This window comes from Bacillus sp. JFL15, assembly GCF_001184225.1.
Classification (GTDB): domain Bacteria; phylum Bacillota; class Bacilli; order Bacillales; family Bacillaceae; genus Bacillus; species Bacillus siamensis.
Window position 1 is genome coordinate 1 of sequence record NZ_KQ236689.1, and the last position, 57,671, is coordinate 57,671.

The 57,671-nt window shown below is 48.2% G+C and carries 30 protein-coding genes (1 of these 30 running past the window's edge); 8 read left to right on the top strand and 22 right to left on the bottom strand.

The genetic code is table 11. From position 1 onward, the window contains the following. From AD710_RS00005 to fabD, 9 genes are all read right to left on the bottom strand, one after another. A partial coding sequence (locus AD710_RS00005; RefSeq protein ID WP_049626967.1) for an SDR family NAD(P)-dependent oxidoreductase occupies positions 1–8,368 on the bottom strand: 8,368 nt, incomplete at its 3' end. A 51-nt stretch (positions 8,369–8,419) separates the two neighbouring features. Next, a complete protein-coding gene (locus tag AD710_RS00010; RefSeq protein WP_049626968.1) occupies positions 8,420–14,146 on the bottom strand; it encodes a type I polyketide synthase in 5,727 nt (1,908 codons plus the stop codon). Positions 14,147–14,185: 39 nt separating this feature from the next. Continuing rightward, complete coding sequence (locus AD710_RS00015) at positions 14,186–20,482, bottom strand: type I polyketide synthase (RefSeq protein ID WP_049626969.1); 6,297 nt, start codon at positions 20,480–20,482, stop codon at positions 14,186–14,188. Between the two features lie 18 nt (positions 20,483–20,500). Next, positions 20,501–33,100: a type I polyketide synthase gene (locus tag AD710_RS00020; RefSeq protein ID WP_049626970.1), complete on the bottom strand. Its 12,600-nt coding sequence runs from the start codon at positions 33,098–33,100 to the stop codon at positions 20,501–20,503. Positions 33,101–33,139: 39 nt separating this feature from the next. Next, entirely contained in the window at positions 33,140–33,877 is a 738-nt protein-coding gene (locus tag AD710_RS00025; protein WP_049626971.1) for an SDR family oxidoreductase, read from the bottom strand. A gap of 14 nt (positions 33,878–33,891) precedes the next feature. After that, complete coding sequence (locus AD710_RS00030; RefSeq protein WP_049626972.1) at positions 33,892–35,256, bottom strand: long-chain fatty acid--CoA ligase; 1,365 nt, start codon at positions 35,254–35,256, stop codon at positions 33,892–33,894. Beyond that, a complete protein-coding gene (locus AD710_RS00035) occupies positions 35,253–35,525 on the bottom strand; it encodes an acyl carrier protein (protein WP_003153264.1) in 273 nt (90 codons plus the stop codon). Before AD710_RS00035 ends, AD710_RS00030 begins: the two co-directional genes overlap by 4 nt. A 24-nt stretch (positions 35,526–35,549) precedes the next feature. Then, the gene (locus AD710_RS00040; RefSeq protein ID WP_049626973.1) at positions 35,550–36,530 is read right to left on the bottom strand and encodes an LnmK family bifunctional acyltransferase/decarboxylase; all 981 of its coding nucleotides are present in this window, start codon (positions 36,528–36,530) and stop codon (positions 35,550–35,552) included. Between the two features lie 39 nt (positions 36,531–36,569). Continuing rightward, positions 36,570–38,828, bottom strand: coding sequence for an ACP S-malonyltransferase (fabD, locus tag AD710_RS00045; RefSeq protein ID WP_049626974.1), 2,259 nt, complete (start codon positions 38,826–38,828; stop codon positions 36,570–36,572). 710 nt (positions 38,829–39,538) lie between these two features. Here fabD and loaP point away from each other — a divergent pair. From loaP to AD710_RS00060, 3 genes are all read left to right on the top strand, one after another. Further along, complete coding sequence (gene loaP / locus AD710_RS00050) at positions 39,539–40,069, top strand: antiterminator LoaP (protein WP_003153257.1); 531 nt, start codon at positions 39,539–39,541, stop codon at positions 40,067–40,069. 364 nt (positions 40,070–40,433) lie between these two features. Continuing rightward, entirely contained in the window at positions 40,434–41,450 is a 1,017-nt protein-coding gene (gene namA, locus AD710_RS00055; protein ID WP_049626975.1) for an NADPH dehydrogenase NamA, read from the top strand. A gap of 114 nt (positions 41,451–41,564) precedes the next feature. Beyond that, positions 41,565–42,341 carry an alpha/beta fold hydrolase gene (locus tag AD710_RS00060; RefSeq protein WP_016939204.1) on the top strand — a complete coding sequence of 259 codons (777 nt, stop codon included), beginning with the start codon at positions 41,565–41,567 and terminating at the stop codon, positions 42,339–42,341. 45 nt (positions 42,342–42,386) lie between these two features. Here AD710_RS00060 and rpmG read toward each other — a convergent pair whose 3' ends face one another. Beyond that, complete coding sequence (gene rpmG, locus AD710_RS18785) at positions 42,387–42,536, bottom strand: 50S ribosomal protein L33 (protein ID WP_003153246.1); 150 nt, start codon at positions 42,534–42,536, stop codon at positions 42,387–42,389. A gap of 78 nt (positions 42,537–42,614) precedes the next feature. After that, a complete protein-coding gene (gene rnz, locus AD710_RS00065) occupies positions 42,615–43,541 on the bottom strand; it encodes a ribonuclease Z (RefSeq protein WP_049626976.1) in 927 nt (308 codons plus the stop codon). Between the two features lie 208 nt (positions 43,542–43,749). Here rnz and zwf point away from each other — a divergent pair, with 208 nt between their 5' ends. Then, positions 43,750–45,219 (top strand): glucose-6-phosphate dehydrogenase, encoded by a 1,470-nt coding sequence (zwf, locus tag AD710_RS00070; protein WP_049626977.1) that lies wholly within the window; start codon positions 43,750–43,752, stop codon positions 45,217–45,219. 90 nt (positions 45,220–45,309) lie between these two features. On the opposite strand, the gene gndA is transcribed toward zwf, so the two are convergent. Then, on the bottom strand, positions 45,310–46,719 hold the full coding sequence (gene gndA, locus AD710_RS00075) for an NADP-dependent phosphogluconate dehydrogenase (protein WP_007408395.1): 1,410 nt from the start codon (positions 46,717–46,719) through the stop codon (positions 45,310–45,312). Between the two features lie 108 nt (positions 46,720–46,827). Continuing rightward, entirely contained in the window at positions 46,828–48,072 is a 1,245-nt protein-coding gene (locus AD710_RS00080; protein WP_049626978.1) for a DNA polymerase IV, read from the bottom strand. Between the two features lie 75 nt (positions 48,073–48,147). Between AD710_RS00080 and AD710_RS00085 the strand changes: the two genes are divergently transcribed. Together AD710_RS00085 and AD710_RS00090 are read left to right on the top strand one after the other, a co-directional pair. Continuing rightward, entirely contained in the window at positions 48,148–48,429 is a 282-nt protein-coding gene (locus tag AD710_RS00085) for a hypothetical protein (RefSeq protein WP_049626979.1), read from the top strand. A gap of 32 nt (positions 48,430–48,461) precedes the next feature. Further along, positions 48,462–49,298: a membrane protein insertase YidC gene (locus tag AD710_RS00090; RefSeq protein WP_049626980.1), complete on the top strand. Its 837-nt coding sequence runs from the start codon at positions 48,462–48,464 to the stop codon at positions 49,296–49,298. An 84-nt stretch (positions 49,299–49,382) separates the two neighbouring features. Here the strand turns inward: AD710_RS00090 and AD710_RS00095 are convergent, their stop codons facing one another. The 3 genes from AD710_RS00095 to mce are packed head-to-tail and all read right to left on the bottom strand — an operon-like array spanning position 49,383 to position 52,452. Continuing rightward, positions 49,383–50,498: a M20/M25/M40 family metallo-hydrolase gene (locus AD710_RS00095; protein ID WP_045927160.1), complete on the bottom strand. Its 1,116-nt coding sequence runs from the start codon at positions 50,496–50,498 to the stop codon at positions 49,383–49,385. Between the two features lie 15 nt (positions 50,499–50,513). Next, positions 50,514–52,031 carry an acyl-CoA carboxylase subunit beta gene (locus tag AD710_RS00100; protein WP_156187182.1) on the bottom strand — a complete coding sequence of 506 codons (1,518 nt, stop codon included), beginning with the start codon at positions 52,029–52,031 and terminating at the stop codon, positions 50,514–50,516. Then, positions 52,024–52,452 carry a methylmalonyl-CoA epimerase gene (mce, locus tag AD710_RS00105; protein ID WP_049626982.1) on the bottom strand — a complete coding sequence of 143 codons (429 nt, stop codon included), beginning with the start codon at positions 52,450–52,452 and terminating at the stop codon, positions 52,024–52,026. The genes AD710_RS00100 and mce overlap by 8 nt, the downstream gene beginning before the upstream one ends. A 93-nt stretch (positions 52,453–52,545) precedes the next feature. Between mce and prli42 the strand changes: the two genes are divergently transcribed. Continuing rightward, a complete protein-coding gene (prli42, locus tag AD710_RS19440) occupies positions 52,546–52,641 on the top strand; it encodes a stressosome-associated protein Prli42 (RefSeq protein ID WP_016939040.1) in 96 nt (31 codons plus the stop codon). Positions 52,642–52,654: 13 nt separating this feature from the next. Here the strand turns inward: prli42 and AD710_RS00110 are convergent, their stop codons facing one another. The 6 genes from AD710_RS00110 to brxB form a co-directional block, all read right to left on the bottom strand. Next, positions 52,655–53,185 (bottom strand): L,D-transpeptidase, encoded by a 531-nt coding sequence (locus AD710_RS00110; protein WP_049626983.1) that lies wholly within the window; start codon positions 53,183–53,185, stop codon positions 52,655–52,657. A gap of 58 nt (positions 53,186–53,243) precedes the next feature. After that, positions 53,244–54,197 (bottom strand): aromatic acid exporter family protein, encoded by a 954-nt coding sequence (locus AD710_RS00115; RefSeq protein WP_016939038.1) that lies wholly within the window; start codon positions 54,195–54,197, stop codon positions 53,244–53,246. Positions 54,198–54,272: 75 nt separating this feature from the next. Next, on the bottom strand, positions 54,273–54,995 hold the full coding sequence (locus tag AD710_RS00120; RefSeq protein ID WP_016939037.1) for an arginine ABC transporter ATP-binding protein ArtM: 723 nt from the start codon (positions 54,993–54,995) through the stop codon (positions 54,273–54,275). Beyond that, positions 54,988–55,647: an arginine ABC transporter permease ArtQ gene (locus AD710_RS00125; RefSeq protein ID WP_016939036.1), complete on the bottom strand. Its 660-nt coding sequence runs from the start codon at positions 55,645–55,647 to the stop codon at positions 54,988–54,990. Before AD710_RS00125 ends, AD710_RS00120 begins: the two co-directional genes overlap by 8 nt. Before the next feature lie 61 nt (positions 55,648–55,708). Next, positions 55,709–56,476, bottom strand: a complete 768-nt coding sequence (locus AD710_RS00130; RefSeq protein WP_049626984.1) for an arginine ABC transporter substrate-binding protein ArtP — start codon at positions 56,474–56,476, stop codon at positions 55,709–55,711. A gap of 245 nt (positions 56,477–56,721) precedes the next feature. Next, the gene (gene brxB / locus AD710_RS00135) at positions 56,722–57,159 is read right to left on the bottom strand and encodes a bacilliredoxin BrxB (RefSeq protein ID WP_003153223.1); all 438 of its coding nucleotides are present in this window, start codon (positions 57,157–57,159) and stop codon (positions 56,722–56,724) included. A gap of 179 nt (positions 57,160–57,338) precedes the next feature. Between brxB and AD710_RS00140 the strand changes: the two genes are divergently transcribed. Then, positions 57,339–57,671 carry the 5' portion of a YegS/Rv2252/BmrU family lipid kinase gene (locus tag AD710_RS00140; protein ID WP_049626985.1) on the top strand. The gene runs 564 nt beyond the window's last position, so the window shows 333 of its 897 coding nt (coding positions 1–333); the start codon lies at positions 57,339–57,341; its stop codon lies beyond the right edge, outside the window.

Genomic DNA, 57,671 nt, shown 5'->3' on the forward strand with positions numbered 1-57,671 from the left:
CGATGTCTCCGTTTTCTTCCGGCTGAAGCTTTACATGAAGCGTCACTCCTTCAGAAAGCGCCGTCACCGGACGGAGCCAAACAATCTGTTTGAGCCGGACACCCGCTTTCCCGTCCGGCAAGTCTTCAGCGGCAAGCGTAACGGCGGCCCGGGCCATTTCTAAAGCAGCCGCGCCCGGAAGCACCGGTTTTCCATTGACGATATGATCGGCAAAAAACGGTTCACGCCCTGAAAAAACAGAAGTAAAGCGCTGGGCGGTAAAGGTCGATGTATTTGCGTGGAGCAGCGGGTGAAGCTTTTCACGTTCAGCTGAGTTCCGGCTTTCAAGCTCTCTCTGAAGACAATCGGACGCCCAATACGTCTGCCTGGCAAACGGGTAGCCCGGCAGATTGCCGATTCGCGGCAAAGGTCCGCCATAAAGCAAGTCCCCTTCGATTTCATAACCTTGACAATAAAAATCTGCCAGCACGCATAACAGCTCCTGATATTTTCTATGGTCAGAATATGAGGCGCTGCACTTGCCGAGCACTTCTATTATGTGCTCCTGAATATGCTGACGGCCTGCAAAGTGCTGCGGTACTTTTCCCGAAAACGCATAAGGGTGATGTTCATTAAGCTTTGCCTGCTTCCATACATACACTGCGTCATCAGCATCTTGAACCACGATGGCGGCGCGATGGTTAAAGTGATGCCGTCCTTTTAGCAACGTATAGCTGAGCTGGGCTAGATCATTTTCTTTCAGTCCGCCATTTTCCGCCCAAGTGATCATATCTTCGATTTTTTCCTGAAGGGCATCCTTTGTTTTTGCAGACAAAGTCAGTAAATATGCAGGGGCATCCCGATGAGGTGAAACGCTGCGCTTATAGCTTTCCATAACGACATGGGCGTTTGTTCCGCTCATCCCGAATGCGCTGACTGCCCCCATTCGGTTTTTATCCGGCAGAGAAGGCCACGGTTTACCCGTTTTATTCACATAAAAAGGACTCTTCTCCCAGTTGATATAGCGGTTTTCCCCGCTGCAATGCAGACTGGCGGGAATCATTTCACGGGAGAACGCCTGTAAAAGACTGATCAAACTGACAATGCCTGACGCGGCAAACGTGTGGCCGATATTGGTTTTAATTGATGTGAGCGCGCAAAATGCTTCTTTGTTTGTATAGGCAGAAAATGCGTCATAAAGCGCGTTAATTTCCACCGGATCACCGAGTTTTGTCCCTGTGCCGTGTGTGACGATATATTCGATATCTTCAGGGTTGATACGGTCCCGGTCATAAACGGAAGTAAGCAGCCGGGTCTGCGCGACGCCGCTCGGAGCGGTAATTCCGTTTGTTTTCCCGTCATAATTGATGCCGCTCGCCCGAATCACCCCGTAAATCGGATCACCATCCGCTTCAGCCTCTCTCAGCGGCTTAAGAACAACCGCCGCGGCCGCTTCCCCCGGAACCATGCCGTCAGCCCTTTTATCAAACGCGAAGCATTTCCCGTTTTCCGACAGCATTCCGGCTTTATCTATCGTTTCAAAAAAGTCCGGGGTATTCATGATATTCACCCCGGCCGCAACAGCTGTTGTGCACTCTTTATTCTGCAGGCTTAATACCGCCTGATGGACAGAAACGAGCCCCGAAGAACATGCAGTATTGATCGCCATCACAGGACCTGACAAATTCAAGTGATAAGCCAGCCGCGCCGCCAAAATACCGTTATGATGAGACGTGACATTGCCTTTGTCCCGTGTTAACAGGTGATAATCTCCTTCTTCCGCCCCCACAAACATACCGATCGTCTGCCGCCTGATGTGACTGGCGCCGTAGCCGGCGTCCTCAAGGGCCCTCCACGCTTCCTGAAGAAGCAGCCGCTGTTTCGGATCCATCGTTTCAGCTTCCCTCGGCGATATTTCAAAAAATAAAGGGTCGAATTCGTCCGCCCCCGGTACAGCGCCGAGTTTCCATTTTGAACTTGTGAAGCCTTTTTTTGCGACCGGTGCGACAACGTCCTTTTCCTGAAACAGAATGTCCCACAGCTCGTCCGCCGTGCGTGCCTGAGGAAATCGGCCGCTCATGCCGATAATGGCAATGGAATCAGCTGCCTGACTGCCCTCGGTTCCGGCGTTCAGCTTATTTCTTCCCCTCTGCTTCTTCCGCTTTTCCGTTCCTGCCTTTTCAAAGACAGATTGATCTGTGGATTCAGGTTTCTTTTCTTCATAGACATGCTCCATGACGGACTTGTGTTCCGTCAGAAAATAGCGGACGACCTTCTCCAGTGTGGAATGTCCGAAAAACAGGGCTGGTGTCACTTCAATTCCGTAATGAGCGGACAAAGAAGAGGCGAATTCCGCCAAACTGATAGAATCAAAGCCGAAATCAGCCAGATTGTCAGCGTCCGTCAGTCTGTTCTTGTCTATTTTCAAAAGCCCCGCCGCCAGTTCCTTCACATCCCAGCTTACGCATTCTTCCAGTGTAAAGCCTTTCATTTCACTCCGCCTTCCTGAAAACGGGACGTTCCTGTGTACAGAACCCGAAATCGGCCGTTCGCCTTGATCTATCTGCAGGAAGCGTTTGGCCCTCGACGGAAAGCCGGCCAGGACGAGATACTGGCTGGACGGCTGGACTAACAATGTTTCAAAGGCTTCGAGTCCTTCCTCTGTGTATAAATAACGCTGTCCGCTTGATTTTAAATACATATCGGTGCTTTCCGCCGTGCCGACATGCATCCCCCCTTCTTTCCAAAGCGGCCAATTGATGGCAAGTGACTTGCCGCTTCTGAGTCCGAGGCTCACAAGTTTATCCCGATGACGGACAAAAGCCATTTGGAAGCGGTTCCCCATTGCGTAGTCACAAGAACCGAAGTCTCCTAAAATCGCTGAAGAAGAAGAGAAACAACAGAAGAAGTCAAGCGGCTCCCGTGACAGAACCATATCTAACACCGCGGTGCCGTCCGCTTTTGGCGCTAAGACTTGCTGAAAGGTTTGCAGATCTTTCTCCAGAATGCTTTCAGTGCCTTGAAGACCTGCAGCGTGAATGACACCGTGAATCGGCCCGCATCCTTTTTCTTTCGCTTCTTGCAAACCTTTCTCCATCTGAGCCTGATCTGCGGCATCCGCCTGCACGTAAAACACCTTGGCGCCTGATTCTTCCAATCTCTTGATCTTGTTCATCACCGGGCCGCCTGCCGCTGATCTCCCCGTCAAAATGAGCGTAACCGGTCCTTTTTCAGCAAAATATCCGGCGAATAACAAGCCTAATCCCCCGCATCCGCCGGTAATCAAGTACGTTTTTCCGCTTTTTATCACACGCTGCTCAACAGGGGCAATATCCGTCTGCTTCATTTCCATGACGTGACGGATTTCCCCGCTGTACATGACACTGCGGAATGACTCGCTGTGAAGCTCTTCACATACGTTATGGATCAGCTTTTCAAACGGTCCTTTTTGTCCAAAATAAACCGCGGCCGTATCCGTCTCCGGCAGAATCAGTTTCAGCGACCGTTCCAGCCCGATCCATGACTCGGCGTAACTGATATCGGTATCGGTCCCGCACTGAGCGGAAAGAAGGATTCGCCTCGGTTTAGAACGCAAAGAAGCAGCTGCGCGGATCACATGATAGAGAATGGAATAGTCTTTCACGGCCTTTTCATCTTCAAGCGGCCATCCATATAAAACAGCATCCGCTTTGCCACAAGCCGTTTCAATATGCCGAAACGTTTCTTGATATGCTTGTCCGTCAGTGATTTTAATTTGATAATGCGTGTTTGAAAGCTTTTGAGTTTCCTCACCCTGTGAAATAAAAAACACGCCGGTTCCCGGATAAAGAGATTGTAAAGACCGATAAGCATGCTTTCTGGCAGCTTCTCCCGTAAGAAAACAGATGACCGTTTTCAGCTCTTCATGAATGGATTTCCCCAAAGGCTGCTGAGTCCACATTTCTTCAAATATCATCATCTCGGATTGTTCCTCTTGCCCGTGATCCTGCTGAGACGGCTGTCTCATTCTCACCCCTTTGATTTCTGCGCAGATAATGCCGGTTTCATCACAAAATTGAATGTCACAGCCGGTTTGATTCTTTTTATTAATATACATCCACATGCCCGATGAACACGGACGCATGACGCGCAGTTCTTCAACTGCTTCAGGCACGATATGGACTGACGGCTCCGTTTTTGCCAGGACATGAAAAGCTGCGTCCAAAAATTCCGGCGGTATATGATATCCCGGATTACGGCCGCCGCTTTCATCTATAAGAGCAAGCTTCGCCCAAACCGCATTTTCTCCCGCATAAAGCTTTTCAACGGTGCGGAACTCCTTACTGATGGTTACACCTGATGTGCCTGGTGTTTCATAATCGAATAACAGCGGGCGGCAGTCTTTTTGTAAGGAGACAATATCAAGCACGCGGGATGGCTGTCTGTTCCCTTGTCCGACGATTCCATAATGATGCAGCTTCTCTACGTCACTGTATATTTCATAATGGATGCCTTCCTCGTCTTCAGACAGAAGGGAGAGATTGACGCCCGCACCGTGATGTCCGCCGGTTATCGGGTCAGTCCATGCCGCCGTTCGGATCCATATCTCTTTTTCTTCAGAGCTGTCTGCCGCATGATGATAAGCCGCTAGCGCCATTTCTAGATAAACGGCAGCCGACAGAACCCGCTCCCCTCTCACATCCTGGAAAACGTGTTCCCGGCCTGTAAAAGATGTATGATAGCTTTGCTCCGCCAAGGTTGACGTATTTTCATGCAGGAAAGGATGCACATATTCAGTTGTTCCGGTTTTTGGTTCTTCCCGCTTCATCCAGTAGCTTTCTTTTGCAAATGGATAAGACGGCAGACTGATACGATGCGGCAGCGCGCCTTTATATAAAGATGCCCAATCAACGGGCGCCCCGTGAACCCAGACACTCAAAAGACTGTCAAATTGACGTTTTTCCGCCCAATCACTGACTGTGCCTTCCGTCTCTGTGACAGAACTATCACTCCGGCCTGTAAACACCCCGCTTACGGAACCAGCATTATTCAGAAAAGCCGTCAGCTTCTGTTCCAATTCAGAAACAGAGTCCGCTGTCATCGCCAGCCGTTCTTCCATCGGGACTCTGCCGACTTGAAGGGTAAATGCCGCGTCAAGCAGATTTGCATCTGTAATTGTTCCGTTTCCGGCGGCATCCGACAGCAACAGAGCCCGCTCGCGCAAGCGGTCTTTATCTTTTGCCGATAAAACAAAAAGCGCCGGACGGCCGGAGTCTGCCGAAGTTATTTCGGCCGGTTCATACTCTTCTATCAGCAGGTGGGCATTCGCTCCGCCCGCTCCGAAAGAAGATGTACCCGCGATTCTCGGATATTCCCGTGTTACTCCTTCAGATTCTATGACCGGCCGTCTCCATTCCGCCGTTTCCTGCTGCACGATAAAAGGAGAAGTTTCAAAATCAATTTCCGGGTTCAGCTGCTTTGAGTGCAGCGACGGCACCAGATATCCGTGTTTCATCTGAAGAAGAATTTTAGTGACCGCAGCAATGCCCGCCGCACTTTCCAGATGTCCGATATTGGATTTAACAGAACCGATGGAACAAAATTGAGCTGCATCCGTATAGCGGCGGAAAGCCTTGGTTAACCCTGCGATTTCAATCGGATCTCCCAAGGAAGTGCCGGTGCCGTGGGCTTCCAGATAGCTGATTGCTCTCGGGTCAATCCCTGCCCGCTCCATCGCGTCTGCGATCACTTCCCCTTGTGCATTCGGATTCGGAACGGTGAACCCGTTCGTTTTGCCGCCGGCGTTCAGAGCGCTTCCTTTAATGACACCGTATATATGATCATGATCTGCAACAGCCTTATTCAACGGCTTTAACACGATACAGCCGACGCCCTCTCCGTCAACAAACCCGTCAGCCTTATCACCGAACGCTTTGCACGCGTTTGACGGTGACAGCATTCTCATAGAAGAAAGCCCGATATAATGAACCGGATCTGTAATCAGATTTACACCGCCAGCAATCGCGCATTCAGATGCACCTGTTCTGATGCTTTCTGCGGCGAGATGAATGGCGGTTAAGGATGAGGAGCATGCGGTATCGACCGCGATGCTCGGACCGTGAAAATCAAACACATAGGATACGCGGTTCGGGATAAAGTGGTAGTGGGCCCCTGTCGGATAGTTGCCGTTCATGACACCCGCAAAGACGCCAACCTTTTTACCGGCGCATAGTGAATCAGGGGTATATCCGGCATCCTCAAGGGCCGCATAAGCGGTTTCCAGAAACAGTCTCTCCTGCGGATCCATGCGCTCCGCTTCTTTCGGGGAGATTTTAAAAAACAGCGGGTCAAATTTATCAATATCTGTTAAAAAGCCGCCCCACTTTGTATACATCCGGCCTTCCTTCCCTTTTGTCTCATCATAGTAGTCCCTCCAATCCCAGCGGTCTTTCGGAATTTCGGTGATTCCGTGTTCACCGGTCTTTAACCGTTCCCAGAACTCATTAACATTTTCAGCTCCGGGATACCTCCCGGCAAGACCGACAATTGCCACTTCAAGGTGTTTTGACGGCGGTTCGGAAGCGGGCGGCGCTTTTTCAGAAAAAGATGCCGCTTGGCGCTTCGTCAATCCGGCGCTTTTTTTGCGGCTTTGCTTTTTCTGTAAAGTGTGCGGCGTCTTTTCAGCTTCTTTATTTGTCTTGAAAATCCCAGCCATATCTTCCTGTCTTGAGCTGACGAGATATTCCGCTAATCCGCCGATTGTCGGATACTCGAAGAACAATGTGCTGCTGATATCAGGGACGTCTTCCCGCACGCGGTTGGTCAGCTGTACGATTAAGATGGAATCGATTCCGTATTCTTCAAGGGGCGTATGGGCTTGAACGTCCTCAATCGGCATCTTTAAGATGGCGCTGACGATCTGTTTCAGGTACTCTGTGCTTTTTTCAAGCAAAGAGCCGGATGATACCGCTTCAGTATGACGGACTTCTTCAGAAAATTGCGCATGCAGTTCGCGCTCCTTCGTTTCAGTCAAGTATGCGGCAAGCTCTTCTATCGTCCGGTATTCAAAAAACAGCGTGCTGCTGATATCAGGGACGAGATCCCGCAGCTCATTCGTCAGCTGAACGATCAGAATAGAGTCAATGCCGTATTCATCCAGAGGAGCCAGCGGATTTATCTCTTTTGCCGGCATTTTTAATACTTTTGCCGCAGCCCTTATCAGAAAAGCAGCTGTCTTTTCCGCAAGCCCCTCTCCCGCTTGTTTGATGGGGAGCTGACGATCAGAGGATGTTTGCGGTACGTTTGATTGGCGCTTTTGCGCGGTGTAAGCTTCCCTGCTCTGCCTGATGACTCCGTTGCTTTTCGCCGTGATAATCTGCTGGGTGTGCAGACGTTCGTTTTCAGCCGGAAATTGAATGGAATGAAAGCCTTCAGCCATTAAAACGGATTTCCATGTTTCCGGATAAAGACCGGGGCACCCCGGAATCCGCAGCGCCTCGTCTTCGTACAGCCACCAGCCCTCTAATAAGCCGAATGTAACATGTGTAAACGGCGTATGCCCGCCCAGTTCATTAACGAGCAGCAAACCGTCCTTTTTCAATACGGCTTTTGCCGTCCGTAAGGTTTTCCGGATATTTTTGGTGGCATGCAGCACGTTTGCGGCAATAGCGATATCGCAGGTTCTCAGATGTAATCCCTGGCCCGCCGCAGGCTTCTCCACATTAAACAGCTGATACGTCAAATACGGATTGTCCGCGCCGTATTCCTTTTCGGCATGCATTAAAAAAGCTTTTGACAAGTCGGTATAACAGTATTCCTGAATATGGTTTTGATAGGGGCGGAGCTTTTTAAACAGTGTGCTGCTCGTTCCGCCGGTGCCCGCTCCGATCTCCAGCAGACGGATGTTTGCATCAGGATTGTTTTTAATTACATTTTCCACATACATACACGCTTCATTTGCCAGCACATCGTTGTAATAATCAGCGAGAATGTTATGCTTATAGATTCCTTCAACAAGCTCCATTGAAGAATCGGGAAACATCACGTCAGTGGCTTTTATTTTGCCTGTTAAAATGTCAGGCAAAGCTTGAATGACGGTATCCGCCAGCAGAGCCTGCGCTTTCATATCCGGATCTTTCAGCCATTCGTTTTTCTTCTTATGCCACTCTTCCCAAACCGCGGCCGTTTCACCGCTTTTAAGATCGCTGTCTAAAAGACGGATGCTTTCTTCCAGCCAGCGCTCATATAAAGGCAGACAGGAAGCCGCCGGCGCTTCGCCGGTCAGACCCATTGAACGCAGCGTCACCCGCAACACTTGCAGCAAAAGCCGATTCAATTCTTTCATTTGATTGCTTATTTCTGTTCTTAAGGATAACTGTGTACGGTCTTTTTGTTTGTCTCCCTTACCCAAAACCTTATCCTCCTAAGAAAATTAAATTTGCTCCGTCATTTTGACAGGCAATCAGATAGTCACAAATTCATGAGGGTTCATTCCCTCGATCGGAATCGGCTTGGTCAGCTTCATCAGCCCCATACGGGAGATCGGCTGCGTCAGCAAAGTTTCCAGCGCCTGCATCCCTTCCGCCCGGCTGATCAGCCCGAGACCGATTTGGCTCAGTCTGTCAAACTCTTCAGAAATGTGATTGTCAGCCCGCTCCCAATAACCCCAGTTCATCACTTTGACCCGGCATGACAGCCGTCCGGAAAGCTCATGGGCAAATGCGTCTTTAAATGCACACCCCGCCGCATAATGACTTTGATTCGGATTCTTAATATATGAAATAACCGAAGAGAAAAAGAGAATAAAGTCCAAAGACTCTTTCGCAAATACTTCGGCAATGTTGACGGAAATATCCACTTTCGCCTTAAGGCCGGCGTGAAACTGTGATTCCTCCATATCTTTTACGCTTTCATTCGCAAATACCATCGCTGAATGAACGACGCCGCTGACGGTGCCGTATGTGTTTTTAATCTGTTCATAGGCGCGCTGAAGCGATGGAAGATCAGAAGCATCTGCGGCTATATATTCGGGAGCCGGGCCTGATGGCCGGTACCGGTCTATTTTTTGGCGTATCCGGCTGTCCAGCGTCCGCCTCCCGATCCAGACGACTCGGGCTTTATACGTCGTCACCATATAATCTGTCCAAACCTCGCCGACGCCTCCCGCACCGCCGATGATGACATATACGCCTCCATACCGGTAAGGAACACTTTCAGACGGCTCGCTTTGGACCGGAAGCAATTGAGGCCGGTACCATTCATGATGTCTGTGCACCCATGCTTTACCCGTACGGTCGCGGGGCAGGCTGAATATGTCTTCTGCGGGGAAATCCCCCCCGTCTTCAAGATCGACCAGACGGATGTGCCAGCTCGGATGTTCTTTAGCGAGAGACCCGACAAAACCGTGCACACTGGAATGAGCGGGACGCGCCTCATCATATTGGGTGATGGGCTGTGCTTGGTGCGTAATCACCGTCATCCCGAGCTGCTCTTTTCCATACCCGAGGCCGATAAGAGCTTTGGCCGCTCTGAAAATTTGCAGCACCCCGCTTTTTTGATCATGGATGTAAGAATCAGCCGGCTGAGGGGCAAACCAGATCATATGCTGAATCTCACCGAGACGGCGGAGCCGATCAGATATCGCTTCAACGGAAGCACTTTGGCTGCTGTCAAATCGCACAGCTTTAGGAAACAATCGTAAAACCGCGTCGGCCTGCCCGTCTGTACCGCCTATAATGACAGCATTTGCTTCAGAAATGAGGAAGCCGGTTTGGTTGTCTATCGGTTCCGCGTCCCATACCTGCATCAGTTTGACGGCTCCGGTAAGATTACCCGGCAGATCGTATTGCTTATTATCGGTTACGGGCGGCGCACTTTCGGCCATTCGGGCAGAAAATCCTTTTATCCTTACACACACATTGCCGCGTTCATCACATATATCAATGTCCATTCTTCGCACAGCCGGTGTTTCATGCGTCACAAACACGGCCGCCCACATGTTTGGATTGCACGGATGAAAAACGGTCAGTTCATGCAATTCAAAAGGCATTAACGGCTGCTCCGGATAACCCACTTGATCTTCATTCATAACGCCGATGGCCGCCTGAAAAGCGGAATCAATCAGACTAGGATGGAGCACAAACTGTTCGGCCTCATCAGAAACGGAAGCAGGGAGCACCAATTTAGCCAAGGCTTCTTTTTCCCCGCAATAAATGTGATCAATTCCTTGATGTGAAGGTCCGTATACAATTTCCGCCTTTGCAAACGCCGCATAACAGTCTTCTTTTGACAGCACTTTTTTGCGGCATTGCGCTTTCAGCTGTTCAATATGCAAGACCGGCGCCTCAGAAAGCGGCTCAATCACAGCACTGCCTTCACAATAAATGTCTGAATCGTTTTCATGGCTGTACACCCGAAATGAAATATTGCCGTTATCCTCCAAGGAAAGCCCTGTCGTTATTCGCAGCGGCTCTTTTTTATGAACGGCCTGGCGTATCCAGCTGATATACCGCAGCGAAATGCCGGTTTTAGCCGTGTATTCAGCGGCTAACGGCGCGGCAGCCAGTTCAGCCGCGGCTCTCGCCATTTCAAGGTAAACCGCCCCGGGGAGAACACGCTTGTTTCGGACGATATGATCGGCTAAGAAGAATTCATCTCCGTTCAGTACCGTGCTGAATTTTTGTTCTAACAAATCTGATGTATTGCGGTGAAGCAGCGGGTGAAGCCTGCTTTCTGTATTTACGGAAGTAAGGGGATGATCGGGCTCCGGTATCCAATATTGTTCCTTTGCAAACGGATACGTCGGCAGACTTATCCTGCGCGGTTTCTCCTCCTGATACAGCCGCGTCCAGTCTATCTCAAATCCTTTTGACCACAACTCCGCAAGTTTTTTGTAAGTGCCGCTGTCCATCCATTTTCCGATCAGCTCCTCCGTATCCTGCTCATCATTCAGGAAACCCCTGATTTCCGTTCCGCTATCAGACCGCCCTTGAAAGCAGCCGTCAATCTGCCGTTTTCGTTCTGTAAATTCAGTTAATTTCCTGATCAGGTCCGCTTGATCGTTCACTAAAAAAACAAGCCGTTCTTCCATTGCCAGCCGTCCCGTTTGCAGCGTATACGCCAGTGACCGCATGGAAAAAGGTTCATCAGGCTGCTTATCTAAGCCGGACTGACCGAAAAGACCGGAAAGAATATTCTTATGTTTCTCATCTTTTGTAAGACATTCTGCTAAAGTCCGGACGGAAGTATGCTGTATGAGATCGGTCATGTCTATTTCCAGCCCGTATTGATCCGTCATCAGCTCAGAAAACTGTGTCAGCTGCATGACATCCAAGCCGAATTCCTTCCAATCGTGTTCACCATCTACCGAGCCGGCCGCTACATGCAGAACTTCCGCCAGAACACCTCTCAACGCATTTTCCAGCTGATTTTGCATTGTATCTATTTTGTCATGAAGCGGACCGCTTCCTTCAAGCGCTTTATCTTTGAGAAATATCAGCAGGCGGGCAGCGTATTCCTTCAGCCGCTCCGGATTTTTCGCTGATAGAGGCACGATATACGGTCTCTCTTGATTCTCCGTAGTGGCGGGGTTTTTGGGCCTGTACTCTTCTAAAATGAGATGAACGTTTGAACCCGTCGCCCCGAATGAACTGATGCCTGCGCGTCTCGGACAGGAATGTTCACTGCCGTTCTCTGTATACGCCGGCTTTTTCCATGACTCGGTTTTTTGCTGCACGTAAAATGGCGAGTCCTCTAAACGAATATACGGATTAATCGTCTCTGAGTGCAAAGAAGGGACAAGCGTTTTGTGAAACAGCTGCAAAACCGTTTTATGAAGCCCGCTGATCCCGGCGGCTGATTCCGCATGTCCGATATTCGATTTAACGGAACCGATCGCACAAAATTGCCGATCCTCCGTAAACGTGCGGTAAGCTTTAACAAGACCTTGTATTTCAATCGGATCTCCTAAAGAAGTTCCGGTTCCATGCGCTTCCACATAAGAAATCGTCCGGGGATCAATCCTCGTTTTTTCAAAGCATTCAGCTATCATATCCCCCTGCGCCACGGGGCTCGGCACGGTAATCCCGCTGACGGTTCCCACGTGATTGACGGCGCTGCCTTTTATCACCGCATAAATATGATCCTTATCTTCTTCGGCTTTGTGAAGCGGCTTCAGCAGCACGGCCCCGATGCCATCAGCTGAGACATAGCCTGTGCCGCCTTCGCCGAACGTGCGGCACAGCCCGTCACTCGAATGCATATCCATCAAGCCGTATGTGATATATTTTGTCGGATGCAATGATAAATTGACGCCTCCGGCAAGAGCTGCTTCACATTCACCGCGTCTCAGACTTTCCGCCGCCATATGGACGGCCGTCAGAGAAGACGAACACACCGTGTCAACCGCCATGCTCGGCCCGTGAAAATTGCAAAAATATGAAACCCGGTTTGCGATCGGCGCATAGTTCAAGGGATAAGGAAAGACCAGCCCTTTGGCCGCAGCTTCAGCGCCGACGAGAGAATAATCCATATGCATCACCCCGGCAAACACACCGACGTTCATTCTCTTATTCGGCCCTTTCGGCTGAACGATTGTTTCCGGGGTGTAGCCCGCATCCTCAATCGTTTCCCAGCATGTTTCTAAAAACAATCGTTCTTGCGGATCTTTAGCTTCTGCCTCCCGCGGAGAAATCCGGAAAAATTTCGCATCAAAACAATCCGGATCATCTATAAAACCGCCCCATTTGGAAATCGGCTTGCCGGACGGCGATCGCAAATGCTCATATTTCTTCGTATCCCAGCGGGAACGAGGCACTTCCGTTACGCTGTTTTTGCCATTTTTTAAATTTGCCCAGAATTCACGAAGATTTTTGGCGCCGGGGTACCGTCCCGCCATCCCGACGATGGCAATATCTCCATTCTGTGTTCCGGCTGACGCCGATTTTTTCACGCGGATTTGGGTCGTCCTCTTTTTTTCCCGGTGCAAAGGTTCAGCATTTGAATGTCCGCTTTGAGCATGGCCGAAACCGGCTCCGTAATGTTCGCACAAATACCCCGCCAATTCCGTGATTGTCGTGTATTCAAATAACAGCGTCGGCAGAAGCTGCGAACCGATTTTTCGTTCAATTTCCTTTACCATGTCCAACAGCCCCGGAGAATCCAGCCCCATTTCATAGTAGCCGATATCCGGGTCAATCTCTTTCACAGGTTTGTTCAATCGGGCGGCAAGCAATTCTTTTAAATAAACGATGCACTGTTCAGTAAGGCCGGCGGAAGCCTCCGCAGAGCGGGGCTCGGAAGGCGCCGGTTCCGCTTGCGAAGCCGGGACGGCATTCCGCCCGTCTGGTTCTTTCTTTTGCCGTTTCTGATTGATCAGTTCCGGGTTCCTCACCAGTTTATTGGCGAAGTTTTTCAGTTCGCCGACTTTTCTGCCTTCCTCATTAAAAAACTCCATTGTCACGTAAACGAGATCTTTCTTACGGGTGACGGATTCTTTTTTTATCTTGGTGATACATGTTGTCTGCAGCAATTCGGCGCAATAAAACGATTCATAAAACAGCGGCAGAAATAATTGCCCCTCCTCCCTCGTCAAAGGAGCGAGATATACATTGGAGCCGATGCTGCTCGCATCTATCAATGCGGGATGAAACATCGCCTCTTCTGCATGTTCAAGCTGATCCTTTTGCACCGACAGATCAATATAAATCTCTTTTTCAGTTTGGTAGACGCTTCCGCAGCCTTTCATCATTCCTGAATGAACCAGTTCTTGATCCCTGCATTCCGCGTAAATGTCCTCAATCGGTATTTCTGCCGCCGTTTGTTTTACGGCATCCATCCGGACGCTCTCTTGGAAGCCGGCGGGCTTGACGGATTGCATGTGCGCCGCGGCATATACCTTTGTCTCTGCTGCTTCGTCACCTTGTTTTTGCCCTTTCACCTCCACCATCCACTGCCCTTCGCCGCTCACTGTACAATCAACGGAAAGCAAGATTGATTCTCCCTGTTCAGGAGCTAAAGGGTGAAAAATCGATAAGTGCCTGAGCTCAAGGCCGGCATGAAATAAACCGTTTTCTCTGAAAGTCTGATAGATCAGGTCAATATAAGCCAGACCCGGCAGCAGTTCCTTTCCATAGGCTTTATGATGTTTCAAAACGGGATGCTGATTGTTAATAAGAAGCTGCTCTCGCATATGAACTTCCTCCATATCGACGTTCAATTTTCAGCGCAATCAGTAAGTCTTCATTTGTTTCCAAAACGTATTCGGGCGGGACTTATGTGCGCTTTCATGCAGGCTTTCGGCTTTGTCCGGACGAATGGGCCGGCGTTTTAATTCCTGTCTCGGCAAAGGCTTTCTAACCGGGGTATACGCCTTTTGCTCCCAAGCTTCCACTATGACATGGGCATTCGTCCCTCCGTCAGCGAAGCTGCTGACGGCGGCAATCCGCGGTGAATCCGTCCATTCACGCAGAGCGTGCGAAAAATAAAACGGCGAGGCGGACAAATCGTAATGCGTCATCGGCTCTTTGCCCGAAAGGAAAGGCACACGCATTCGGCGCGAGAGCATAAGCACTGTTTTAATGAATCCGGCAATCCCTTCAGCGCATAACGGGTGTCCGATATTCGGCTTCATCGACCCCAATTCGCAAGGCGCGCTGTTTTGCATACGGTACACCGCTTCAATCGCCCTCAGTTCCAAAAGGTCTGTTACTTCAGAGCCTGAACCGTTTGCTTCAATGTAGCTGATATCCTCCGCTTTTCTGCCGCTTTTGGCAAGCGCCTTGGCCATCACTTCTTTTTGCGCCTGTATATTCGGTGTGGCAGGCCCCGCGGTTCTGCCGTCATTGTTTACGGAAATGCCTTTAATGACCGCATGAATCCGGTCCCCGTCTTTTACAGCCTGGGCCGCTGTTTTTAAATACACCATTCCGACGCCTTCTCCCAATACGATGCCGCCGGTGCGGCGGTCAAAAATATGAAACGCAGGCTCTTCGCTTAACAGATTGCGAAGTTCGAACATCCGGTGGGTTTGACCGGATTCCAGCAGACTGACTCCCCCGACCACCGCTGAGTCGATTTCACCGCAAGAAAGCGCCTGTATCGCCAAATTCATACCGACAAGCGCTGAAGAACAGGCCGTATCCAAAACAAGACTCGGCCCCTTCAAATCAAAGAATTGAGAAAGATTGGCCGCTAAGTAATTCGGACCGGCGGCGACTATCGGATTTTTTGCATGCTTCAGACGGTTTTCGTCAGGCATACTGCCGCCGCGTCCTCCTAAATAGACACCGGCTGACCTGCCTTTCATTTCTTGTAAAGAGTAACCGCTGTCTCTGAACAGATGGAGCGCCTCTTCTAATATAAGAAAGGACTGGATATCCATTGCCTTGATGTCTTCTTCGGGAATAAGGAAAAACTCCGGGTCAAAATGCGTTACATTTTTTAAAAGGCCCGCATAATCCGCCTTCTCCGTTTTCCAGCGTTCTTTCGGCACCCTTTGAATGGCCGACGTTCCTTCAGACAGCAGCTTCCAATAAGCTTCAATTGATTCAGCTCCCGGAAAACGGCAGGACATCCCGACAACAGCGATGTCTTGCGCCGCTGGAGCTCCGGAAGGCTGAATGACAGCGGCTGCTGTTTGTTTGGGAACGTACGGGATTACAGGCTGAACCGGTTTTGAAACGGCAGCTTTGATTTCCGGATATGCTGTTTCAAGCCATCCCGCCAGCGCAGCAACCGTAGGGTATTCATACAGCACCGCCGGGTCAAGGTCAGCTTTGATCCTCTTTCCGATCGCTCTGGACACTTGGGAAAGCATGATGGAATCGGCTCCGTAATCTTGAAAAGGTGTATCAGATTCAAATCTTGACGGCTCCAGTCTTAATTCCCGGCAGCAAATGCCCGTCAGCCATTCCTCAACGCTTTCTGTATCGGCCTGTTCCTGCTGCTTTGTTTCGGTAAGGCCGGATGAAAGCAGCAGACGGTCAGGCTCCCATTTTTCCGGGTGGATGACGGCCGGCATAATAACAGATCCGCAATCGCCTGCCATAATGGCATCAAACAGGCTCAGTCCTTCTCTGTCAGTGATGCTCTTTAAACCGCTTTTCTGATAGGCCCGGCTTTTTGATTCGCCCATACCCGTTTCTTTCCAGCTTGGCCATTGGATGCTCAGCACCGGAAAACCTTTTGCGGCCGCAAAATAATCCATATAGGCGTTAGCCATGGCATAATCGCTTTGTCCCGCTCCTAATTCCGGCATCACGCCGGACACTGAAGAAAACAGCGCAAAAAACCGGAGAGGCTCCTTGTGCAGCGCTTGATACAAAAGGTCCAGTCCGTCTGTTTTAGGTTCAAGCACGGGCATCATCTGTTCTCTTGTTTTGCGGATAAAGGCGGGATGATCGAGATCTACAGCTCCCGCTGCGTGTATCACGCCTCCTATCGGCCCCATCTTCTCTTTCACCCGGCTGACGGCCTGCTCATATTCAGGGCCGGAAGATACAGACAGCACTTCCGTTCGGACACCTTTTTGTTCGAGCTCTCTGATTCTTCTCACTTTATCGGAAAACGGGGAATTCCGTTTGATATGGTCATCCCACTCCGCTTTCGGAGGCATTGTTTCTTTTCCGGTAAGCACGAGTTTCGTGACTCCGTAACGTTCGGCAAAATGCCGGGCGAATAAATATCCGAGTCCGCGGGTCCCTCCGGTGATCCAGAGCACATGGTCTTTCGGAAATGAAAATTCTTTTTCAGCTAAGCTGTTTGTTTCCTTTAACCGCGCGTGATAGCGCACACCGCTTCGGTAACAAACTTCGATGTCTTCAGACTCGCGAAAAAACTCCTCTGCGATCTGGTTTGCCAGCTCATGATCTTCGGCAGTCCGTTCTGCATCCATATGCCGCGAGCGGATATCCTTATACTCACTTTGGAGCATCCGGTACAATCCAGCCTTTTTTGCACCTGAGAGATTTATCGTTTCATTTGCAAAAGGTTCAAGCCCCTTTGTCACACAAAGCAGCTGAAGCTTTCGGCCGCGGTTTCTGTTGTCAATGAGAGACTGCAGACGATGAATCCAGCCGTCATCATGCTTGATTTCCGTCCCGCATCCGGTCACATCAATCAGACCGCCAAACCGGGCCGCGTCCCCGGATATTACCGGTGATTCAGCCTCAATGATTTCAGACTCGGGGAAATAACGGGACAGCTCAACGGCCAAATTTCCTGTCTGGTGATCAGCAGCTATTCCGATGACGCCCCGCACTTCCTTAGCCGGAACACGGCTGCTTTCTGCCCAGCTTTTCTGTAAAAAGCGGATTTCACGAAATGTTTCAGCATGTGTTTCAGCATCACGGACATTGTCCGGCGCTGCATCGTCCGGCCAATAACGATCCTTTATAAATGGATAACCGGGAAGGCTGACGCGATGCGGCAGGCTGCCGTTATAAAGCTCTGACCAATCAATCTTCAGCCCTTTTACCCAAAGTTCCAGAAGCTTCGCGAATTTTTTTCTTTTCATCCATTTACGGACGGCTTCCTGCATATCTTCATCCTTAAAAACGGCTAGAATGTCTTTATGCTGTTTGCTTTTTCCCCTGAAGCAGCCGTCTGTCCCGCCGTCAATAAAACGCTGCAGTTTTTCCGCTAACTGCTCTGTCGACGTCACGATAAACGCCGCACGTTCTTCCATCGCTTCTCTTCCGGTTTGAAGGGTGTAAGCCGCATCCCGGAGGCTGCGGTCTGTGACGTCATTTTTTCTGATCGCTTGAAGAAGCTGCTGCGCCCGCTGCTTCAGGCTGGCCTCCTGTTTGGCGGATAATAAAATGACTGCGGGGTCTTCATCTGTGAATGGCTCAGAAATCTCCCTATCAGGTTCAATATATTCTTCTATCAATATGTGGGCATTTGCCCCGCCCGCGCCAAAAGAAGAGATTCCCGCGATTCTCGAAATCTCTTTCTGCGCTCCGTTTTCCTCAATGACCGGCCGTTTCCAGTCTGCCAATTCACGCTGCACCACAAACGGCGTCCGGTCGAATGCAATATTCGGATTCAATTTCCGGCAATGTAAAGAGGGGGCCAGCTTGCGTTTTTGAAACTGGAGCAGCAGTTTCGTTACACCGGCAATGCCTGCCGCGGCTTCCAAATGCCCGATATTGGATTTAACTGAGCTGATGGCGCAAAAGCCTTTATCTGACGTTTTCGTTTGAAATGCGCGGGTCAAACCGTCAATTTCGATCGGATCTCCGAGTTCAGTGCCCGTGCCGTGGGCTTCGATACAGCTGATCATCCGCGGATGTATTCCTGATTTTTCAAGCGCGCCGGAAATCACGTCAGCCTGGGCGCTCGGACTCGGCACTGTATACCCGTTTGTTCTGCCGCCGTGATTGATATGAGTGCCGCGAATCACCCCGTAAATATGGTCCTTATCAGCCATCGCTTTTGACAGCGGCTTTAACAGCACGGCCCCGACGCCTTCACCGGGAACAAATCCGGCCCCGCCTTCACCGAAACTTTTGCACGTTCCGTCTTTTGAAAGCATTCGATAGGCGCTGAGCTCCACATAAGCCGAAGGATGCGTATACACATTCACACCGCCGGCAATCGCCATGTCACATTCGCCGCGAAGGATGTTTTCACACGCTTCATGAATTGCAGTCAGCGAAGACGAGCACATCGTGTCGACCGGCATGCTCGGCCCTTTCAGATTAAGAAAATAGGAAACTCTGTTGGCCGCTGAACTGAACGACGTTTTCGGCTGCAGGGCGCCTCCGTTTTTCCAGTACATTCCGTACCCGTTTTTCGTAATGCCAGCAAAAACGCCGACCCGGCCGTTATACAGATTCTCAAGCTGTTCCTTCGTATAACCGGCATCCTCCAGCACCTGCCAGCACATTTCAATAAAGAGACGCTCCTGCGGGTCCATATTCAAAGCATCACGGGGTGAAATTTGAAAAAACAGCGGATCAAAGAAAGCAGCATCTTTCAGAAACCCGCCCCGCTTACTGTAACTTTTCCCTGCTTTCACGGCCGCTTCGGGATCAGGGTTGTAGTACTTGTCCTTTTCCCAGCGCTCTTCGGGAATTTCCGTCACACAGTCTTTTCCGGCTGCTAAGTTATCCCAGTACTCTTCAAGTGTTTCAGCTTGCGGATAACATCCGCTGACTCCAATAATCGCAATCCCTTCTTTTGTCTGGTTCTCATTGGAAAAAGAAGGCCGTTTCTTTCGCTTGATAAATGACGGAAGCACCGGAAAATCTTCATTTGCCAAAACCTGTTCTGATATGCCTGAACGGTGCTCATCATCATTTGTCCATTTTCGGCATTCTTTTGGATAATTCGTGACAAAGTGAGCTGCCAGGGAGCCCAGTGTCTTATATTCGTAAAAAACCGTTTTGGAAAGGTCACCGAAAAGCAGAGACAATTCGCGGTTCAATTTCGTCACAGTGACTGAGTCGATTCCGTAGGTTTCCAGCGGCTCTTCGGTATCTATGTTGGAAACAGCAATTTTTGCAGTCAGGCCAAAAAGCGTTTTGAGCTGAAGAAGCGTTTGTTCATACAAACGTTCACTGCGGTGTTCGGCATTGGTTTTTCCGGGAGCGCCCGTCTTGATGACAGGCTGCAGCTTCAACCCCGACAGAGAAGCCCATATTTTTCCTTCCTCGTCACATAAATCAATATAAAAGCTCCCCGCCTTCTCTTGTATCTCGGCCCATACCTTGTCAGGACAAGATTCATAAAACAAAAGCTCGTTCAATGAAACCGGGGCGAGCGTTTTATATTCTTTGCCGCCAAGCAGCGCGCATGCCTCTGTCACACTTTGCATCACACAGGGAGGGAGGCCGAATCGGGAGGATTCTTTTTGGTTTGTCAATGGAATTGATATGTCTGCCAGCATCCGTCCTGCTGAGGCATAAATACGCTCAATTCCTTTCATGTGCTCATTGTATTGAACGGCATCGTTCTGAGTGATGGCTTCAATTTGCTGCTTATCCATCAGGGAACCGCTGTTTTCCTTCAAGCGGCTGATATCCAGCATGCCAGGCACAGCATCAACTGGCTGAATCGTCCCTTGGCTGTACACATCATGATGACTGGAATCGGAAGAAAATGGATTATAAATTTCAAATCTTTTGGCTTCACCCTCTGCGGGTATCAGCCTGATTTCGATATGGAACGGCTCAGCCTCAGTCAGAATGGGCTTTGACCACACAATATTCGTCAGCCGGACAGCCGCAGTCTCCTTTACTGTCAAAACAGCCGCAGCTCTCGCCATTTCCAAAAGAAGTTCTCCGGGCATAAGCTTTTTATGCTGTAAAGAAACATCAGCGAGAAAAAATTCCCGGCCGCTGAAAGCTGCCGAGAATCCCTGTCCCGTTTCATCGGAAATATGCTGCTGAGCAAGCGGATGAAGGGAAGCCGCTTGGCGAAGTCCCATCCGCATATCATAATCTCGCAAAATGCCGATCGCATCCTGTTTTGTCATTTTTTTATTTTTGACGTCAGAAAAAACCCGGTGCAGAAACTCTTTCATATGGTTTCCTCCATTACGCTAATCCCTGTAAAAACCGATCGTTCTTTTTACAGCGGCTTCTATGCTTATTTCGTTTTTCTCCAATTCATCAAGCAGGCGCTCATAAGTCTCAAGCGGGGACGTATCAGTCCCGTAAGTCTCCCGTTGTCTTATATGCTGCGCACTGCGCGGTATCCAGCAATGTGTTTTCGCAAAAGGATAGACGGGCAGGCTGACTTTTTTTGGCCTTTCGTCCGGATATAATTTATTCCAGTCGACATGTAAACCTTGCACCCATAATTTTGCAAGCATTGCATACTTTCCTGTTTCAATCCATTGATCTACGGTCCCGCTCATTTCTGCGTTGTCCGTCATCTCTGTAAACAGCTGTTTCATCGCTTTGTTCCGGCCTGTAAAGAAATTCTGCCCCGTCTCCTTGCCGCTGAGGAAATCATTCAGCGCGTTCGTAAGCTCTTCTTTTGATTCAGCAATGACGGCAAGGCGCTCTTCCATTTCATCCCGGCCAAGCTGAAGCGTATAAGCGATACCCGCAAGAGCTCCGTCAGCTGAATGCGACTTTTCCAAATATCTGCGCAGCTGTTCCGCACGTTCCTTCAGCTGTTCCGCCGTCTTTGCCGAGAGAATGAATAAGGACGGCTGAAGTTCACCGTCCGTCCATTGTTTCTCTTCAACAGGAGAAACATATTCTTCGAGCACGACATGAGCGTTGACACCGCCAAATCCGAACGAGCTGACACCCGCTCTCCGCGGCAGTTCATTTCCGCTATCATCAGTCGCCGCTTTCCACGGCTGAGTGTCGCGGACGAAATAAAACGGGCTGCCGTCGAGGCTGATATACGGATTAATGGTTTCACAATGCAGACTTTTAACGAGCGTTTTGTGCTGCATCTGTAAAATAATTTTTAAAAGACCGGCCATGCCGGCGGCAAGCTCTGTGTGGCCGATATTCGTTTTGACGGAACCGAGGCCGCAATGAGGCTGATCGGGTGCCGTTACTCCGGCTTTCTGATAAAGCGCTGCAAAAGCCGCTTTGAGTCCGTTGATTTCTATCGGATCTCCGAGCGCCGTTCCCGTGCCGTGGGCTTCAATATAACTCACTGTACGGGGGTCGATGTTCGCTTGCTGATACGCTTTTATCATGACTTCTGTCTGTGCTTTCGGATTTGGCGATGTAAAGGAAGCCGCCCGTCCGCCATGATTTTCCGCCGTTCCGCGAATAACGGCATAAATACGGTCGCCGTCACGTTCCGCATCGGATAATGTTTTCAAAACAATCATGCCGGCCCCTTCAGCTCTGACATACCCGTCCGCTTGATCGGAAAATGTTTTGCAGCGCCCGTCTTCACTGAGCATTCCCGCTTTATTAAAGCTGATATGCATATCCGGCGACACAATAGCATTGACGCCTCCTGCAATCGCGATGCTGCAGTCTCCGGCCTGAATTGCCCTGACCGCACGGTGAACAGCGACCAATGAGCTTGAACAGGCGGTTTCAATCGGTTCGCTCGGCCCATGTATATTCAGAAAATAGCTCATGCGGTTCGGACCGATTGACGGAACCGTTCCGGCGGCGGAAGAACCCTCAATCTCTATATGGAACTTTGAAGCTTCCTGAGCATAACCGCTGTTTGTCGTGCCTGCAAAAATGCCTGTATTTGTACCTGACAGGCTTTTGGCAGAGCAGCCGGCATCTTCAATCGCTTTCCATACATGCATCATTAAAAGTCTTTGCTGAGGATCCATCATTTCGGCTTCATGCGGAGAAATACTGAAAAATAAAGGATCAAATTGAGCGGTTTCATCAATGAAGCCGCCCCACTTTACATTGCTCGCATTTTTATCTTTCTGCGGATCTCCGTAATACTGTCTCCAGTCCCAGCGCTCCGGCGGTATTTCAGAAATGCAGTCCTTTTCTCCGGCTAAATTCTCCCAAAACATTTCCGGATTTTCAGCCATTGGAAATGCACAGCTGATTCCGATTATCGCCACGGGCTCTTCAGGTGCAGCTGCGGTTTTTGTTTTAGGAAGGCGGGACGAAATCGAGAATGGCTCCGTCTTCATTTTTTTACGCACAATCGGTTTCTCCGTTTCTGTTGCTGTTTCTGCCTGTGAGCCGAATGTATCCGGATGTTCCGTCAGCAAGTATTGGGTAAAACTAAAGACTGTCGGGTATTCAAAAAACACGGCCGGTGTCAGTTCGAGCCCATACATTTTATTTAGTTCATTTGCAAACTGCGTGAATGAAACCGAATCAAATCCATAATCTCTCATCTCTGATTCAGCATCTATTTCTTCCTCTTTCACCTTCAGAATGCCTGATATCATATGTTTGAGTTCTGCTTGTACTTTATTCGGCAGATGGACGTGCGTCTTCCTTGACACATGAATGCTGCGGGACGGTTCCGGCGCTTCAGGCATCAGGTTTTTTCGAATCCGTTTTTCGTCGCCCTCTGCCACCATGACCTGGTGTTCTCCGGAGGCAAAAGCGGCATAAAGCGCTTGGATGCCTGAGGCCGATCGCATGGCTTTCATTCCGGTCTGTTCATACATCAGCCGTTCTGTCTCTTTGTCCACGCGCATACCGCCCTCTTCCCAAAGCGGCCAGTTGACAGACAGGGTCTGCCCGCTCCGCTTGTTGTCCCGCACGAGACGGTTTCGGCGGGCTGCATAAACATCCATAAATGCGTTGGCTGCCGCATAACCGGCCTGTCCCGGATTTCCCATGCCTCCCGCCAAGGAAGAAAACAGAATGAAAAAGTCCAGCCGCACATCTTTCGCTGCTTCATCAAGATTGATAAGCCCTTTCACTTTCGGCGCCATGACGGTCTTCCGTTCATTTTCTGTCTGGTTCAGAATGTAGTTGTCAGCGATCACGCCTGCGCCGTGAATGATCCCATCGAGTGTTCCGTGCTCCTCCTGTATGCTGCGGACGAGGGCGATGACCGCCGCCCTGTCTGTCACGTCAACCGGTTGATACAATACGCGGGCACCCGACGCTTCCAAGCGCCGTAAGCGGGCGGAGCGGTCTTCATCAAGCGCTTCCGTCCTTCCCGTTAATACGAGGACGGTGTTTTTGACGCGGGAGGCTATTTCTTCAGCGAAAATCAGTCCGATGCCGCCCGCTCCCCCAGTGAGGAGGTAAACCCCTTCGTCTTTCCACGGAACGGCGCCGCTTTGAGAGGCCGGCAGATGACGCCAGTTTCTGACGAGACGTTTGCCGTCTTCATAACGGATTTCCGCTTGTTCAGGATGCGCCCGGTTTTCTTTCAGTTTGGCAAGAAGCGATGATGCGGGCTCGTCCGGATCGGCTTGGATGACTTGGCCGTACAGCTTCGGATGTTCAAGGTGAGCCGTTTTCAGGAAAGCGGCCAGCCCCGCCAATACATTGTCTTCCCCCCTGTCGGGGACAAGAAGCTGGATCAGCGTTTTTTTCTTCTGTTTTTCTTTGATAAGACGGGTGACGATCGCTGACAGCTCCGCCGCGCAGGCGTCATAACGGTCTTCAATCGGACCTTCGCCGTCAGCCGCACATACGGCGCCGCTTATGTCCTCCGCATTCATTCCGCAATACAGCGTCACGTATCTGAAAGACTCTTCTTGTCCGCCTTCACCCGGCGGTGATTCCTGCCACTTTGGCTGAAGCAAGAGCGGTTTTTCCTCCGTTTCCTCTTCCAGAAAACGGGCGGTGAGTCCCGTCAATCGGACACATACCGCGCCGTTTTCATCACACAGCTCAATATGATAGGCGCCGTCCGCTGAGGAAAGCACCGCCCACATCGTCTCACGGCACGCAGAAAACACCTGCATATCCTGCAGGGCAAACGGCAGAAACGGCCGTCCGGACGCAGAACCGTCTGAGAGCACGAGACCGATAGAAGCCTGAAGGGCGGCGTCCAGCATGCTCGGATGCAGGATGAACGGCTCCTTTTCTTCGCGGGCGGACGGCGGAAGAGTGAGCTTCGCGAGCACTTCTCCGCTCCCGGCATAGACGGCGTCAAGCGCCTGATGAGACGGTCCGTAGGTGATGCCGAGGCTGTCAAATGCTTCATAGCACTCAGCCTTTGACATGCGCCGGCCGCCGCAGCGCGCCTGAACCGCTTCCACATCGAGTACAGGAGCACGCTCCGTCTCTTCGAGCACGGCCTTTCCCTGGAAAAAGACAAGCGGCTCTTCCCCTTCGGCATACGCTTCAAAAGCGATGTCTCCGTTTTCTTCCGGCTGAAGCTTTACATGAAGCGTCACTCCTTCAGAAAGCGCCGTCACCGGACGGAGCCAAACAATCTGTTTGAGCCGGACACCCGCTTTCCCGTCCGGCAAGTCTTCAGCGGCAAGCGTAACGGCGGCCCGGGCCATTTCTAAAGCAGCCGCGCCCGGAAGCACCGGTTTTCCATTGACGATATGATCGGCAAAAAACGGTTCACGCCCTGAAAAAACAGAAGTAAAGCGCTGGGCGGTAAAGGTCGATGTATTCGCATGGAGCAGCGGGTGAAGTCTGGCTGCTTTCTCACTTTCCGCTGAGCCTGTTTTGTCAAGTGACACATCAGCTTTTGTGACCCAATATCGGTCTTTGGCAAAAGGGTAGGCCGGGAGACTGATGCGGCCCGGGTTACGCTGATAAAGAGCTGACCAATCGACGTCAAGTCCTTTAACCCAAAGGTCAAGCAGCTTTCCGTATTTCCCTTTTTTCAGCCAGGCATTTATGGTAAGCGCCATATCTTCATCAGAAGTGAGCGAAGCCGCCAATGAATGATGTTTGGCTGTCCTGCCCCGCCAGATATGAGCATGTTCGATATTATGATCGTTTGAGAAACTCATAAGCTTCATTTTCAGCTCTTCTATCGACTCGGCCGTAAATGCAAGCCGCTCAGCCATCGGTTCTCTTCCCGCCTGAAGCGTGTAAGCGATCTTGGCCAAATCTCCGTCAGAACGTTTTTTTCTTATGACATCATCCAGAAGCTGGCGGGCGCGCTCTGTCAATTGCTGCTCATTTCGCGCTGATAAAATAATAACAGCCGGTTTTTGCGGAGAAACAGACGCGTTTTCCATTGGTTTCAGGCTGTCAGACGGCACATATTCCTGAATGATGACATGTGCGTTTGAACCTCCTGCTCCAAACGAGGAAATGCCGGCAATTCTCGGGTATTCCTTCATTTCACCCGTGATATTCAAGACAGGTCGTTTCCATTCCGTTTCTTTTTGCTGTACGAAAAACGGAGTGTGCTCAAACTCAATATTCGGATTCAATTCCGCCGCATGCAATGAAGGGGCGATCTTCTTATGTTTCAATTGCAAAAGCAGTTTGGTGATCCCCGCAATCCCGGCAGCGCTTTCTAAATGTCCGATATTTGATTTAATTGAACCGATGGAACAAAACTGCCTGTCTTCTGTTGTCAGGCGAAAAGCTTTTGTTAACCCGTCGATTTCAATCGGATCACCGAGCGCAGTGCCCGTTCCGTGGGCTTCCAAGTAACTGACCGTTCTCGGGTGAATGTCTGTCCGTTTCAACGTCTCTGCGATCAGATCAAACTGCGCTTTCGGATTCGGCACCATATAAGCGTTTGTCCTGCCTGCTGCGTTCAGCATGCTTCCTTTGATAACGCCGTAAATATGATCGCCGTCTTTCTCCGCTTGAGCAAGCGGCTTTAACACAATCGCCCCTACTCCTTCACCGTCAACAAAACCGTCCGCACTGTCTCCGAAAGATTTGCATTTATCACCGGGAGACAGCATTGAAAAAGCGGACAGCCGCTCATAGTGGGCCGGATCAACGATAAGATTGACTCCGCCGGCAATCGCTGTTTCACTCATTCCGCTCCGCAGGCTTTCTGCAGCGAGATGGACAGCTGTTAAAGAAGAAGAGCATGCTGTATCCACAGCCATACTCGGCCCTTGAAAATTGAACAAAAACGATACTCTGTTTGCGATAGACCAGTCGCTGGGAACTGTCGGGTAATTGCTGTTCATCACACCGACAAAGACTCCGATTTTCCGGCTGTCACAAAGCGTGGCCGGGGTGTACCCCGCATCTTCAATGCTTGAATAAGCAGTCTGCAGAAACAACCTTTCCTGCGGGTCCATCCTTTCAGCTTCCGCGGGAGATATACGGAAAAACAGCGGATCAAATTTATCAATGTCATCGATGAAACCGCCCCATTTTGAATAAATGGACCCCCATTTTCCGCGTTCCTCGTTATAAAACGTTTTCCAGTCCCAGCGATCTTTCGGCACTTCAGTAATAGAATGCCTGCCGGTTTTTACATTTTCCCACAGCTCATCAACGTGATCGGCGCCCGGATACCGGCCTGACAGACCGATGACAGCGATATCCTGGATATAGGGATCTCCGTTTGTCCTGCTGCCTTCCTCGTTTTGAGGAATCCTATTTTGTTTTACATTCAGGTTATCTGTGTGATCAGACAGCTGCTCCTCACGCACACCCATCGCTTTCATAAATGCTCCCCGCTGAGAAAGAAGCAGGTAATCCGCGATTTCTTCTATCGTCTGATATTCAAAAAAGAGGGTGCTGGTCATTTGGTCAAACACGTTACGAAAAGCATTTGTGAGCCTGACGACCAGAATAGAATCCAAACCGTATGCGGTTAAGGAAACCGACGCATCCATTCTCCCGCTCGGAATCTTCAGCGTTTTTCCTATTAATTCCGTCAGATATGTGATGCCCCGTTCTCTTACGTTTGGAATCGGCGCGGCGCTTTCTGCGGGAGTCTGCACCCGTCCGGCGTTTTCGAGATGAGCCCGTCCATTCCCTAAATGCCGCTCGATCGCTTCTTTACGGGAAGACAGAAAGTAATCAGCAAGCTCATCAATGGTTTGATATTCAAAAAACAAAGTGCTGCTGACAGAACCGAAGACGTCTTTTAACGCGTTGGTCAGTCTGACGACCAGTATGGAATCCAATCCGTATGCGGTTAACGGTTCATGGGATAAAAGACGATGCGCCGGCACTTTAAGCGCTTCACCGATTAACTTCTTCATCAGTTCAACGCTTTTTTCTCTCAAGCTGAAATGCAAGGTATTATCCGAAAGACCATCTGCGTCATACGGACGGCGCTCCGGTTTTTCTTCTGATGCCTGCGGGAGGGCAAGCCTGACCGTTCCGTCACTTTCAGCCGCTATAATCTGCTGGCCCAAGTCGTGTGCGGCTTCAGCCGGAAACAGAGGATGGACGAATCCTTCAAGTGAAAGCGCTTCCGACCAGCCGGCCGGCTTAACCCCCGGACAGCCCGGAATCCGTAAATCATGATCCTCATACAGCCACCAGCCTTCAAGAAGGCCGAACGTCACATGGTTGAATATGGTGCGGCTGTTGATCTCATTTATAAACAGCTGGCCGTTTTTTTGCAGCATTGCTTTCGCATGGCGCAGCGTAGAGCGGATATTTTTTGTCGCATGAAGCACATTGGTCGCGATCACTGCGTCATACGTGCCGATGTCCGGCGCTTCTGTTGATACCGGCTGCTCAGCGTTGAATAATTTATAAGTGACATAAGGATATTCCGGACCGAATATGTCTTCTGCATGTAAAAGAAATGCTTTAGAAATATCCGTGAAACAATATTCGGCAATATGCGCTTCATACGGTTTCAATTTTCTCATGACCGCGGCGCTCGTCCCGCCCGTTCCGGCCCCGATTTCTAAAATGCGGATTTTCGCCTGCGGGTCTTTTTCCAGACGTTCCCGCAAAACTGCAATCAATGTGTCAGCAAGCTTGTCATTGAAAAAATCAGAAATGATATTATTGCGGTAAATGCCTTCCACAAGACGGAAGGAGGAGTCAGGGAACATCACTTCGGTTGCTGGAAGCTTACCGGTTAAAATGTCTGGAAGCACACGCAATGTCTCTTCTGCCAATCTGACATGGGCCCTCATGTCTTTCTGGCGCAGCCAAGTCTCTTTTTTCCGCTCCCATTCCTCCCACACCTGCCCTAAATCCGTTTTTTCCTGAGCAAGCGCTAATTTATTAAGGAAGACAAAACTTTCTTTCAGCCATCTGCTGTATTGTTCCGTTATGCCGGCAGCCGATTGAAATAACGGCACAGTTTCATCAAGCCTTGCGCCCATCTCATAAAGGGTTGATACAAGTATTTTTTCAATGAGGGACTCCATCTCTCTCATGCAGCTCATTACACTTGATGCTTTTAACCGCTCAGCTTCGTCATTCTGCGTGATGTTAACCGCTAATTGTCCGAGTGCGGGAGGAATCTTTTCCGGATAAACCGTTACTTGTTCTTTCAGATCGTCTTTCATAAAAACCGGATCTGTCATTTTGATCAGCGCCAACTGGTCATGAGGTCCGGAAAGCAGGGTTTCCAGCGTTTTCATCGCTTCGGGCGCCTCAATAGAAGCGATGCCGTCCCGCTCCATCCGTTTCCGGTATTGTTCTGAAGCCACGACGCCGACACTTCCCCAAAAACCCCAATTGACAACTTTTACGGCATACGGCGCTTTTTGTGAGATCCGCTTAGCAAAAGCGTCTTTAAACGTGCACCCGGCGGCATAATTGCTCTGTCCCGGCGCTTTTTGAAACGACATCATCGAAGAGAAAAACAACAAGAAATCCAGCGGTTCCCCTTCAGCCACCCGGGCAATCTGCAAGCTGACATCAGTTTTTGCAGAAAGTGAAGCGCGGAACTGATCCTCTTCCATATTGGCAAAGCTTCTGTCTGATAACACGATGGCGGAATGAATGATTCCGAGGACCTGTCCATTTTCCTTCACAATGGTGTCATACGCGCGCTTGAGAGAATCATAATCCGCAGCATCCGCGCTGAAATATTGCGGTGCGGGACCTAAAGCCGCAAGTCTTTTCAGCTTTCTTTCAATCTGTGTTTCTTTTTTCCGTCTCCCGATCCAGACAATTTTCGCCTGATAGGTCTGAATCATATATTCAGTCCATACTTCTCCTATTCCGCCTGCTCCGCCGATTATCACATAAACCCCGCCGTGCCGGTATAACGAAGGCTCATCTGCATGAGGCTGGCAGACGGCCAATTGCTGGCGGTGCCACTGACCTGCACGAAAGACCCACGGATTTCCCTCGGGGTCCGCCGGTAAAGAAAAGACATCGGGAAGATGCCGGTCTCCCCTTTGAGATTCCAAATCAAGAGGCCGGATGCTCCAATTGGTGTATTCTTTTGCGAGCGATCCCGCTAATCCGTGTATGCTTGCATGACTCGGATTGACCTCATCATGTTCATGAATCGGCTGTGCTTGAAACGTGCAGATTGTCAATGATAGTGGTTCCGTGTCAAAATTCAGAAGCAGAAGCGCTTTTACCAGCCGGAAAAGCTGCATGACCCCGTGCTCCTGTCCGCCGGCCGTATCCGCATCATAAACGGATGGAATGGGATGATCCGGTGCCGCCCATATCATGTGTTGAAAAGAGCCTTGCGCTTTCAGTGTTTCAGCCATTTGTTCCGCGCTGTCCAAAGAAGTGATGTCCGGAAAACGGACATCGGAATACATCTCTTTCAAAGCCTGCTGAAAATCCGGCCCGGCCCCGATGACGATTATTTTTTCTTCACGCATGAAAGACATGCCGGTTTCCGGAATGGTGACGGTGTTCCAAACCGGCGTCATAAGCAATTCCGTTTCACGGCTTTTCTTCGGCGTGGCGCCGGCTTTTTGGTTAAACCCGGCGCTTTCCTGCACCTCTTTTATGATAAAATCTTTCACTGCCGCCAACAGCACGCCGCGCTCATCACAAATATGCAGATCAAATTGGTGAACGGAGGCCGCTTTTACTTCCGCATGCACAAATACGGTTTTCGCTAACGGTTTAAGCAGCTGTATTTCTCCGAAGGAAAACGGTACGATAAGCGCAGGCTCTTTTTGAAATTGCAGCACATGCGCCATTGCAGTTTGAACAGCGCCATCCATTAAGGACGGATGGAGGATGTACTGTTTAAAATCGGCTTCCAAGTGTGACGGGAGCGTTAATTTGGCCAGTGCTTTCCTTTCTGTATAAGAAAATTCGCGGATGACCTGAAAACTGTCCTTTTGCACGATTCCCGCCTCAGAGAACGAGTGATAGATGTCTTTCGGCTCCGTTCTCTGCGTAAATGGCGCCGGGAGCTGAAAGACCGGGGCCTCAAAAGGCGCTCCTTTTTCTTTACAAATCACTTCTCCTTGCGAAAAGAGGTTGCCGTCCGCTCCTTTTTCTTTAATGACATAGCTTATACGCTCTTTTTCTGCTTCAAACTCTATCATGACGGATGTTGGGTCTGTCCCTGTCACAATCGGCTCCATGTACCACACACTTTGAAGAGAGACGACCGGGCGTTCTCCCCACAATCCCGCGCCGTATGCCGCCATTTCCAGATGACAGACTCCGGGAAGCACATATTTTTCGTTCACTAAATGATCTTTAAAGAAATATTCATCCTTGGAAAATATCTTTTGAAACGTCCCTTTCCGGGCGGATGAAACATTCTCATCAAGCAGAGGATGCAGCGCTTCACGACTTTTGGTATTTTGGGGCTTTTTTGTATACCGCTTTTTTTGATCGGTCAGCCAGGACGTTTCCTTTAAAAACGGATACGTAGGAAGCGGAACTTTCTGATACGGCGTTTCCGGCTTTTTGCAATCTTGAAAGCCTTTCACCCACAGCGCGGCAAATTTCTCAGGATCTGAAACGGATTGGCCTGAAACGCCCGGCCGCCCAGGTGACGCTTTTCCGAAGTAAATATGACTTCCTTCTCCGTGACCGCTTACAAATCCGTTCAATCGCTGTTTCAGCTCTGAAAGGGATGATGCAATGACAGCAAGCCGGAAGGAGAAAGGCTCTCTGCCTGACAATAGGGTGGCAGCGATATTTTCCAGGCTGTATCCGCCGGCAGAAGGCGAGTTTTCCAATCGGGCAAGAAAAGAGCTTAATTTCCCGGCATATTCTTTCAGCTGCTGTTCGGAATGTGCGCTTAGTACGACCGCATGCGGTTTTTGTTCAGTATTCCCGTCCGCTTGCCGTTTTGGCTGATAAGCACCTACGATCAGATGAGCATTAGAGCCTCCTGCGCCGAATGAACTGATTGCGGCGATTCTCGGTTTATCTCCTTCAGCCGGCCACGGCCGGTTGTTTCGGACGACATAAAATGGCGAATCAGAAAAAGAAATCTTGCGGTTCAGTTCCTCGGCGTGCAGACTGGCGGGAAGCGTTTCATGTTTCATGCTTAAAAGCACCTTGATTAAACCGGCGATCCCTGCAGCCGCTTCCAAATGTCCGATATTGGATTTCACCGAGCCGATTCCGCAGTCATTTTTCTCATCGGTCTGTTTATCAAATGCCATAGACAGACCGCGTATCTCAATCGGATCGCCGAGTGCTGTGCCGGTTCCGTGAGCTTCAATGTAGCTGATATCCGCCGGACTTACCGCGGCTCTGTTTATAGCGGATAAAATCAGGTCCCGGTGCGCTTCCGGATTCGGCACCGTATACCCGGTCGTTTTGCCGCCGTGATTAGTGGCGGACCCCTTAATGACACCGTAGATGTGGTCGTTGTCCGCAATCGCTTTTTTCAACGGTTTTAATAAAACGGCTCCCGCGCCTTCGCCGGGCACGTAACCGTCTCCGCCTTCACCGAAACTGCGGCATTTTCCTTCAGAAGACAGGAAATGCGATTGGCTTAAAAACATGTATTTTTGCGGATGTAAGCTGAGGTTGACGCCTCCGGCAAGCGCCATTTCACAGTCGCCCGACATAATGGCCTGACAAGCCTGATGGACGGCGACAAGCGATGAAGAACACGCCGTATCAACAGCGATGCTCGGCCCATGGAGATCAAGGAAATAAGAAACCCGGTTCGGAATGCCCCAATATAAGGAGCCGGGGCCTTTATACTGACCTTTGAGGAAACCTTCTTCGTGTGCAATTAATGAATATTCATTCCAGGTCACTCCGGCGAATACACCGATTTGATCCGTCGGCCTAGCCGCCGGGTTCCCGTAACCGGCATCCTCCATCGCTTCCCAGCAGCACGTGACATACAATTTTTGCTGAGGGTCCATTAAATCAGCTTCCCACGGGGAAACAGAAAAAAACAGCGGGTCAAATCGATCCGGACGATCAATAAAACCTCCCCATTTACTATATGACGCGTATTCTGCTGTTTTCTCTTCCGAGTAATAAGAGCTGTCCCATCTGTCCTCAGGGATTTCGGAGACACAATCTTTATTTTCCATTAAATTGTTCCAAAAATCATGCTGGTTTTCCGCTTTCGGAAACATCCCGCTCATTCCGATAACCGCAATATCAGAGCTCCTGTCTGTTCCCGGTTCAGGCACCTTTTCAGCCGCCTGTACAGGAAGCAATTCTTCTTCCAGCCGGCTTCCCGTATCAGGCTCCGTTTCTTTGAATTCAAGAACGCTTTCGGGATTTCGTTTCTGCGCACTTAAAAACTCACTCAATTTCTCAATGTTCGGATATTCAAACAGCAGCGTTTCAGAAAGGCCGGTAAATTCTTTATGCAATATGGTCATGATTTCTTCACTGATGAGAGACGTCACGCCAAGAGTAAAAAAAGCGGTTTTATCTTCTGCTTCGGTCACCTCGGCACCCAGCTTTTGCGCTATTACCGTTCTTAAAAATTCGTTAATACATTTCATGAGGATACCATCCCTTGTACAAAAGAATTTTTCTGTGCTTTAACAAGTTAATCCGCCGTCAATTGCCATTGTCTGTCCGGTCATAAAGGACGATTCAGGAGAAAGCAGGAAACGAACGAGTCCGGTCATATCGTCTGTTTCGCCTAAACGCCCCATCGGCGTCCTTCTGATAATTTGCGATTTTTGTTTTTCCGGCATATTTTTCGTCATATCGGTGTCCACAAAACCGGGCGCAAGTGAATTGACACGGATTCCTTTGGACCCGAGCTCCCTGGCCAGGCTTCGCGTCAAGCCGTCAAGAGCCGCTTTGGATGCGCTGTAGACAGAAGTGCCTTTAAATCCTCTTGAGCCGATAATGGAGCTTATGTTAACGATTGATCCGGAATTTTGTTTCAGCATGACCCGGGAAACGTTTCGGGTCAGCTTGATGACTGAACCGATATTCAGATTGAGGATGCGGTCAATGTCATCATCATTTGTCAGGGGCAGCAGCTGATCAAGGTTCAAACCGGCGTTATTGACCAAGCCGTCTATTCTGGAAAACTTGCGGTATACTTGAAGAACAAACTGTTTCATGGCGGCATCATCCGCCGCATCCGCCGCTTCCCAATAAAAGCGGCCGCGGTACTTTTCACTCTCTCTCAATGTGTTAATAAAATCAGATTCACTGCGGCTGAAAGCGGCTACTTTGTAATCCTCATCCAAAAGCGCCTGTACAATCGCTTTTCCGAGCCCCCGGCTTCCTCCGCTGACGACCGCTACTTTTCCGTTATTCATATGTACCTCCTGTTTTACACGTTTCTTATTTTTTTAAATCGGTCATTAGACAGTTTCCGATCTGTAACAGAAATGATCTGCGGTATCTGATATGGCTGCAGCTTCTGTCTGCAATGAGCTACGGCCCGCTTTCTGAAAGATTTGATATCTTCCTCTTTTTCAAGCACGGCCTCTGCCGCGACAATCTCGCCCGTAATCGGATTTTTTCGGCCCGTTATGAGCACATCCCGGACATTCGGTATCTCCAGAAAAACGCTTTCCACCTCTGCCGGAAACACTTTCTCTCCGCCCACATTAATGATTTCACTCTTTCTTCCGAGAATTCTTATATATTCGCCGTCTGTTTCCACCTGGTCACCGGTGTCGTACCAGCCGTCTTCATCGAAAGGTGACGGTGCATTTAAATAGCCGAGCATCGCCGACTCAGAACGGACCCAAAGCGTGCCTCCGGTAATTTTGGTCTCTATTCCGGCACCGCCTACTTTCATCCAAGTGGATTGGCTGTCTTTTGATTTCGTTGAGAATATACCCAGTTCAGTTAATCCGTATGTTTGTTTCAGCCGTACCCCCGGAAACAGCCGGTGAATGCCGCGCAGCGTTGATAGGGGCATCGGTTCTGTGCCGTAAGTGATCAGCTGGAGTGAAGAGAGGTTATACCCGGCATCCGCCTTGGACATCAGCAGCATGTTTAAAAAGGTCGGGGTGGCGGGGAGTACTTGGACAGCATGTTTGTCGACCGCCTGATAAACGGACTCCGGCGTTCTGCTGTCTGATGTGACGATTGTTCCCCCGTTAAACAGAATCGCAAACAGCGTATTAATGCCGCCTATATGATCCAATTTCAGAAAAATGAGTGTACGCAGCGGTTTTCTTTTCGCCGTTTTGTATTTTTCAAGCAGCCGGCCGGCGCTTAACACGGATGCTTTGCTTTTGCCGGAGGTTCCCGATGTGAAAATAATAATGCCTGACTCTCCTCTCTCTCGCAGGTCATCAAGCAGAGGGTGAGAGGCGCTTTTAGAACCTTCACGAAGCGTCCAGCTGTCATTTTCATTTATTTCAATGATTTGATTCACTTTCGCGTCTTCAAACATATCGAGATGCTTTTCCCTTGATTCATTGCTGAGAGGGACAACGATATTTCGGTTTAACAGAAGCGCCATCAGCAAAAAAATGGCGTTCGGGGAATAATCCCCGATAAGCGCCACACATTCTCCTTCACGTATTCCGTTTTGTTCAAGTTCTTTCTGAAAAAAGCTGATTCGTGTCAGCAAATCATCATACGTAAAAGTCTGCCCTTTAAAAATGAGAAACTCACTGTCTTGCGTTTCCCTAAGCTTATCAGTCACCCAGCTGATATCTCCCCCGCTTTCTGTTTTCATGATTGAGCACTGTCCATATATTTTTGATAAATATCACAAATGCTGCCGACGGTTGTAATGCTGGAAATTGTTTCTCCTTGGGAAAAAGGATCTACTCCGGTTTCCATCTCCATCTGTGCGACTAATTGAGCGATATCCAGTGATGAGAAGCCCAGATCCTCTATGACTCTCACATCATCGCCCGCTTCTACGGCCCGATATGACTGCTGTTCTTGAATGTCCTGGATGATTTGAGCGATGATCTGCTTCATTTCCTTGGTTTGTTCCATTTGCTTTCAGCTCCATTCTTCATTTTATAAACTTCTGATGATCCGTTTATAATCCGGAATATGATCTTGTGAAGAGGTCGGCACCGCCAGCAGCTTATCCACCTTGGAAATGGCCAGCAATGTATGATTTCTTTTCATATAGACTTCAATCTGATAGCTGATTTTCGCCACTGAGATCATACCGAGGGACTCACCGTGAAAGTCGGGATCGCATTCTTCAATGTGACCCGTCATATAAATATCAAGCTCTTCATCTGCAAAACAATTTCCGTAATAATACGTCTCTCTTTCAAGCAAAAATAAATGCCGCGCGATTGAAACCGGAAAACCCGGCTTCGACCGGCGCGTCATCCATTCAAATTCCGCCGCATCCATTATCTTGCTGAATTTCGCAAACACCATGGCATGCCCCGGCGCAGCATCCTGATCAACAGGAACCCGATATGAAACGGGGTCTGCTGTTTTGAGGTTGCCCGGCTTCATACCGAAAGCGTCCGTTCTGATTTTCTTTGACCGCATCAGCGCGTAAGGCGGCTTGGCTAGCTTAGAAAGATCCGCAATGCATTCAGCCTTAGGCGCTGAGACTTTGCGGGTCGAACCTTCTGTTTGTGTGACGTCGACGACAATTAAACTATTGGCTTTCATAGAAGGAAACCGTTCGCGGTCCCACTCGCTTTTATCTGAGCTGACCGCTCCTTTCAGCCCGAACAAATAATCAGATTCTAATATGGTTTCTCCAAACCGGGAGATATCGACTCCGACGGAAACCTCGTCCCATAATCGGTACTGATCAAGAGGCTTATCTGAAGGAACTTTGAGATGTGTCATAAAATAAGCCGGATACAAAATCAGCCCTTGGTGATCGGCCATCTGATCAGGCCGGAATCCCGTTCCGTCCGTTAAATGGTGACTGTGTGCGTTGCCGAATAACAGCAGCAGCGCGTACTCATTCAAATTCCCTAACCCGACATGGCTCATCGTTAATTCATGATTTTCAATCAGCATGGTAGTCCTCCGCAGAAAAAATGTAATGTCCGGTCATACTCAGCCTGTAATCGATACCAGCCGTTGCGCAAGAAGGCCGGCTGTTTCTTCCATGAGCTGTCTGCCGATCAGATCGACATGCCTGTTTCTCCAATTTTCAAGCTGGGTTCCTTTCACCCATTGATTAAATGCGCCGAGTGCAGGGCCGCAATGAATTTGGTAATCTATTTTACTTTCGCTTTTTCCTTCCAGAGCGAGCCTCGTCGTATGGGAAAAATACCATTTAAATACCATCGCCATTTTGTGTTTCGGATTCTGTTCGGCTTTGGCGATCTGTTCAGGAGATTTATCATGTTTCAACTGCTCATACACTTCTTCAAAACTGCGCTGGAAATACTTATCTTCAATTAATGTTTTCGTTTTTTCATCTATTTCATCTAAAGAATTGTATTGTCTGTACAAGTCAAAGAGTTTATTGGCTCTGGCCGGGAAAAACAGGCCTTTTTTCAGCACCTGCACCCTTGCTCCCGCTTCAAACATATCTCCCGCGGGAGCATATGACGTATCCTGCACGTTCGCTTCCTGAAGCAGATCTTTCACTGAATCACTTGTCCCGGCTTCGACCGTGCATTGATTAATAGAACCGGTTCCGATAAATTCGGCGCCGAGCAGAAACGCGGCAGCAGCCGCTTCCGGAGTGCCGATGCCGCCGGCTGCGCCGATTCTTACTTTTTTCACATAACCGTGCTTCTCCATCATACGGTCTCTGAGTCTGATCATGGCAGGCATTAATGTATACGGAATCCCTTGGTCGGTATGCCCTCCTGAATCCGCTTCAACGCAAATGTCATCAGCCATCGGAATTTCTTTTGCAAGCGCCGCTTCCCCGGCTGTCAGCCGATTGTCAGACACAAGTCTTTCCAGTATATGAGCCGGAGCCGGATTCAGAAAGGCCTCAGCGACTTCAGGCCGGGATACTTTCGCGATGATTCTGTTTTGAACTGACACCGATCCGTCATGATTCCTGCTTAATCCCTTTGCCCTGTATATAACGAGAGCGGGAGTTATGCCCATAAATGCCGATGCTTCAATAAGATGAATGCCGTTTTTCAAATATAAATCTATCATTCTGACTTCCTTGTCAGGTGACATCATATGATGAAGAAGATTCATTCCGAATGTTTCCCCTTGCCGCAGTGCAGACCGGATGGTTCCGATGGCCTGTCCGATCCGTTCGATACTCAATCCGCCCGCTCCGTAAAAGCCCAGCATTCCCGCTTTTGCCGCTTTAATGACCATCTGTTCCGAAGCAATTCCCCTGTACATGGAGCCCGTCATGTAAGCATATTGGATGTTATAATCTTTTTTAAAATCTTCGTTCCCTAATCTCATTCCCGCCGTTTTTTGTGATTCAGCTGCCGCACTTGTAACATCAGCAGTATCAGACTCTTCTTTCGGCATAGGTAATGGGACGGCATCTTTTTTAATCTGCCGCGTCAGTTTTGTCAGCACTTCCCCGGGCCCGACTTCTGCAATTTCATTATTTTCAAGTCCCATCAGACGGCGTATCGTGTCCGTCCACTTTACCTGATTGGTCATTTGCAAAGTCAGATTTGTTTTGATTTCATCATTCTTATAAGGTGCGGCGTGAAGATTTGAGATCACCGGAAAACGAAGAGGCAAAAACGCCGTTTCTTCTAAATAATCCGCAAACTCTTTTTCAGCATCTTTCATATAGCGGGAATGGAAAGCGCCGCTCACATTTAAAGGAAGGTACATTCTCACGCCGGCTTTTTCAAAGACGGGACGCGCTTTTTCAATGTCTTGTTTCGTTCCGGCGATCACAATTTGCAAAGGTGAATTATGGTTAGCGATATCAATGCCGGTCAGATGATAATCGGATAAAACATCTTTTACTTGTTCAGCCGTAAAACCCAAAACCGCCGCCATGCCTCCGGGAGCTGCCTTGCTCATGAGCTCCCCTCTTTTTTTTACAAGCTGCAAACCGGTTTCAAAATCAAAGCAGCCGGCCGCAAATAACGCATTATATTCTCCTAAACTGTGCCCTGCGGCGTAATCAGGCTCTCTGCCGGACTCTTTCATTTTCTTTAAATAACTGAGTGCACTCACCGTATATAACGCCGGCTGGGTAAATTGCGTTTTCCCCAGCTGGTGATTCGGATCCTCCAGGCACAATTCTTCTATAGAGTAGCCTAATATGTCATCAGCCTGACGTGTCAGATCTTGAAATTCATCAAACAGTCCGGCTCCCATTCCTTTAAATTGAGAACCCTGCCCCGGGAAAACAAACGTAAGCATTTCATCTTCATCCTTTCCGCATCGTCAATTTTGCAAATCAAATGTGGTTCTCAATACAAAAATGTCTCTTATTTCATGTATTGACTGGTGTAAACACCGGCATAAAAATAAAAACACAAACGCGTTTGCGATTCAGCACAGGTTTAAAAATCGCAAACGCATTGTGTTTTCCTTTTCTAACATAATTTATATAAAAACATATTGCTTGTTTACTGAATGTTTCTCATGACAAGCTGCAGTGCCAATATGCCCGAAAACAGCCATGACGGCACACTTCTCCCTTATCATGTATATGTAGATATATACACTACAATCATTTTTATAATCCCTATTTCCTCTTCAACGTGCCGAAACAGCGATTGAAGTTTAATAGGTGCTTTACTTTAATTTAATAAATTTAACAAATAGTTGCTATTTAAAGAGAATAATATCAATTTATAGATAATAATGTCAAGGCTTTTTTTCGTTATTTTCTGACATTTATTCCACAGTTTTATGTTCGGTGGATAAAATGTCAGATAATTCTCTGAACCCTTTTCATGTCAAAGAAAATTCATCGCTTCTCTGTCAATTGGGTCTATACTTATTTTTCATTTTCATATATTATGTAAAAAAAAGACGAATTAGAAAATTTTTTAATCATTTTAAATATTATCCATTAAATACTTTCTTTGTATAATAATTTCTTATTATTCTAAGGAGGATCAGTCATGAAATGGTACGCACTTTTTGTGGAGTCGGGAAAAGAAGAAGCAGTGCAAAAATTTCTGCGTCTGCAGTTTGATGAGCAGGCTCTCTACTCAATCATACCCAAGAAAAAAGTCACAGAACGAAAAGCCGGAATCAAATACGAGGCACTCAAAAAAATGTTTCCGGGATATGTGCTGTTTAAAACAAAGATGACAGAGCGGACATTTCATAAAATCAAAGAACTCCCCATTTCATGCAGAATCGTAAATAACGGCGCATATTATTCCAAAGAGCGTAAAACCTATTTCACGACAATTAAGGATGAAGAAATCCTCCCTATTATCAGGCTGATCGGAGAAGGAGACACTGTAGATTATTCAAAAGTCTATATTGAAAATTCAAAAGTAACCGTTGCCTCAGGACCTCTTAAAGGAATGGAAGGCATTATTAAAAAGATCGATAAAAGAAAAAGACGCGCCAAAATCTGCCTGTCTTTTATGGGACTGGACAAAATGGTCAACGTCGGAATTGAAGTGCTCTCCAAACCCTAGCATTTCAAAAAAAGCATCAACAGCATGTGCCGTTGATGCCCTTTTTATATAAACAGACGAAAGCCCGACATCAAAATAACCCCGCTCACCACTGTCACGGTCAGACTTTTTGTTTTCAAGGCAGTATTTTCATCCTGACAATCTGGTTCAAAGGACGCCACGCAGTCATCGGTGCGTTTCTCATCTATATTTGCTATATGATCGGCTGTAAATGCCTGTTATGAAGATACGGCCCCGATGTGTATAAGAAAAATACCCGTTCAGAATAATAAGAACGATGTGTTCAGCTGTGAGCAGTTTATATGACTGGATGATCATGAGTTGTTATAATCAATGTCTAAAAACATTCCGGGAGGCGAAATAAATGGCCAGAAAATTATTTACACCATGGACCGTTAAAGATGTAACGATCAAAAACCGTATTGTTATGGCACCGATGTGCATGTATTCCTCACATGAAAAGGACGGAAAACTGCAGCCTTTTCATATGGCGCACTACATATCGCGTGCAATTGGTCAGGTCGGTCTCATTATCGTGGAAGCGACAGCCGTTAATCCGCAGGGACGTATTACCGATCAGGATTTGGGCATTTGGAGCGACGATCATATCGAAGGCTTTGCCAAACTGACGGAACAGGTGAAAGCGCAAGGGTCTAAAATCGGCATTCAGCTCGCGCACGCGGGACGTAAAGCAGAGCTTGACGGAGAAATTTACGCTCCTTCAGCCATTCCGTTCGATGAGCAGTCCAAAACACCGGCTGAAATGACGATAGAACAAATTAAAGAAACCATTCAGGAATTCAAGCAGGCCGCGGCGCGTGCGAAAAAAGCCGGCTTTGACATTATCGAGCTTCATGCGGCACACGGCTACTTAATGCACGAATTTTTGTCACCGCTGTCCAATCACCGTACAGATGAATACGGCGGCTCACATGAAAACCGCTACCGCTTCTTAGGCGAGACCATTGAAGCCGTCAAGGAAGTCTGGGACGGACCGCTATTTGTCCGTGTTTCCGCATCTGATTATACTGATAAGGGTCTGGACATTGCCGATCATATCGGCTTTGCGAAGTGGATGAAGGAGCAGGGAGTCGACTTGATTGATTGCAGCTCAGGCGCACTCGTTCAAGCTGATATTAACGTCTTCCCCGGCTATCAAGTGAGCTTTTCGGAGAAAATCCGTGAGCAGGCCGAAATCGCAACAGGCGCCGTCGGTTTGATAACGACAGGAACAATGGCCGAAGAAATTCTGCAAAACAACCGCGCTGACCTTATTTTTGTCGCGAGAGAACTTCTGCGCGATCCGCATTTTGCAAGAAGTGCAGCGAAGCAGCTGAATACAGAAATACCGTCGCCGGTTCAATACGACAGAGCATGGTGACAGAAGAGACAGCCGGAATTTTTATCATCGGCTGTCTCTTTTTTTATTTTTTGAGAAACGATCGCCGAAGCATCTCCGTCTTCCTTATAGAACCAATTAGAGGGGATGACTCCAATGAAAGCAGCATGGATGGAAAGGACATACCTGATTGACGGCTGTCCGTTTTATACAAAACACCGTAAAGGTGCCGGCGAAGTGACGATCGTCTTTGAAGCCGGCTGCGGCACTTCTTCTGAAACATGGACACCATTACTCACTGACATAGATGAAGAATTTGGGGTTTTCACATATGACAGAGCCGGAATCGGCAAAAGCGGCCAAAGCAGAAACAAGCGAACGGCAGATCACATGGTACAGGAATTAAACGCCCTTCTGCTGAAGGCGGGCGTCAAGCCTCCTTACCTTGTCGTCTCGCATTCATACGGCACGATTATCAGCAGACTTTGGGCGAGCCGAAACCGACGGGATATTCTCGGAATGGTGCTCCTTGACCCGGTTTCTGAAGATCAGGAGACGAAAGTGCTTCCGCTTCTTCCCGAGGAAATGAAAGCGGCCTACCTGAAGCAGTTCAGATTAGAAGGATCACACGCGGAATTTTTGACAAGCCTTCGGCAGATCAAGCACCAGCAGATTCATTTTAACGATATGCCGCTGTTGATTTTATCATCGGGAGAGCGGGATGAGCGCTTAAAGCACGCTCATGAAGAATGGATGAAACTGCACAGAAGCATGCTTGATGTCTCTTATCAAAGCGGATGGATTCAGGCCAAAAACAGTTCTCATGCCATTCACCACGATGAACCGCATATCGTCCACCTTGCCATTTATGATGTTTGGTGTGCGGCGCGCCAGCAAATGAATGCTCCGGCCTATCAGGCGGTAAACTCATAAAACAAAAGCCATTGTGCTCTGGCACAATGGCTTTTTTATCGTGATCTACTTCGTCTCACGATGTAAAGTATACTTTTTCAACCGGGGTGAATACTTTTTCATTTCCAATCGATCCGGATTCGTCCGTTTGTTCTTCGTCGTGATATAGTTTCTGTCCCCTGTCTCTGTGCAGGCCAATGTTACATTCACACGCATCATTTTCACCTCTCGATCAAATCGTAATAATTACGCTTTATTATATACCCTCAAATCAAAATGTCAAGCGTCCATTTTTTAAGAGCGTTCCACTGTGACTTCCATAAAATCAAATGCGATCCTGCTGTTTTCAAATACCGCTTTCGCCTCATGTTCCAGACGCTCTATCGGCGATTCGCCTTGATACCTTGCGCTGATGTGAGTTAAGATCAGCTGTTTCACGCCTGCTTTTTTTGCCGTTTGTGCAGCCTGTTCTGTCGTCGCATGATAGTAATTATGCGCAAGCTTTGCATCTTCTTTGGCAAACGTCGCTTCATGAACAAGTACATCGGCATTGCGCGCAAGCTCGGTTACCCGCTCTGATGCCCGGGTATCCCCTGAAAAAGCGACGATCCTCCCCTTTTTCGGCGGCTCCAAAAAATCCTGTCCATCAATTATTCTTCCATCATCAAGCGTGACTGTTTCGCCTTTTTTGATCTTCTGATAGACGGGGCCGGGCGGAATATTCATTTCCTTCAGTCTGCCGGCCTGCAATGCACCGGGAATATCTTTTTCCTGTACACGGTAGCCGAACGCTTCTACCCCGTGAATGACGGATGCTGCGGTAACGATGAATTGCTCATCTTCAAAAACCGTTCCCTCTTCAATTTCATGTACGGTAAGAGGATACGTCAAATGAGTCGCCGTCACATTCAGGCTTGTTTCGATAAATGCTTTTATGCCTTTTGGCCCGTAAATCGTCAGCTCTTCTTCACCGCCCTGAAATGACCGGCTTCCCAACAGACCCGGAAGACCGTAAACATGGTCACCGTGAAGATGGGTGATAAAAATCTTTTCAATTTTCCTCGGTTTGATTGTTGTATGTAATATCTGATGCTGAGTGGCTTCTCCGCAATCAAACAGCCATACGGAACGCCTTTCTTCAAGAAGCTTCAGCGCGACGGACGTTACGTTTCTCGCCTTTGCCGGCATGCCGGCCCCCGTCCCTAAAAATAATAATTCCACAATGCTTCCTCCTAGATCTTTGTACTACTAAGGATACAGGATCAGGCTGAAAATGTGAATTCACCCGGGGCTTCTCCGGCCTGATTAATTTTTTTCCGCAAACCTCAAAAAACAGGCTGAAACATTTGCTTTCAACGAATTTTAGATTTAAAATGAAGGAAATATGCGGGGTTTTAAACCATGCTTCAGATAAAGTGAGGTACTCTAAGTGAAAACAAACGACAAACCAAAAGCAGTAATTGTAATATTTGGTGCCACAGGGGATTTGGCAAAACGAAAACTTTACCCATCCATTCACCGTTTATATAAAAATGGTCAGATTGGTGAAGAGTTTGCAGTTGTAGGTGTTGGAAGAAGACCTTGGTCAAACGAGGACCTCCGTGAAACCGTTAAAACGTCTGTTTCTTCGGCTGGGCAAAAAGACATAGATGATTTCACATCTCATTTTTATTACCATCCGTTTGATGTAACGAATCCGGGTTCCTATCAGGAGCTGAATGTCCTGCTTGATCAGCTTGAACATACATATGAAATCCCGAATAACCGAATGTTTTACTTGGCAATGGCCCCTGAGTTTTTCGGCACAATCGCAAAATCGCTTAAAAATGAAGGTGTCACAGCGACAAAAGGCTGGTCCCGTCTCGTAATTGAAAAACCGTTCGGCCATGACCTGCCGAGTGCGAAAGAGCTTAACAAAGAAATACGGGAAGCTTTCACAGAAGATCAAATTTATCGGATCGACCATTACTTAGGCAAGCAAATGGTTCAAAACATCGAAGTCATCCGTTTCGCGAATGCGCTGTTTGAACCGCTTTGGAATAACCGCTACATCTCAAACATCCAGATTACGTCAAGTGAAGATCTCGGCGTTGAGGATCGCGCGAGATATTATGAAAAATCGGGCGCACTCCGCGATATGGTTCAAAACCACATTTTACAAATGGTCGCTCTCTTAGCGATGGAACCGCCTATTAAACTGAACACGGAAGAAATCCGCAGCGAAAAAGTGAAGGTGCTGAGAGCTCTCCGCCCTGTCGCTCCAAACGAAGTGAGCGATTACTTCGTCCGCGGACAATACCAAGCGGGAACGATCAACGGAAACTCTGTACCGAGCTATACAGATGAGCAAAACGTAGCACCGGATTCCAATACAGAAACATTCGTATCCGGAAAGCTGTTAATCGACAACTTCCGCTGGGCCGGCGTTCCGTTTTACATCCGAACAGGGAAACGGATGAAAGAAAAATCAACGAAAATCGTCGTCCAATTTAAAGACATTCCGATGAACCTATATTACGGCAATGAAACGAATGTAAATCCGAACCTGCTTGTCATCCACATTCAGCCGGATGAAGGCATCACTTTATATCTGAATGCTAAAAAACTAGGCGGGGCCGCACATGCTCAGCCGATTAAGCTGGATTACTGCAGCAACTGCAGTGACGAAATGAACACACCGGAAGCTTATGAAAAATTGATTCACGACTGTCTGCTCGGCGATGCAACGAACTTTGCCCATTGGGACGAAGTGGCGCTTTCTTGGAATTTCGTCGACGCGATTTCCGAAACATGGGCAGCCGACAAAACCCTTTCCCCGAATTATGTAGCCGGATCAATGGGACCTAAGGCTTCAGACGACCTCTTAGAAAAAGACGGCCTTCACTGGTGGAATATATAAGAAGAAATCAAAAAACCGCGGCGCTGTTCATAAGGCCCGCGGTTTTTACATATCAGAAAAGCCCCCGCAGTTATTGCGGGGGCTTCTTCATTACTTCATCCATTCAGTATGGAAAATGCCTTCTTTATCCGTGCGTTCGTACGTATGCGCGCCGAAGTAGTCACGCTGCGCTTGAATCAAGTTTGCAGGAAGCACTGCCGTACGGTAGCTGTCGTAATACGCAAGTGCGCTTGAGAACGAAGGTACCGGCACGCCTTGGGCTACGGCAAGTGAAATCACTTGGCGAAGGGCGCCTTGGTAGCTTTCTGCAATGTTTTTGAAATAGCTGTCTAACAGCAGGTTGTCAAGCTCCGGTTCACGGTCATACGCATCTTTGATCTTTTGCAGGAACGCCGCGCGGATGATACAGCCGCCGCGGAAGATCATCGCGATTTCACCGTATTTCAGATCCCAGTTGTATTCTTCAGATGCAGCTTTCATTTGGGCGAAACCTTGTGCGTATGAACAGATTTTACTCATGAAGAGCGCTTTTCTGACCGCTTCAATCAGCTCTTCTTTGTTTTCAGTGACCGGCTTAACGTCAGGCCCGGACAACAGGCTGCTTGCTTTCACACGCTCTTCTTTCATTGCGGAAATGAAACGCGCAAAAACAGATTCAGTGATAATCGGAAGCGGCACGCCTAAGTCAAGAGCACTTTGGCTTGTCCATTTACCCGTTCCTTTTTGGCCTGCTTTATCAAGGATGACATCAACAAGCGGTTTGCCCGTTTCTTCATCTTTTTTAGTGAAAATGTCAGCCGTGATTTCGATCAGATAGCTGTCAAGCTCACCTTTGTTCCACTCAGCGAATACTTCGTGAAGCTCTTCGGCAGACAGTCCGAGCACCTGTTTCAAAATGAAATAAGACTCAGAGATCAGCTGCATGTCACCGTATTCGATACCGTTGTGCACCATTTTCACATAGTGCCCCGCTCCGTCCGGGCCGATGTATGTCGTACAAGCTTCTCCGTCCACTTTAGCAGAAATGGCTTCTAAAATCGGCTTCACGAGTTCGTGCGCTTCCTTTTGGCCGCCCGGCATAATAGAAGGCCCCTTAAGCGCTCCCTCTTCACCGCCAGATACACCCGTTCCGATAAAGTGAATGCCGCTTTCGGCAAGCTCTTTGTTCCGGCGCTGTGTATCTTTATAGTATGTATTTCCGCCGTCAATCAAAATATCGTCTTTTTCCAGATGAGGAAGAAGAGATTGAATCGTCGCATCCGTTGCAGTTCCCGCTTTAACCATTAATAAAATTTTGCGGGGTGTTTCAAGAGACTGGACAAACTCCTCGATGCTGTATGTACCGACAACATTTTTGCCTTTTGCCTCTTCTAAAAACTCTTCCGTTTTGCTGCTTGATCTGTTGTATACAGACACAGAAAATCCCCGGCTTTCAATGTTAAGAGCCAGATTTTTACCCATTACCGCAAGACCGATAACTCCGATTTGTTGTTTTGACATATTCTAACGTCCCTTCTTCAAACGTTTAACCATTTTAAAATTTAAATTAAAATAAAATGATATTTATACTAAAGAAATTATCATACATAACCCCTTTTTTCAAGTTATTCACCTTTTCTTTTCATCCTGAAAAAAGTCTCTGTTAAAGCTCGTTCCCCTTGTTTTGCTTTCTTCTTTTTTCATGACGGCGCCTTTTCGGATCATGTGCCGGCCGTATTTTTCATTCAGCTCGTTCATCATCTGAACAATCGGCTCTTCCTTTGCATCCTCCTTGAATGAAAACAGGTCAAGCTGTTTATACGCCTGCTGTTTTTCGACCAGTTCCGTTCCGGTGATGCCGAGAAGTCTCACCGGGTTTTGGTTCCAGTGCTTGTCAAACAGTTCCATCGCCGCATTCATGATGTCTTTTTTCTGATCAGCCGGATTGCTGAGGGTCATGCTTCTTGTGACCGTTTTCCAATCCGCATAGCGGATCATGATGAACAGCCGGCAGGCCATGACCTCCTTACGCTGGAGCCGTTCGCTTACAGACAGCGCGAGGCGGTCAAACACGCCCGTTAATTCATCCCAGTCAGCCGAATCATGCGAAAGGGTGGATGAGTTGCCGACGCTTTTAAATTCATAAATCCGTTCGGGATCGACTTCTGCGTGGTGGATGCCGTTCGCCTTATCCTTCAGCCTCGGCCCGTTTATGCCGAGCAGCATTTTCAGCGCCCGTTCATCTCCTTTTGCCAAATCACCGATCGTTTTGATGCCGAGCGTTTTTATTTTTTCCGCAGTTTTCGTTCCTATACCGTGCATCTCTTCGATCGGGAGAGGCCACAATATGTCCGGCAGCTCTCTTTTTCTTAAAATGGTGATGCCGAGCGGTTTTTTCATATCAGACGCCATCTTGGCGAGAAACTTATTCGGAGCAATGCCGATGCTTGACGGAAGCAAAAGCTCTTTTTGCAGCCTTGCCTGAATGTCTGCGGCTGTCTCATACGCCCTGTGTCCGTGCGGTGTGTCCGTAATATCCATGTATCCTTCATCAATAGAAACAGGCTCGACCAAATCCGTATACTCCCTCAGAATGCTGAACATTTCTTTTGACGAACTCCGGTAGCGCTCAAAATTCGGAGGAACGACGATAAGTTCCGGACAGAGGCGTTTCGCCTGCCACACCGGCATGGTGGTCTTTACGCCCCGCGCTCTCGCTTCATAGCTGCAGGTGACGATGATTCCCCTCCGTTCCTTCACGTTTCCGGCAACGGCGAGAGGTTTTCCCTTTAAAGTCGGATCATACGCCATTTCCACAGAGGCATAAAAACTGTTCATATCGATATGAAATATAATTCTCCCTTTTCCGGCCACTCCCGGCGCCTCCTTTCCTTTCATAGACAACCTTATATATATGTAGTAAAATAAGAGCTGAATGGATGTGATAAAATGATTCTTGAGTCAATGAATGACTTTTTATTTTTAGTCGATTTTTTCACAATTATTCTTCCCGCTCTGACCGCGATCGGCATCGCTTTTCTATTGCGTGAGCGCCGTGCAGGCGAGCATTGGAGAACGAAACGAATAGCTGAACATCAAGCAGTCGTTCAGCTGAACCGAACAGACTTTCTTATTATTATATATCATCGCATTACAACTTGGATACGTAAAGTCATCCGCATGAATTCACCGGCGAATGATGATGAAGATGTCAGCTTCCTCCTTTTATAACGGCAAGTGAAGATAAAAAGGAGGAGACATAATTGTCTAAAACATATCAAAAATGGATAGCATTCGGATTATTTTTTATCGTACTGTGCACAGGCCGCTCGGCTTTTGCAGCGACATCTCAGACTCAGACGGGAGGCCTCGGGAATATCGGTTTTTTCCACGATTACCTGATCGAGCCGTTTTCGGCACTTTTAAAAGGTGTGGCGGGCCTGTTCCACGGTGAGTACGGACTGTCGATTATTCTGGTGACGATTATCGTCCGGATCGTTGTATTGCCTTTGTTTGTGAACCAATTTAAGAAACAGCGGGTGTTCCAGGAAAAAATGGCTGTGATCAAACCGCAGATCGACAGCATTCAGGCTAAAATGAAACAAACGAAAGATGCGGAGAAACAAAAAGAACTGCAAATGGAAATGATGAAGCTATACCGTGAGCACAATCTGAATCCGATGGCAATGGGATGCCTTCCGATGCTGGTGCAATTCCCGATTTTGATCGGTTTTTATTACGCCATCCGCTCAACGCCGGAAATCGCTTCACACTCGTTTCTGTGGTTCAGCTTAGGGCATTCTGATATTCTTGTATCACTGTGCGCGGGCGCCATGTATTTCTTACAGGCTTATATTTCCCAAAAATTAAACGAGAAATATTCACCGGCCGCTCAAAATCCGGCCGCGATGCAGTCAGCAAAAATCATGGTCTTTATTTTCCCTGTCATGATGACCATTTTTTCACTTAACGTACCGGCTGCGCTTCCGCTTTACTGGTTTACAAGCGGACTGTTTTTAACAGTGCAGAACGTGCTTTTACAGCAGACGCATCATAAAAAGAAACAAGCTGCGGCTCAGGCGGAGCCCGCAAAATCATAACATTGAACCTGCCGTGTGAATTCCGGCAGGTTTTTTCATGTGGATCTTACGAAAAAAAGCACCCAATGAATTGGGTGCTTTTTTTTAGTTGGCTGCTGTTTCGATAATGGCAACGACCATTTCCGCCGTTTTGACGAGCTCTTCAATCGGCATTTTTTCATTTTTCGTATGGATTTGTTCATAACCTACTGACAGGTTGACTGTCGGAATGCCGTGGCCGGCAATGATGTTCGCGTCACTTCCGCCGCCGCTCGTCTGAAGTTCGCTCGGCCGGCCGATTTTTGCTGCCGCTTTTTTCGCGACTTCCACAACCTGATCGCCGTCCTGGTATTTGAAACCCGGATACATGACCGCGATGTCCACTTCTGCGCGGCCTCCCATCTCAGCTGCCGCAGATTCGAAAGCTTCCTTCATTTTCTGCACTTGCGCTTCCATTTTTTCAGGCACTAACGAACGCGCTTCAGCCAGAATATCAACTTGATCGCAGACGATATTGGTTTGCGTGCCTCCTTCAAAACGTCCGATATTAGCCGTTGTTTCTTTATCAATACGGCCGAGCGGCATTTTTGAGATTGCTTTTGATGCGATTGTAATCGCGGAGATGCCTTTTTCCGGTTCTACTCCCGCATGAGCCGTTTCTCCGAAAATGGTTGCTCTCACTTTCGCTTGTGTCGGCGCGGCTACAATAATGTTGCCGACTTTTCCGTCTGAATCAAGCGCAAAACCGTATTTCGCGGTAATGTCTGAACGATCCATTGCTTTTGCTCCGACTAATCCTGATTCTTCTCCGGCCGTGATGATGAATTCAATCGTTCCGTGCTCGATGTTTTGTTCTTTCAGCACTTTAATGGCTTCAAACATTGCGGCAAGGCCCGTCTTATCATCAGCGCCTAGAATCGTCGTGCCGTCGGTTTTGACATAGCCGTCTTCCACAATCGGCTTAACGCCTTTTCCCGGAACAACAGTGTCCATATGCGATGTGAAATAAATCGTATCCGCATCTTTTGTGCCCTTTAAGGTGCAGATTAAGTTGCCGGCTCCATGCCCCGTCACTTCTTTTGTATCGTCTTCTTTTACGCTCAATCCTAAATCAGTGAATTTTTGTTTGAGCACCTTGCTGATTTCCGCTTCGTGTTTTGTTTCTGAATCAATTTGAACAAGTTCCAGAAATTCTTCAAGCAGGCGTTTTTCGTTTACCATTTTCAGTTCCTCCGTTTAAAGCGGTATATTACCGTGCTTTTTTTTCGGTCTTTCCTCTTCCTTATGTGCAAGCATGTCAAATGCCTGAATCAATTTTTTCCTCGAGTCTTCCGGCCGGATGATGTCATCCACCATACCGCAGGCAGCCGCTTTATACGGACCGGCGTTTTCCTTTTCATATATGGCTTTTTTTTCGCGCTTCGTTTTTTCCGGATCGTCAGAAGCCTGTATGTCTCTGCGGTATAAAATCGATGCCGCGCCTTCTGCTCCCATCACGGCAATTTCCGCATTGGGCCAGGCAAATACAAGATCAGCTCCGAGCCCTTTCGAATTCATGGCGACATAAGCGCCTCCGTAAGCTTTTCTGATGATGAGCGTCACTTTCGGCACCGCCGCTTCGGCAAAAGCATACAGCAATTTTGCTCCGTGACGGATGATTCCCGCATGCTCCTGCTGGAGGCCCGGCAGAAATCCGGGAACATCAGCGATCGTTAACAGCGGAATATGAAATGCGTCGCAAAAACGGATGAATCTCGACGCTTTGTCAGCGGCATCAATCGTGAGGCTCCCCGCCAAATGTTTCGGCTGGTTTGCGACAAAACCGACCGTGCGACGTCCGAGCTTCAGAAAACCGACAGCAATGTTTTTGGCAAAATACGGCTGAATATCAAAAAACGTTCCGTCATCCGCCAGTTCTTTTATCACCTGTAACACATCGTAAGGTTTCGAACTGTCCGCGGGAACGAGGGTGTTTAATAACGGTCTGACGTCTTCCTTTTTAACAGGCAATGCCGTCTGTCTGCCGTGCGGGAGATAAGAAAGCAAGGTTTTCACTGCGGAAAGAGCCTCTTTTTCCGTTCGTGCGGAATAGTGGGCATTTCCGCTTATCACATTATGTATTCCCGCACCGCCTAAACTTTCCGCGTCAATCCGTTCACCCGTCACCTGTTCAATGACTTTAGGGCCTGTAATAAACATGTGCGACGTCTGTTCCGCCATAATCACAAAATCCGTCAGGGCGGGTGAATAAACAGCACCGCCGGCACATGGCCCGAGGATGACAGAAATTTGCGGAATCACGCCCGAGTAAAGGACGTTCCGCCTAAAAATATGACCGTATCCATTTAATGATACCACACCCTCTTGAATTCTCGCACCACCTGAGTCGTTCAGTCCGATGATCGGGGTTTTATTTTTAGCCGCCAGATCCATCACCGCCGCGATTTTTTCGGCATGTGTCTCACCGAGCGTCCCGCCGAGAACGGTAAAGTCATGAGCAAATAAATACACGGGCCGTCCGTCAATTGTCCCGTATCCGGTAACAACGGCGTCTCCCGGAGCATTCTGGCATTCGGGCATGCGGCTTTTGGCAAACGGCTGAAGCTCTGAAAAACTGTCTTCATCCAATAAATAGGAAATTCTTTCTCTTGCCGTCAGCTTGCCTTTTTTGTGCTGTTTTTCATTTCTTTCCGCACCGCCGCCGTTTGTTAAAAAGGAACGTCTTTCGTTTAAATGTCTGATATGGTCACTCATGCTCATCTTGAGTTTCTCCTTTTTCAATTGTTTCACAAAGCTCAATCAAAACCCCGTTCGCCTCTTTCGGGGAGAGAAATGCGACCTTCTTCCCGCCCGCTCCGCTTTGCGGTTCATGATGGATCAAAGTCATGCGGCTTGATTCAAGCTCCTTGATCGTTTCCTTAAGATCGGCGCACCTGAACGCCAAATGATGCAGCCCTTCGCCTCTTTTCTGTAAAAAAGAGCTGACGGGAGACGCTTCTGACAGCGGCTCAATCAGCTCAAGTTTTGTGCTTCCCGCTTCTAAAAAAGCAACTTTCACATTTTGGCCGCTTACCAATTCGTCTCCTATATACGTAAGCCCCAGCATCCGTTCATAAAATCCTCTTGCGGCATCAATAGAGCTGACGGCAATACCGATATGATCAAGTTTTTTCATCGCGCGGGCACCTGCTTTCTGTCATAGGATATGGCTTGTTCATACAAGCAAAACACGTTAAAATGATAGACAGTAATCTTAAGGAGTGAAACGATGTCTCAGAAATTCATGAAAAGCGCCGTCATCGTCATTCTAGGCGTATTTATACTGTCAACAGTCCTCTCAGGCATTATGATGTATTTGCGTTAAAAAAGCGGGCGCCTCATTGCACGGGGGTTTCCTGCTTTTTTATGAGGGCTTTCCGCTCTTTTGCAATGTCCTCAAATGAGCGGTTTTCTTTTGTAATCAATACTTTTGTTCCGGGAGGGATAATCCGAAAAATATGGATGACATCCCGGTTTTTCATGCGGATACAGCCGTTTGATACAAACCCTCCGATCAGCTCTTCTCTGTTTGTCCCGTGAATGCCGTATATCCTGCCGTCGGTTCCTTTCGCATCAAAACCGATCCAGCGGACGCCGAGCGGATTTTCCGGCGCGCCTCCCTCTACATTTTTCTTCCGGTAATACGGATTTACAGCCTTGACCGTTACCGTAAATTCTCCTTCAGGCGTCAGATCATCTGTTTTTCCCGTCGCCACCTGATAAATGCCTTCTATTCGATTATCCTTCACAACCGCAAGCGCATTTGTGGTTTTATTGACGATGATGTAAGGGTCACCCGGCAAAGGATTCGCGCCAAGCGGCCAAAGCGGAGACAGCAGCAGAACAGCTGACAATAAAAAAAATCGCATGGGCTCCCCTCCTTTTTTCATTAGAATGACCAATGAAAGGGGGACTCATGCGATGTTTTTACAGCTTGATGCCTTTGAAATAACTTTTAATCACGAGATATTGTTCCATCTCACCGAGCAGGTGAAATAAAGCCGCCCGCGCTTCAAATTCCTCGCGTGTTGCCGGGAGCGGCATTTCTTCAAATTCCGTTCTCATTTCCGCCAGTCTTTTTAAAAATTTATGGGCGGTATTGCCGGGATGAATGGCTTCCCTTAATTCATGGATAAAATGGGCAATCATTTTTCCCTGCTCCACCGTTATTGAAACAGAGGTAATCTTCGGCAGCAGCCTTTCGATAATTTCAAATTGTTTCTGTCTCATTTTAAAATAATGATAGTAGAGATTTTCATGGCGCAAAATATGATTCTGCACGTCCCGGTACGCGAGGTTTTTCGCCTCTTGAATCATCTGATGCGTCTCCGGTATTTCTTTCCCCGTCCAATCTTGCTCACCTGTTAACAAATACCGTTCGATTTCGGCGAAGATGACGGCAAAGTTGTCCTCGATTTTTTTCCGGTACGCCGCAAGTTTTCTGTCCAGGCTCGGCATATACAGATTCATTAACAGCGCGACGCCGATACCTACGGTAATCAGCTGGAACTCATTCCAGATAAACGCCGGCGTAATGCCGCCGGACATATATAAATGAAGAATGATAACTGAGCTGGTGACGATCCCCTCGTTTATTTTTAAAACGACTGTAGTCGGAATGAACAGCACGAGCAATATTCCGATCACAAACGGATAATAGCCGATCAGTCCGAAAAAGACATATGAAAAGACGATCGCCAATAAACAGGCGGCAAATCGGGCCCACGAGGCCTGAAGCGACCGCTTTTGCGTAATTTGGATGCACAATATGGTGATGATTCCTGCGGATGCGAAGTTTTGCAGATGCAACAGCTGGGCTAAATAAATGGCCAGCGCCGTTCCAAGTGCGGTCTTTAGTGTGCGGTAACCGATTTTAAACATTGCTTGCTCCATTCTGTTTGTTTCGTTCTCAAAAAAAGAAGAAGAGCATTCTTCTTCTTTTCTTACAGTTATATTTTATAATATTTTTTCTAAAAAGTCCTGTGCTCTTTTTGACTTCGGAGAAAGAAAAAATTCTTCCGGCGGCCCGTCTTCCACTATTGTGCCATCATCCATGAATAATACGCGGTCTGCGACTTCCTTGGCAAACCCCATTTCGTGCGTGACGATCACCATCGTCATGCCCGTCTGCGCGAGCTCTTTCATCACCTCAAGGACTTCTTTGACCATTTCCGGGTCCAGGGCTGAGGTCGGTTCATCAAACAGCATGATATCAGGATTCATGGCAAGCGCCCGCGCGATGGCGACACGCTGCTTCTGCCCGCCTGACAAGCGGTTCGGATAGTCGTTCCGTTTTTCAAGCAGCCCGACTTTTTCGAGGAGCGCGCACGCCTTTTCTTCCGCCGCCTTTTTGGACTCTTTCTTCACACTGACCGGCGCGTATGTGATATTATCAAGCACCGTTTTATGAGGAAACAGATGAAAATGCTGAAATACCATGCCGATATTTTCCCGCACTTTCAGTTTATTCGTTTTAGCGGCGGTGATTTCTTTTTCCTTAATGGCAATCGTTCCGCCGCTCGGGGTTTCCAGCAGATTTAAGCAGCGCAGAAACGTTGATTTGCCCGAGCCGGAAGGCCCGATGACGGCGACGACTTCACCTTCTTGGATCTGTGTTGAAATGTTTTTCAATACTTCATGTTTCCCGAATGATTTTGAAAGGTTGTCGACCTTAATCATTGGCTTTCAGCTTCCTTTCTACGCCTTTTCCGATGAATGCTAAGATCAAAACGAGCACGTAATAGATTAAGCCCGCCACAATAAGAGGCTCTAAATAGTTGTATGTTGCGGCGCCGGACTGGTAGGCCCGTCTCATAATATCGCCGAGACCGATAACCGTGACGATAGCCGATTCTTTCGTCAAAGTGATTAATTCGTTTATAATGGCCGGAGAAATGTTTTTGAACGCCTGCGGCAGCAGCAGATCTTTCATCATTTTTCCGTACGGCACGCCGAGAGCGACGGCAGCCTCTTTTTGTCCTTTGTCAATCGCGTTGATTCCCGCTCTGATAATTTCAGAGACGTAAGCGGCAGAATTGAGCGATAAGGCGGTGACCGCCGCCCAAAATTGGTCGATCTGAAAGCCGAGAAGCTGCGGCATACCGAAATAAATGATCATCAGCTGCAGCACGAGCGGCGTGCCGCGAAAAATTGAAGTATAAAAATCCGCAATCCATTTCAGCGGACTGATCGTGCTGATTTTAAACAGACTGAGAATGATGCCTAATACAAGGCCGATGACCGCTGAAACGAGCACAATTTTTAATGTGACGGCAAGGCCTTCCAATATAAAAGGAATTTGGGGTATTGTCGCTGAGAAATCCAAATTCATACGTGTGATCTCCTTTACCTTTATTCAAGATAAAAAGCTCAACGAAAAGTTGAGCTTTCTTTTATTTCTCGTTGGTGAACCATTTTTTCTTCAGTTTTTCGATTTCTCCGTTTTTCTCCATTTCTTTCAGCGCTTTGTTAAACTTCGCTGTCAGATCACTGTCTTTGCGAAACGCAATCGCGGAGCCCGATTCGTCTGATTTCGCATCTGCTGAGACAAAGCCCTGCAGATCATGATTTGAACTGAAATAGCCCTGTGCCACGATGTCTTCGATAATTGCGGCATCAAAACGTCCGGATTTAATCTCTTCCGTTAAGTCTGAAATGCGGTTGCGGTCTTCGAGCTGAAAACCGTATTTTGAAGCAAGCTTCTTGCCTTTTTCTTCTTGAATGGAGCCGAGCTGAACACCGACGGTTTTGCCTTTCAGATCATTCAGAGATTTAATGCTGCTTCCCTTTTTCGTAACGATCATATTGTTAGCAGTATAATAAATATCTGAGAAATCTACTTGCTTTTTCCGTTCCGGCGTAGGTGTCATTCCTGATAAAATCATATCAACCTGCTTAGACTTCAGCGATGTAATCAGACTGTTGAAGTCCATGTCCTGCACCTCAACGTCATAGCCGGTCTTTTTGCCCAGAGCTTTTGCCAGATCAACGTCAAATCCGACGATCTGATCGCCGTCTTTATATTCAAACGGTTTATAATCAGCCGATGTACCCATAATCAGTTTGTTCTTTCCGCCTTCTGAGCCTGAATTGCCTGATCCGCAGGCGGACAGCGCAAAGGTGATACATGCGGCAATCAATACCAACAGCCATTTCTTCATGATTATTTTCCCCCATATCTGCTTATCTCTTAAACTTGAATATTTATTCGTTAATCTGTATTTTAAACACTTTTTACTAGTTATGCAATACTATTTTCAAAAAATATAATTCCCTTTCTTTATTTATTATAGTCATTGTTTTTCGAATGAGTGACAGCTGATTGCCGGTGCATAAATATTTATATTTATACAAACACCATATAAAAAACCCCGCAAGCGCTTGGCTCCGGGGTTTTCCTTTTTACTTATACTTCTTCACAATATTCTTCAAATGCTTCCTGCAGTTTTGTGACGACGGCCATAGGCTCATGTCCTTCAATTTCATGACGTTCCACCATTTTCATGATTTTCCCGTCTTTTAAAATCGCAAAGGACGGAGAGGACGGCGGATAGCCTTCAAAGTATTCTCTCGCTTTTGCTGTCGCTTCTTTGTCCTGTCCGGCAAAAACCGTCACAAGCTGATCCGGGCGTTTATCATAATGTACGGAATGGTACGCCGCAGGTCTTGCAATTCCGCCTGCGCATCCGCACACAGAATTGACCATAACAAGTGTCGTTCCTTTTTTCGAAAGCGCTTCGTCCACTTCCTCAGCGGTTTTCAGCTCCGTATAACCGGCGGCCGTGATTTCCTGGCGGGCTTGACGCACGACATCATTCATAAATAAATTAAAATCCATATTCAACTGGGACCTCTCCTTTTTGATCATCTTCTCTTATGATAGCAAGGAACCTGCCCTATCGGCAAATGACACCGCTCATCTCCGATTATTTTTTGTCCCTTTTATGTTTTCGATGTAAGTTTATGACCTTTTAAAAACGGGAAACTTGTTAAAGAGATTGTCTGAAATAAAGGAGCAGTCGTATGAGCCAACGGAAAGCAGTATTAATTTATAACGGAAACGCCGGTCAAAAACAGATTGATAAAACCCTCGGCACGGTCGTCCCCATTTTGGCCCAGTCAGCTGACGAGCTTTTGATTAAACCGACCAAACATCAGGATGATGCCAGTCAGTTTTGTGAAAATCTCGACAGCTCGGTTGACCATTTATACATTTTAGGCGGAGACGGCACGGTCCATCAATGCATCAACAGCATCAGCAAGCTTGATCACAGACCCGCTGTCGGCATTTTGCCGGGGGGAACGTGCAACGATTTTTCACGGGCGCTCGGCATCCCGCAAAATCTTCAAAAGGCC

Excerpts from the sequence above, each read along its gene's own strand:
- AD710_RS00010 (WP_049626968.1), bottom strand. The coding sequence starts at position 14,146 with ATGCGAGAGCAGCTTCTTATTAACAATCAGCATCCCGTTTTGAAACAT.
- AD710_RS00015 (WP_049626969.1), bottom strand. The coding sequence starts at position 20,482 with ATGAAAGAGTTTCTGCACCGGGTTTTTTCTGACGTCAAAAATAAAAAA.
- AD710_RS00020 (WP_049626970.1), bottom strand. The coding sequence starts at position 33,100 with ATGAAATGTATTAACGAATTTTTAAGAACGGTAATAGCGCAAAAGCTG.
- AD710_RS00025 (WP_049626971.1), bottom strand. The coding sequence starts at position 33,877 with ATGAATAACGGAAAAGTAGCGGTCGTCAGCGGAGGAAGCCGGGGGCTC.
- AD710_RS00030 (WP_049626972.1), bottom strand. The coding sequence starts at position 35,256 with ATGAAAACAGAAAGCGGGGGAGATATCAGCTGGGTGACTGATAAGCTT.
- AD710_RS00035 (WP_003153264.1), bottom strand. The coding sequence starts at position 35,525 with ATGGAACAAACCAAGGAAATGAAGCAGATCATCGCTCAAATCATCCAG.
- AD710_RS00040 (WP_049626973.1), bottom strand. The coding sequence starts at position 36,530 with ATGCTGATTGAAAATCATGAATTAACGATGAGCCATGTCGGGTTAGGG.
- fabD (WP_049626974.1), bottom strand. The coding sequence starts at position 38,828 with ATGCTTACGTTTGTTTTCCCGGGGCAGGGTTCTCAATTTAAAGGAATG.
- loaP (WP_003153257.1), top strand. The coding sequence starts at position 39,539 with ATGAAATGGTACGCACTTTTTGTGGAGTCGGGAAAAGAAGAAGCAGTG.
- namA (WP_049626975.1), top strand. The coding sequence starts at position 40,434 with ATGGCCAGAAAATTATTTACACCATGGACCGTTAAAGATGTAACGATC.
- AD710_RS00060 (WP_016939204.1), top strand. The coding sequence starts at position 41,565 with ATGAAAGCAGCATGGATGGAAAGGACATACCTGATTGACGGCTGTCCG.
- rpmG (WP_003153246.1), bottom strand. The coding sequence starts at position 42,536 with ATGCGTGTGAATGTAACATTGGCCTGCACAGAGACAGGGGACAGAAAC.
- gndA (WP_007408395.1), bottom strand. The coding sequence starts at position 46,719 with ATGTCAAAACAACAAATCGGAGTTATCGGTCTTGCGGTAATGGGTAAA.
- AD710_RS00085 (WP_049626979.1), top strand. The coding sequence starts at position 48,148 with ATGATTCTTGAGTCAATGAATGACTTTTTATTTTTAGTCGATTTTTTC.
- AD710_RS00095 (WP_045927160.1), bottom strand. The coding sequence starts at position 50,498 with ATGGTAAACGAAAAACGCCTGCTTGAAGAATTTCTGGAACTTGTTCAA.
- AD710_RS00100 (WP_156187182.1), bottom strand. The coding sequence starts at position 52,031 with ATGAGTGACCATATCAGACATTTAAACGAAAGACGTTCCTTTTTAACA.
- mce (WP_049626982.1), bottom strand. The coding sequence starts at position 52,452 with ATGAAAAAACTTGATCATATCGGTATTGCCGTCAGCTCTATTGATGCC.
- prli42 (WP_016939040.1), top strand. The coding sequence starts at position 52,546 with ATGTCTCAGAAATTCATGAAAAGCGCCGTCATCGTCATTCTAGGCGTA.
- AD710_RS00110 (WP_049626983.1), bottom strand. The coding sequence starts at position 53,185 with ATGCGATTTTTTTTATTGTCAGCTGTTCTGCTGCTGTCTCCGCTTTGG.
- AD710_RS00115 (WP_016939038.1), bottom strand. The coding sequence starts at position 54,197 with ATGTTTAAAATCGGTTACCGCACACTAAAGACCGCACTTGGAACGGCG.
- AD710_RS00120 (WP_016939037.1), bottom strand. The coding sequence starts at position 54,995 with ATGATTAAGGTCGACAACCTTTCAAAATCATTCGGGAAACATGAAGTA.
- AD710_RS00125 (WP_016939036.1), bottom strand. The coding sequence starts at position 55,647 with ATGAATTTGGATTTCTCAGCGACAATACCCCAAATTCCTTTTATATTG.
- AD710_RS00130 (WP_049626984.1), bottom strand. The coding sequence starts at position 56,476 with ATGAAGAAATGGCTGTTGGTATTGATTGCCGCATGTATCACCTTTGCG.